The 57,671-nt window shown below is 52.5% G+C and carries 51 protein-coding genes, 2 tRNA genes and 1 pseudogene (1 of these 54 running past the window's edge); 21 read left to right on the top strand and 33 right to left on the bottom strand.

Annotated elements, in window-relative coordinates:
• A protein-coding gene (locus tag VF399_00710) for an FG-GAP-like repeat-containing protein (GenBank protein HEX7318863.1) crosses the window boundary here: on the bottom strand, positions 1–1,001 show its 5' portion. It extends 754 nt beyond the left edge of the window; only the first 1,001 of its 1,755 coding nucleotides appear in the window; its start codon is at positions 999–1,001; its stop codon lies off the left edge, out of view.
• Positions 1,002–1,280: 279 nt separating this feature from the next.
• On the opposite strand from VF399_00710, the gene VF399_00705 reads away from it, so the two are divergent.
• Genes VF399_00705 through VF399_00695 form a run of 3 tightly spaced genes read left to right on the top strand, consistent with a single transcriptional unit; the run spans position 1,281 to position 4,919 of the window.
• The gene (locus VF399_00705; GenBank protein HEX7318862.1) at positions 1,281–2,225 is read left to right on the top strand and encodes an NAD-dependent epimerase/dehydratase family protein; all 945 of its coding nucleotides are present in this window, start codon (positions 1,281–1,283) and stop codon (positions 2,223–2,225) included.
• On the top strand, positions 2,194–3,084 hold the full coding sequence (locus VF399_00700) for a DUF58 domain-containing protein (GenBank protein ID HEX7318861.1): 891 nt from the start codon (positions 2,194–2,196) through the stop codon (positions 3,082–3,084). The genes VF399_00705 and VF399_00700 overlap by 32 nt, the downstream gene beginning before the upstream one ends.
• Positions 3,081–4,919, top strand: a complete 1,839-nt coding sequence (locus VF399_00695; GenBank protein HEX7318860.1) for a BatA domain-containing protein — start codon at positions 3,081–3,083, stop codon at positions 4,917–4,919. The genes VF399_00700 and VF399_00695 overlap by 4 nt, the downstream gene beginning before the upstream one ends.
• Before the next feature lie 20 nt (positions 4,920–4,939).
• On the opposite strand, the gene VF399_00690 is transcribed toward VF399_00695, so the two are convergent.
• Complete coding sequence (locus VF399_00690; GenBank protein HEX7318859.1) at positions 4,940–5,854, bottom strand: CdaR family protein; 915 nt, start codon at positions 5,852–5,854, stop codon at positions 4,940–4,942.
• Positions 5,855–5,864: 10 nt separating this feature from the next.
• Positions 5,865–6,773 carry an ornithine carbamoyltransferase gene (argF, locus tag VF399_00685; protein HEX7318858.1) on the bottom strand — a complete coding sequence of 303 codons (909 nt, stop codon included), beginning with the start codon at positions 6,771–6,773 and terminating at the stop codon, positions 5,865–5,867.
• A 249-nt stretch (positions 6,774–7,022) separates the two neighbouring features.
• Here argF and VF399_00680 point away from each other — a divergent pair, with 249 nt between their 5' ends.
• A complete protein-coding gene (locus VF399_00680; protein ID HEX7318857.1) occupies positions 7,023–7,280 on the top strand; it encodes a hypothetical protein in 258 nt (85 codons plus the stop codon).
• A gap of 101 nt (positions 7,281–7,381) precedes the next feature.
• Here the strand turns inward: VF399_00680 and VF399_00675 are convergent, their stop codons facing one another.
• The 4 genes from VF399_00675 to VF399_00660 all read right to left on the bottom strand — a co-directional run bounded on the left by VF399_00675 (position 7,382) and on the right by VF399_00660 (position 11,693).
• Positions 7,382–7,837, bottom strand: a complete 456-nt coding sequence (locus VF399_00675; protein ID HEX7318856.1) for a hypothetical protein — start codon at positions 7,835–7,837, stop codon at positions 7,382–7,384.
• 110 nt (positions 7,838–7,947) lie between these two features.
• Positions 7,948–8,847, bottom strand: a complete 900-nt coding sequence (locus VF399_00670) for a hypothetical protein (GenBank protein HEX7318855.1) — start codon at positions 8,845–8,847, stop codon at positions 7,948–7,950.
• Positions 8,832–10,118 (bottom strand): hypothetical protein, encoded by a 1,287-nt coding sequence (locus VF399_00665; protein ID HEX7318854.1) that lies wholly within the window; start codon positions 10,116–10,118, stop codon positions 8,832–8,834. The genes VF399_00670 and VF399_00665 overlap by 16 nt, the downstream gene beginning before the upstream one ends.
• Positions 10,119–10,181: 63 nt before the next feature.
• Positions 10,182–11,693: a glycosyltransferase family 39 protein gene (locus tag VF399_00660; protein ID HEX7318853.1), complete on the bottom strand. Its 1,512-nt coding sequence runs from the start codon at positions 11,691–11,693 to the stop codon at positions 10,182–10,184.
• On the opposite strand from VF399_00660, the gene VF399_00655 reads away from it, so the two are divergent.
• Positions 11,614–13,422: a glycosyltransferase family 39 protein gene (locus VF399_00655; protein ID HEX7318852.1), complete on the top strand. Its 1,809-nt coding sequence runs from the start codon at positions 11,614–11,616 to the stop codon at positions 13,420–13,422. The genes VF399_00660 and VF399_00655 overlap by 80 nt on opposite strands.
• Here the strand turns inward: VF399_00655 and lptB are convergent.
• The 14 genes from lptB to VF399_00585 form a co-directional block, all read right to left on the bottom strand.
• A complete protein-coding gene (gene lptB / locus VF399_00650) occupies positions 13,412–14,128 on the bottom strand; it encodes an LPS export ABC transporter ATP-binding protein (GenBank protein ID HEX7318851.1) in 717 nt (238 codons plus the stop codon). The genes VF399_00655 and lptB overlap by 11 nt on opposite strands.
• Positions 14,115–15,047 (bottom strand): OstA-like protein, encoded by a 933-nt coding sequence (locus VF399_00645; GenBank protein ID HEX7318850.1) that lies wholly within the window; start codon positions 15,045–15,047, stop codon positions 14,115–14,117. Before VF399_00645 ends, lptB begins: the two co-directional genes overlap by 14 nt.
• A 4-nt stretch (positions 15,048–15,051) precedes the next feature.
• Positions 15,052–15,651 carry an LPS export ABC transporter periplasmic protein LptC gene (gene lptC / locus VF399_00640; GenBank protein ID HEX7318849.1) on the bottom strand — a complete coding sequence of 200 codons (600 nt, stop codon included), beginning with the start codon at positions 15,649–15,651 and terminating at the stop codon, positions 15,052–15,054.
• The gene (locus VF399_00635; GenBank protein HEX7318848.1) at positions 15,618–16,274 is read right to left on the bottom strand and encodes a hypothetical protein; all 657 of its coding nucleotides are present in this window, start codon (positions 16,272–16,274) and stop codon (positions 15,618–15,620) included. Before VF399_00635 ends, lptC begins: the two co-directional genes overlap by 34 nt.
• Complete coding sequence (locus tag VF399_00630; GenBank protein HEX7318847.1) at positions 16,274–17,878, bottom strand: CTP synthase; 1,605 nt, start codon at positions 17,876–17,878, stop codon at positions 16,274–16,276. The genes VF399_00635 and VF399_00630 overlap by 1 nt, the downstream gene beginning before the upstream one ends.
• Before the next feature lie 41 nt (positions 17,879–17,919).
• Entirely contained in the window at positions 17,920–19,251 is a 1,332-nt protein-coding gene (locus VF399_00625; GenBank protein HEX7318846.1) for a sigma-54 dependent transcriptional regulator, read from the bottom strand.
• 38 nt (positions 19,252–19,289) lie between these two features.
• Positions 19,290–21,008 carry a DUF2723 domain-containing protein gene (locus tag VF399_00620; GenBank protein HEX7318845.1) on the bottom strand — a complete coding sequence of 573 codons (1,719 nt, stop codon included), beginning with the start codon at positions 21,006–21,008 and terminating at the stop codon, positions 19,290–19,292.
• Between the two features lie 7 nt (positions 21,009–21,015).
• Positions 21,016–21,324, bottom strand: a complete 309-nt coding sequence (locus tag VF399_00615; protein ID HEX7318844.1) for a DUF1844 domain-containing protein — start codon at positions 21,322–21,324, stop codon at positions 21,016–21,018.
• A gap of 30 nt (positions 21,325–21,354) precedes the next feature.
• Positions 21,355–22,503: a radical SAM protein gene (locus VF399_00610; GenBank protein HEX7318843.1), complete on the bottom strand. Its 1,149-nt coding sequence runs from the start codon at positions 22,501–22,503 to the stop codon at positions 21,355–21,357.
• Position 22,504: 1 nt separating this feature from the next.
• A complete protein-coding gene (queG, locus tag VF399_00605; protein HEX7318842.1) occupies positions 22,505–23,527 on the bottom strand; it encodes a tRNA epoxyqueuosine(34) reductase QueG in 1,023 nt (340 codons plus the stop codon).
• A gap of 26 nt (positions 23,528–23,553) precedes the next feature.
• Complete coding sequence (locus VF399_00600) at positions 23,554–23,769, bottom strand: hypothetical protein (GenBank protein ID HEX7318841.1); 216 nt, start codon at positions 23,767–23,769, stop codon at positions 23,554–23,556.
• 122 nt (positions 23,770–23,891) lie between these two features.
• Positions 23,892–25,526, bottom strand: a complete 1,635-nt coding sequence (locus VF399_00595) for an ABC transporter substrate-binding protein (protein HEX7318840.1) — start codon at positions 25,524–25,526, stop codon at positions 23,892–23,894.
• 56 nt (positions 25,527–25,582) lie between these two features.
• A tRNA-Tyr gene (locus tag VF399_00590) sits at positions 25,583–25,665 on the bottom strand.
• 71 nt (positions 25,666–25,736) lie between these two features.
• Positions 25,737–25,808, bottom strand: a tRNA-Thr gene (locus tag VF399_00585).
• 122 nt (positions 25,809–25,930) lie between these two features.
• On the opposite strand from VF399_00585, the gene VF399_00580 reads away from it, so the two are divergent.
• The 5 genes from VF399_00580 to VF399_00560 all read left to right on the top strand — a co-directional run bounded on the left by VF399_00580 (position 25,931) and on the right by VF399_00560 (position 32,275).
• The gene (locus VF399_00580) at positions 25,931–26,344 is read left to right on the top strand and encodes an NUDIX hydrolase (GenBank protein HEX7318839.1); all 414 of its coding nucleotides are present in this window, start codon (positions 25,931–25,933) and stop codon (positions 26,342–26,344) included.
• A gap of 13 nt (positions 26,345–26,357) precedes the next feature.
• Positions 26,358–27,416: a metallophosphoesterase gene (locus VF399_00575; protein ID HEX7318838.1), complete on the top strand. Its 1,059-nt coding sequence runs from the start codon at positions 26,358–26,360 to the stop codon at positions 27,414–27,416.
• A 6-nt stretch (positions 27,417–27,422) separates the two neighbouring features.
• The gene (locus VF399_00570) at positions 27,423–29,507 is read left to right on the top strand and encodes an AAA family ATPase (protein HEX7318837.1); all 2,085 of its coding nucleotides are present in this window, start codon (positions 27,423–27,425) and stop codon (positions 29,505–29,507) included.
• Between the two features lie 83 nt (positions 29,508–29,590).
• Positions 29,591–31,012: a T9SS type A sorting domain-containing protein gene (locus tag VF399_00565; GenBank protein HEX7318836.1), complete on the top strand. Its 1,422-nt coding sequence runs from the start codon at positions 29,591–29,593 to the stop codon at positions 31,010–31,012.
• A 120-nt stretch (positions 31,013–31,132) separates the two neighbouring features.
• Positions 31,133–32,275 carry a small ribosomal subunit Rsm22 family protein gene (locus tag VF399_00560; protein HEX7318835.1) on the top strand — a complete coding sequence of 381 codons (1,143 nt, stop codon included), beginning with the start codon at positions 31,133–31,135 and terminating at the stop codon, positions 32,273–32,275.
• Positions 32,276–32,524: 249 nt separating this feature from the next.
• Here the strand turns inward: VF399_00560 and VF399_00555 are convergent, their stop codons facing one another.
• From VF399_00555 to VF399_00535, 5 genes are all read right to left on the bottom strand, one after another.
• On the bottom strand, positions 32,525–33,199 hold the full coding sequence (locus tag VF399_00555) for a TIGR00266 family protein (protein HEX7318834.1): 675 nt from the start codon (positions 33,197–33,199) through the stop codon (positions 32,525–32,527).
• Between the two features lie 164 nt (positions 33,200–33,363).
• A complete protein-coding gene (locus tag VF399_00550) occupies positions 33,364–34,014 on the bottom strand; it encodes an HAD family hydrolase (protein HEX7318833.1) in 651 nt (216 codons plus the stop codon).
• Entirely contained in the window at positions 34,011–34,931 is a 921-nt protein-coding gene (locus tag VF399_00545) for a hypothetical protein (GenBank protein ID HEX7318832.1), read from the bottom strand. Before VF399_00545 ends, VF399_00550 begins: the two co-directional genes overlap by 4 nt.
• Positions 34,928–36,991: an elongation factor G gene (gene fusA, locus VF399_00540; protein HEX7318831.1), complete on the bottom strand. Its 2,064-nt coding sequence runs from the start codon at positions 36,989–36,991 to the stop codon at positions 34,928–34,930. Before fusA ends, VF399_00545 begins: the two co-directional genes overlap by 4 nt.
• Before the next feature lie 64 nt (positions 36,992–37,055).
• On the bottom strand, positions 37,056–38,435 hold the full coding sequence (locus VF399_00535) for an NOL1/NOP2/sun family putative RNA methylase (protein HEX7318830.1): 1,380 nt from the start codon (positions 38,433–38,435) through the stop codon (positions 37,056–37,058).
• 79 nt (positions 38,436–38,514) lie between these two features.
• Between VF399_00535 and VF399_00530 the strand changes: the two genes are divergently transcribed.
• Positions 38,515–39,552, top strand: a complete 1,038-nt coding sequence (locus VF399_00530; GenBank protein ID HEX7318829.1) for an iron-containing alcohol dehydrogenase — start codon at positions 38,515–38,517, stop codon at positions 39,550–39,552.
• A gap of 189 nt (positions 39,553–39,741) precedes the next feature.
• Here the strand turns inward: VF399_00530 and VF399_00525 are convergent, their stop codons facing one another.
• The 6 genes from VF399_00525 to VF399_00500 all read right to left on the bottom strand — a co-directional run bounded on the left by VF399_00525 (position 39,742) and on the right by VF399_00500 (position 46,354).
• The gene (locus VF399_00525; protein ID HEX7318828.1) at positions 39,742–40,974 is read right to left on the bottom strand and encodes an ABC transporter permease; all 1,233 of its coding nucleotides are present in this window, start codon (positions 40,972–40,974) and stop codon (positions 39,742–39,744) included.
• 12 nt (positions 40,975–40,986) lie between these two features.
• A complete protein-coding gene (locus VF399_00520) occupies positions 40,987–42,168 on the bottom strand; it encodes an ABC transporter permease (GenBank protein ID HEX7318827.1) in 1,182 nt (393 codons plus the stop codon).
• An 8-nt stretch (positions 42,169–42,176) separates the two neighbouring features.
• Positions 42,177–42,929 carry an ATP-binding cassette domain-containing protein gene (locus VF399_00515; protein ID HEX7318826.1) on the bottom strand — a complete coding sequence of 251 codons (753 nt, stop codon included), beginning with the start codon at positions 42,927–42,929 and terminating at the stop codon, positions 42,177–42,179.
• A 1-nt stretch (position 42,930) separates the two neighbouring features.
• Entirely contained in the window at positions 42,931–44,199 is a 1,269-nt protein-coding gene (locus tag VF399_00510) for a glycosyltransferase family 4 protein (protein HEX7318825.1), read from the bottom strand.
• A 179-nt stretch (positions 44,200–44,378) separates the two neighbouring features.
• The gene (locus VF399_00505; protein HEX7318824.1) at positions 44,379–45,371 is read right to left on the bottom strand and encodes a hypothetical protein; all 993 of its coding nucleotides are present in this window, start codon (positions 45,369–45,371) and stop codon (positions 44,379–44,381) included.
• An 8-nt stretch (positions 45,372–45,379) separates the two neighbouring features.
• Positions 45,380–46,354, bottom strand: coding sequence for a sugar phosphate nucleotidyltransferase (locus VF399_00500; protein HEX7318823.1), 975 nt, complete (start codon positions 46,352–46,354; stop codon positions 45,380–45,382).
• Positions 46,355–46,488: 134 nt separating this feature from the next.
• Here VF399_00500 and VF399_00495 point away from each other — a divergent pair, with 134 nt between their 5' ends.
• Together VF399_00495 and VF399_00490 are read left to right on the top strand one after the other, a co-directional pair.
• Positions 46,489–46,896 (top strand): hypothetical protein, encoded by a 408-nt coding sequence (locus VF399_00495; protein ID HEX7318822.1) that lies wholly within the window; start codon positions 46,489–46,491, stop codon positions 46,894–46,896.
• An 8-nt stretch (positions 46,897–46,904) separates the two neighbouring features.
• A complete protein-coding gene (locus VF399_00490; GenBank protein HEX7318821.1) occupies positions 46,905–47,417 on the top strand; it encodes a hypothetical protein in 513 nt (170 codons plus the stop codon).
• 32 nt (positions 47,418–47,449) lie between these two features.
• On the opposite strand, the gene ileS is transcribed toward VF399_00490, so the two are convergent.
• Positions 47,450–50,680, bottom strand: a complete 3,231-nt coding sequence (gene ileS / locus VF399_00485) for an isoleucine--tRNA ligase (protein HEX7318820.1) — start codon at positions 50,678–50,680, stop codon at positions 47,450–47,452.
• 339 nt (positions 50,681–51,019) lie between these two features.
• Between ileS and VF399_00480 the strand changes: the two genes are divergently transcribed.
• The 8 genes and pseudogenes from VF399_00480 to VF399_00445 all read left to right on the top strand — a co-directional run bounded on the left by VF399_00480 (position 51,020) and on the right by VF399_00445 (position 57,492).
• Positions 51,020–51,805: a hypothetical protein gene (locus tag VF399_00480; GenBank protein ID HEX7318819.1), complete on the top strand. Its 786-nt coding sequence runs from the start codon at positions 51,020–51,022 to the stop codon at positions 51,803–51,805.
• Positions 51,805–52,596 (top strand): hypothetical protein, encoded by a 792-nt coding sequence (locus VF399_00475; protein HEX7318818.1) that lies wholly within the window; start codon positions 51,805–51,807, stop codon positions 52,594–52,596. Before VF399_00480 ends, VF399_00475 begins: the two co-directional genes overlap by 1 nt.
• A 70-nt stretch (positions 52,597–52,666) precedes the next feature.
• Positions 52,667–53,482: a trypsin-like peptidase domain-containing protein gene (locus VF399_00470; GenBank protein ID HEX7318817.1), complete on the top strand. Its 816-nt coding sequence runs from the start codon at positions 52,667–52,669 to the stop codon at positions 53,480–53,482.
• An 8-nt stretch (positions 53,483–53,490) separates the two neighbouring features.
• On the top strand, positions 53,491–53,946 hold the full coding sequence (locus tag VF399_00465) for a YbjN domain-containing protein (protein HEX7318816.1): 456 nt from the start codon (positions 53,491–53,493) through the stop codon (positions 53,944–53,946).
• Positions 53,947–54,152: 206 nt separating this feature from the next.
• Positions 54,153–54,674, top strand: a pseudogene (pyrR, locus tag VF399_00460) (bifunctional pyr operon transcriptional regulator/uracil phosphoribosyltransferase PyrR).
• A 109-nt stretch (positions 54,675–54,783) separates the two neighbouring features.
• Complete coding sequence (locus VF399_00455) at positions 54,784–55,707, top strand: aspartate carbamoyltransferase catalytic subunit (GenBank protein HEX7318815.1); 924 nt, start codon at positions 54,784–54,786, stop codon at positions 55,705–55,707.
• Complete coding sequence (locus tag VF399_00450) at positions 55,700–56,983, top strand: dihydroorotase (protein HEX7318814.1); 1,284 nt, start codon at positions 55,700–55,702, stop codon at positions 56,981–56,983. Before VF399_00455 ends, VF399_00450 begins: the two co-directional genes overlap by 8 nt.
• A complete protein-coding gene (locus tag VF399_00445; GenBank protein HEX7318813.1) occupies positions 56,980–57,492 on the top strand; it encodes a hypothetical protein in 513 nt (170 codons plus the stop codon). Before VF399_00450 ends, VF399_00445 begins: the two co-directional genes overlap by 4 nt.
• Positions 57,493–57,671: the final 179 nt, after the last annotated feature.

Raw genomic sequence — 57,671 nt, 5'->3', positions numbered from 1 at the left:
TCGAAGACCACGGCCGGTTCCCACCATCCGCCGGCCGCCAGGTCAAGCCAGGTGTCGTTGTTGACGTCGCCCCACTCCACGCACGAACAGTAGTCAGTGCCGGTCAGCATGACGTACTGGGCTGGCGTCTGAAGCGTGCCGCCGCTGTTGCGGTACACCTCAATGCGGCTCTGGTCGCCGCTCAGCTGCCCGTTATTGGCGACCGCGATATCCTTGTAGCCGTCGTTGTTGTAGTCGCCGACCGAGATCCGGAGCACCCATCCCAGGGTTGTCGTCGACCACGAAGCGGTCGTCTCCAGAGTCCCGTTGACATTGGTGAACACCGCGATCTTCCGGCGGTAACCGACGACGAGGTCCAGCCAGCCATCGTTGTCCAGATCGACCCACCGGCAGGCATCGCTGGGCGTGTTATCGGTCGATGTCCAGTAGGGGGTTGTTTCCAGGGTGCCGCTGTTATTGCGGTAAATACGCACCGGCGCGGTGATGCCGCTGTAGGGATCACCGGCCACGACCGCAATGTCAAGGTCGCCGTCCAGATCAACGTCTCCAAGAGCGCAGTCAAAGGAATTGTAGTTGTCGGTCGATGTCCACCAGGCCGTGGTGTTCAAGCCCGTGCCCGAATTACGGTAAATGCTCACGGGACCCTGGTTCGTGCTGCCGGAGCCAAGGTATGAGATCGCCATGTCCGGGTAGCCGTCATTATCGACGTCGCCCATGGAGATGTGCGAATAGTATCCGGTCTCGATCGAGCGCCATGAAGCTACGGTCTCAAGCGCCCCGCCGCCGTTAACGTAAACGGCATTGTAGTTCGACGCCATGTCATTGCCGTTGCCCATACAAAAATCAAGTTGCTGGTCCATGGTCACGTCGCAGAGGGCGCCGCCAGTCGAGTAATCGTTATCGTTCGAGGTCCACGAGGGCGACGTGACAAGGGGGATGACGGAAAAACCTATGGAAATGCAGAAAAGCAGGAAAATAGCAGGTCTGATCGGTGTTTTCATAAAGCCTCCTTAAATAATAATGAATTAACTATAATAACCTGGAACCTAAAGTCAAGGAGGATTGCTGGACATGAGTTATTATCCCCCCCGCCCACCCACCGACCCTTACCCTCCTCCCGCAGGGACGCCAATTATCATGAAAGATCCTTTTCCACGTTGCCCTCGAGGGGGGAGGAAAAAGGAGGGGGTGAATTGTAGCCATTAAGGGGGCGAAAATGCGGGAGGATTGTGGTTGCGTGCTCGTTGACACCAATTTTGATATGGATATAATTTAAAGATATGAAGATCCTCGTGACCGGCGGCGCCGGATTTATCGCCTCGCATATCGTCGATGCATATATCCGGGAAGGCCATGACGTTACGGTCATCGATGACCTGTCGACCGGTAACCGCGGTAACGTGAACAAACGGACGCGGTTCATCGAACTGGACATAAGGGACGAGGCGCTGAAAAAGGTATTTGACGAATCCCGGTTCGATGTTGTCAATCACCACGCCGCCCAGATCAATGTGCGGACATCGCTCGCCAACCCATTTCTCGACGCTTCCGTGAACGTTCTGGGCGCGGTACGGCTGCTTGATTACGCCGCCGCCTTGGGCGTGAAGCGTTTTATTTTCGCATCCAGCGGCGGCGCCATCTACGGGGAACCCGATCACTACCCGATATCCGAGGATCGCGTGCCGCAGCCAATGTCCCCTTACGCCGTAGCGAAGCTTGCCACCGAACACTATATCAAGGTTTTCGCTCAACTCCATGGTTTCACTTATGTGATCCTGCGCTACAGCAACGTGTACGGGCCCAGGCAGATCGGCAAAAGCGAAGCCGGAGTCATCTCGATATTCATCAATGAAATACTGAACGACCGTCCCTGTTTCGTGAACGGCAGCGGCGACCAGGTGCGCGATTATGTGTTCGTTGAGGACGTGGTGCGGGCGAACGTGCTCGCCCTGGACAGCGCGTCCGATGTATTCAATATCGGGACCTCGGTCGAGACGAGCGTCAACCGGTTGGTCGATGAGCTGGCGGCCGTAACCGGCCGCAATATCCGGCACGAGCACCGGGCAGCTATCCCCGGCGAGGTTTTTCGTAATTCCCTGGATTATTCAAAGATCAGCCGGACACTGAAGTGGCGCCCCGGCGTTTCCCTGGCCGAAGGTTTGAAAAAGACCTTTGAGCATTTTGTTTCGATCAATGCCGTCACCCAGAAAATATCTGGATCCTGAAGTAATCTCAAAACTATCAAGATTGGACCTCCAGGCCAGACTGGTCGTGGAGGGGTTCTTGAGCGGGCTGCACCAGAGCCCGTACAAGGGGTTTTCGCAGGAGTTCGCCGATTACCGGCCGTATATGCCGGGCGACGAGCCGCGCCGCATCGACTGGAAGGTATTTGCCCGCAGTGACCGGTACTATATCAAACAATACCTTGAGGAAACGAATCTGCGCGCTTATATCCTGTTCGATATCAGCGGCTCCATGGCTTATGGCGACCGGATCAGCAAGCTCGAGTACGCCAAGTACCTTTGCGCAAGCCTTGCCTACATCCTCTCCAGGCAGAAGGACGGCGTCGGCATCATCACGTTCGACAGCAAGATCCGTGAATACGTGCCGCCCTCGGCGAAAAAGGTCAATTTATCCAGGATCCTCGGCGTTATCGACGGCGCTGCCGCCGGCGGCGAAACATCGATCGCGGACGTACTGGGTGAACTCGCCCAGAAGACCAAGCGCCGCGGGCTCATCATCATCGTATCCGATCTGCTCGATCAGCCCGAATCGGTGGTCCGGGCGATCCGGTCATTCCGTTTTCGCAAGCACGAGATGCTGGTGTTCCAGGTGCTCGATAAAAAAGAATTCTCTTTTCCCTACGCAGACCCGGCGCTGTTCAAGGATCTGGAGACCGACGATGAAATGATCGTTTATCCAGCCGCCATCCGCGCGTCCTACCAGAAACATATGGAGCAGTTCATCGCGTTTTACCGCCGAGCGCTGCTCGAGGTTCATATTGACTGTGAAACGGTCTTTACGGACACGCCCTATGACCAGGCGCTGATCGCCTTCCTGCACAAACGGATGAAAATGTTGTGACCTTCCTTAATCCCGTGTACCTTTTGGGGACGGCGCTCGTGGCTGTGCCCATCATCATCCATTTTTGGTTTCGCCGTAGACTCAAGCGGGTGCCGTTCTCATCCCTGGCATTCTTGAGAATGACCGAGGCGCGGCGTCTCGGCTGGTTAAAACTCCGCGATATCCTGGTGCTCGCGTTGCGTTGTCTTTTTGTCCTTTTCCTGTTCCTGAGCCTGGCGAAACCGCAACTGACCGCGCCGTGGCTGGCACGCCAGCCGAAAATACCCTCGCACCGCCTGGCTTCCGTGATCATCATCCTTGACAATACTTACAGCATGGGTTACGGCGATAATTTCCGGCGCGCTCAGGAAGCCGCCCGCGAACTGCTCCGGCGATATTCACCGGCCAGCGAGTTTTGCGTAGTGCCCCTGACCGGCCCTTCCAGACCGCTGTCCTGGACCGGACTGAACGGCGCGCTGAAACAAGTGGAAGCATGTACCCTGTCCTGCCGCACCGGTTCTCTGCGGCAGGCGCTGGAGAACATCAGGATCGACGCACCGGCATACGAACTGAACTACTTGTATGTCGGCGACGGCCAGGAGATCGTGTTTAAAGACCTGACCGCAAAGGCGCTTTCAGACCGGAAACTTATATGGTACGAAATACCGGGCGGCGGCAATGCCGGGATCGCCCAGGTATCAATGGTGGACCCCGTGAGCATCGTGACCGACAAGTATCAGATCATGGCGACCGTGCAAAATCATTCCGGACGCATATTTAGGGGAACAGCGCGCCTGGTCTCGCAGGAGCAGGAGTTCACCAGCGATCTCGCGGTCCAACCGGATCAGTCAGCCGACGTTGTTTTTACATTACCGGTCCGGTGCAATGCCGGTACGGTCGCGATCATGGATGATGACAGCCTGCTCATGGATAACGAATACTATTTTGCCAAGACCGTGCCCAGACGGATGAGGGTCTTGATCGTCGGCGCCAACGAGTACCTGAAAAACGCCCTCAGCCCGGTCAGCGCCGCGTCCATGCCCTTTGATGTTAGAACGATCATGAACCTTAAGGACGGCGATCTGAGGATGCAAGCGGTTCTGATTCTAAACAATGTGCCGGATCTGTCAAAAGGGGACGAGATCAGGATTCGTGATTTCTTGATGCAAAAGAACACGGGCGCGTTGATCTTCCTGAGCAATGATCCGGGTCCTGGTATGCGACGTTTTATCGGAGAATGGGCAGCGGTTCGCGGCACGGTCGCACCCAGGGGTTACCTGACGCTGGACTGGGTCGATGCCGGTAGTCCGGTCTTTAAAGTGTTCAAGAACGAAGCGTCGCTGAAAGGGATACGGTTCTACCGCCTGAATGATCTAGAAGCGCGCGGCCATGTTCTCGCGCGGGTCGACCAGTACCCGTTGATAATTCAGAAAGACAACGTGTGCATCGTGGCGACCGAGTGCGTCCCCGGAAATACCGATCTCGTTTACCGGGCGATATTCGTGCCGTTGCTCCACCGTCTCGCAAGCAGCGTTGTCTACCAACTCCCTGACCGGGAATATACCGTAGGTGCGGCGGTCGATACGACCAAGGTCCTTCAGGGTATCGATGGCGGGTACCGGCTCGCCAGCATCACCAGGCCGGGACTATACTGCTATGGCGGGGATACCATCGGCGTCAACGTTGACCCGGCCGAAGGCGACCTGCGCAGTATCGATGAAGGGTCGGCAGCTCAACTGGGGGTGCAGGTCTTGAGATCGCTCAGCGCTCTAGCCGGCATTGATCTGACCGTTGCGTGTCTGATGATAGCGCTGTGCGCGCTGGTCATTGAGGCCGCGCTGCTGGTCCTGCGTTAACCGCAGAAAAATATACTTTCCTAATAGATCTTTATTTTGAATTTTTTAGGGCTGGAATGCACCGGCTTCACATACGCGGGAGATATGATCTCGGCAGGCAATGAATATTCGCCTGTTTTCAGATCGGACAGCCTGATCATGATGTCAATATCGGTTTTTTTAAGTTTGCTGATCCGGCTGTTCGCACCAGCGACGATGAGGGTGTCAAGATAAAGGGCTGCGGCCGACACGGTTTGGTTCTGTTTGGATATGATTTTGACCGGAAGGTTGGTCAGCAAGCGCCGGCTCACCGTATCGATTTCGATCATGGCCGTAACATAATCTTGATTGAACCGTATCGACCCGGCGGGTGCGCGCAGTTTAAGTTTCTGGTAGAACGAAGCGGTGCGGTTGTGCACGTCGAGCGATTCGGTCGCGACATCAGCAAGACCGCGCAGATATCCTTTGGGACCGGTCGCCAGGACCGTGTCTGAGATCGTGATCATACCGATCGCGTACCGCTCGGGTGGGCTGCCTTTCATGGGGATCGTAACAGGTACGGTCTGTTTGACCTTTTCGTCGATCCGCAGGTCCATGGTCTTTATGTCGTACTGGACCGAAACGTCCTGGGGATTGGATGGGATGGCGAGATCCTTCGATGTGATCTTTACGCTGCCGGTTTTGGCGTCGGTGACCGTGGCTATAACCGTAGGTGGCAGGAGCCAAAAACCGAGCAACGACCGTCCTTTGCCGGTGAAGGTCACGGGGATCTCCAGCGGCGCGTCCGTGACGGTGAGAGATTCCGGCAGACCGATGAAGGCGATCTTGACGTCCCGGCGGTCGGTATAGGTGCCTTCGACCGCGACAAAAAGCCACAATCCGAATGCAAAGACGATCGCGAATATCTTCCTGATCGGATCATTGACTATCGATCTGAGGATCTGCGTGACCGCCATTGACATCCGCCTATTTTTTCCTGTTCTTCATTAAAAAAACAATGATGCCTTTCTGAATGTGCAGGCGGTTCTCGGCCTGGTCAAAAACGATGGATGTTTTTCCGTCAATGATCTCTTCCGTGATTTCTTCCCCGCGATGGGCCGGCAGGCAGTGCATAATGCAATGGTTCTTTTTGGCGTGCCGGACGAGCTGGCGGTTGATCTGGTAGTCCTTGAAGATTTTCTTGCGTTTCTCTTTTTCCTTTTCTTGTCCCATTGATGCCCAGACGTCAGTGTAGATGATATCAGCATTGGTCACGGCCTTTACCGGATCGGTCGTGAGCATGGCGCGCGGCGCTTTCTTCAGATAAGGTCGGTACGGTTCATAGCCGCGCGGGGTGGCGATATTCAGCCGGTAGCCCAGAATGACCGAAGCCGCGACAAAGGAATTGCAGACGTTGTTGCCGTCGCCCACGTAGGCGATCGTGATATTGGACAGGCTGCCTTTTTTCTCGATGACCGTGAATAGATCGCACAGGATCTGACAGGGATGCTCCAGGTCGCACAGGCCGTTAATGACCGGTATGCTGGCGTTTTTTGCCAGGCCGGTGATGGTGGAGTGGGCAAAGACCCTCGCCATGATGATGTCGACCCAGCGCGACAGGTTCTTCGCGACATCGTCCACCGTTTCCCGCTTGCCCAGCTGGATGTCGGACGGCGCCAGATATATCGCATGCCCTCCAAGCTGGGTCATGCCGGTTTCAAAGGTTACGCGCGTGCGCAGCGAGGGTTTCTCAAAGATCATGGCCATGGTCTTGCCGTTCAGCAGTTTGTGATCAGCACCTTTTTTCTGCGCCGTTTTGAGCTGTTTGGTGATCGTGAAGATGCTCTGTATTTCCTTCTTTGTCAGATCGAACATTGATGTCAGATCCCTCTTCATGTTTAGCAGTCTCCTTTCATATTATGTTTATTATATTTAATCCTGGGCAGAAATCAATCCTTAGCGTTTAGTGAAACATAAATGTAGTGGTCGAGCTTGCTCGACTTAATTGAGTGACGCAGACCAAGGTCTGCCACTGCATTTTACTGCCGGCGTTTCCTGCGCCTCCTGCGAGCGCAGCGATCCTGCGTTGGTTAATACCCTTGACACGACTGCGTGGATGAGTAATATTGCGCACAAGGAGAGAATATGGAAAAATTGATCGGGAAAATAACTCATTATTTCGGTAAGATACAGGTGGCAGTGCTGGAACTGACGGATGATGAATTGAATGCCGGCGATACCATCCATATCAAGGGCAAGACGGCTGATTTCAGCCAGACGGTCACATCCATGCAGGTTGACCGCAATCCTGTAACGTCGGCAAAAAAAGGCGACGCCGTCGGGACGAAAGTCGACGCGCCGGTGCATGAACACGATCAGGTGTTCAAGGTAACGGCAGATTAGAGCAGGACCGCTGCGCTCGCTGAAAGCGCAGGGAGTTAACTCATAAGAGTTTTATAAAAGCCTGACAGCTAAAATCCGTAAAAAAAACGCAGGAAACGCGGTCAGATCAGGCTCATAACAACACCGGTTAGGATCGGGACCGCAAAATTATCATCCCAGGGCAAGGGCAGGGCTTCAAGTATGGTGGCGGCCAATGCTCCCGCTAACAGGGCGTACAGCGGTTCGTGGATCGTAAAGTGCAGCAGTAACGCGACCAGCACGCATGAAATCAGGAAACCCAGACTGCCGTAAAGCGTTTTTTTAAAGATCTTAGGTCCTTTAAGCATCTGACCGCAGATCGCCGCGAAGGTATCGCCGACAATGGTGTAGGCGCTGGCAGCCACGAAGACCGGTTTGCTCGTTATCCATGCGGTGATCAGGCATCCCAGCAGCAGATATGTAGCTCCGCTCAGGCGGGTCAGTTCATGGCGCCGCAGGAACGAGCCGAAAAGAAGAATGAATCCTTCTTTGATCCCGTTCACGCGGATCCTGAAAAAATCGACGATAACGATGACCACGGTTATTATCAGCAGGATCCAACGGCCGGACTGCTGCGGTATGAGATAGTAAGTGACGGGGATGAAAATGGTCCAGAGGTTGAGCAGTTTCCTGAACAGCTCAGCTTTTACTAGAATTCTAACCCCGCGGAAAACTTATTCGAGTTCTCCAGGTCCGAGTGGGTGACAAAGGCGTAGTCAAAGCGCAACTTGCGGTAGCGGATCCCGGCACCCAGGGTATAGGTGCCGCGGGTCCATCCGATACGGCCAAAGACCAGTTCTTTGTAGCCGTATTCACAGCCAATATTCACCGCAAAACCGTTGTCGTCAATGGCCTTTACGATATCGGTCTCGATGATCAGTCGCGAGGAAATGCGGTCCAGCGGGAGCACGGGAGCAACACCGAATGCCAGTTTCGGGGCAATGTTCTCTTTGGTCCGGTTGCTCCATACGATGGGGGACAGCACCACGTCGCGGACACTGCAACCGATCACCAGGTATCCAAGATCCAGCCGGGCGCCGGCATCGAGGCCGCCGCCAAAACCCGTGATCACATACAGGTCGCGGTAATAGACCTTGGCCGTGACGCCGTAAGACACCGGACCTTTCGATCTCGCGCCGTTGAAGTAAACGATCAGGTCGCGCGCAGCCACGGTATCGTAGGCTACCGGCGGGTTGTCGCTACCGGGCGGCATGGTCGTGTCCGGAAGGGTGGTCAGCTTTATACCACCCGCGGAAACATACTGAAGACCGAGGCCCACCGCGGAATTACCCTTGGGCAGGGTGATCGCGCCGAATTCGTTCTTCACGATGCCGCCGAAGTTCTCCGCGTGCATCACGGCGACGCTGCGGCCGGCGAAGATAGTGCCGGCGGGATTGAAGTACAGCGCCGACGCATCAACGCACTGCGCCACGCCGGTACTGCCCATGGCCCAGGCCCGGGCGTTAACGCCCAGCTCCTGGAATTCACCGGCGTATTTGGTCGCGCCGATGAGCATGGGAATGAGTAAAAATTTTATGAAGTCCTGCATGTGACACTTCCTTGTACGGATTTCTTGATGCGGGCTCCGTACCCGTGTAAAGGCTTGATATCGATCTTGATCTGATAGACACCGTCCGGCACCTGCACATTTTTACTGTCAAGGCCGTCCCATACCACGAGGAACTCACCGGGGGCGCACTTTATGTCTTTTAGTAGATCCTTCACTTTTTCGTTCATGGCGTTATAAACACCCATGTTTACCTTTACTTCCTGGGTCAGGTAGATGGCGATCGTCGTGCCGGGCAGGTCTTTGGTGATGACCGGGGGAAAAGCGCCGATGAAAATGACGTCACCCGCGATCCAGAGATACTGACCGCCCTCTTTTTCCGCTATGAAAACCTGACCGTACTTGCGGTTGATGGTGATGCCGCGCGGCGAAGCAAATTCGCCCTGATCCGTGCCGGTCCGACCCTCGGAGATGATATAGCGCAGGTCATGGTCGAATTTATGGATCTGGTTATTGACATCGTCGGTCACATAAATGCTCGCGTAATAGTCCATTGCGACATAAAGAAAATGGGCTTCGGCCAGCCCCAGCTCAAAGTCATAGACCGATCCCAGGAACCGGCCGTTCAAGGTGAACTTCGAGACCCGCTTGCCGTCATCATCCGTGATCACGATAAACTCGTCCTGAAAGCGATTGTGCGGGGCCTGAGCGTCGATCACCTCGATCCCCATCGGCTGATATATCTCGCCGAGCGCGCGGCCCGTTATGCCGAAGGAAGTGATGAGGTTGTTGTCCGGGCCATAAACACAGACGCGGGAGTTATCATAGTCAGTGACATAAAGGTTGTTCTGCGAATCAAAGCAGACATCGTATGGCCGGCCCGCGAGCGGGATCTCGCCGGCCCACTTGAGTTCACCTTTTTGACATTGGAGTTTCACGACGCGACGGTTGCCGAAATCAGCGACCGCGACAAGCCCGTCGCTGTTGGCAGTGATCCCTTTGGGGCTTGAAAAGGTTTCCCTGTTGCCGTAGATCTTGACCGCCTCCAGGCCGACGTTGTAGATGATCTGCCCGTTCCCGGAATTGACCGCAAAAGCCGTGAGTTCGTCATCGTCTTTCTTTGTCTTGGGGTCGTCCAACTCCTTGAGTTTGACCGCAGTGATCCCCTGCGGATCATTATAGTTGAAGCCGGGTCCCAGGAATAGCTGGAGGTAGTACTTGGAGGCGCGGTAAAACCCGAAAGTGTGTTCAAAAGGCGGGACGGCCAGCGTCTGAGGTTTGTATTCAAGCAAAACGAAGAACAGCAACAACATATTTCTCTAATTATAAGGATTCTTCGATAATTGTCAAGATTAGACCTGCTAGCAGGCCGGGCGTCAGCGTATGACCTTCAGCACGAAAAATTCCGGTTTTCTGGACTGATAGACGACCTCGTAGCGCTCGGGTTCCTGCTGGATGACCGGCACCAGGAATCTAAAGGTCTGCGGAAACAGCTGGTCGATCAGGATATAATCGCTCCGGGCTATGGATTCCTTCATGCGTGCGGTGTTTGTGGTAAAGGGAAAGATCATTGATCTGCGGTCCGACAGCAGGTAGACGAATTCCGGTTTGCGGGCGAGTATAATTTTATCGGACGGCGTGTTTTTCTTTATCCACTCAACGGTTTCAAAAAAACGCCGCCAATTAGGCTGATAACCGGCGTACCGGTCGCCGTGCAGGTATCCCGCAGTATCAGCGACAGCGGTGCGCATTTGCGGCACGAGCGTGAAAAGATTGAGGACGATCATGACCGCCGTCGCCGCCGTTACCAGGTGTTTGATCTTCAGTTTCTCGCGCAGCCAGAAAAACGCTTCGTACAAGTAGATCAGGAAAAAGGGCAGCAGCGGCAAAAGGAAGCGGTCCGATGACCAGACGGCAGGCCAAAACAGTAAAACGGCCAGACCGAAAATAAAATACCATTCTTGTATCGCGGGCGCTTTAATGCGTCGGACGAACCCGGCGATGATCAATCCAAGCAGGATCGACCCTGCCAGAGCTTTGAGCCAGGAGACCGAAACGGCCGCCATGACAGCCAGCGGCAGGATGCTAAAAAAATAAATGGCAAAATTGTCTACGATGCGCACGGCAAAGTCCGATACTGATGCCCGGCCCAGTTCCATCTGGTAGGGATTTTTTGCCAGCAGCTGGTCGACGTATGAACCTTCGGACGGGATGCGCGCGTTCCGGACCGACCAGGGAATAAATACCGCCAGGAACAGGATGATGAGCACCCCTAAAAAGCGATAATCTTTTCTCAGTAAAAAATAGAGCGCGATCGCGGCGATCAGGGAGATGCCGGAGGTACGGATGAAGAACGAAAAAACCGCGAATCCGATCGCGATCAACGTGAATACCGGCGACGGCCGATCCCTTTGTAGCATGATGAAATAAACGGCACCAAGCGAGAAGAAGAAAAAGGGCATTTCCGAGAGGACCCAGTGGTTGTAGGTAATGAACACGGGCAGGGACAGGGAAAGGGCTATTAAAGGCATGCTGTGTTCTTTGAAAACACCCGCCGCGATCTTATAGATGAAAAACATCGCACCAACGCCGGTCAGAACTATTAAAATTTTTAAGGCCAGGATATTGGCGCCGAATAACAGCACCAGTGGGACGAGCATGAGCGGGAAACCGGGCGGATACTGGGTATTGCCGGGATCGCCGGGTACGTTGATATTTGAGTACCCTTTGCCGCCGGCTAGCGATTCGGCCAGGATGATGTAGGTCGCGTTATCGCCTCCGGTAAACAGCTTCGGGTCAAAAAGCAGAATGGAAAACACCAGGTATACAGCCAGGAATATCCAGACCGGCAGCGGTCTGGACCAAGCGGCCGGCGCGCCTTTTTTCACTTGCACTCCATCGCGTTATTATAGACCGATTTTGGATAAAAGTCAATTACCCGGCGGACCGGCGCGGTTGACAACCGCGCCGGTTATTGCTATAATTGCACCCATGAAAAGATCGATCCTGATCGCGCTGATTCTTATCACTGCGCTGGGCGCTTATCTTCGTTGCCACAGGTTCGAATGGGGTATACCGAAAGCCCCGTACTGGCGCAATCACTATCAGGACGAGGCATTCGTGCTCGGGCTGCTGTTCAAGATGGGTCCTGACAATCTGAACCCGCACTATTTCATCAACCCAACGTTCCATTATTACACGCTGCTGCTGTCGCTGAAGGTGGCTTCGTGGTTCGGTATCATCGAACCGTTCTCCCCGCCCGTGAAAACGAACGAGCTGGGGCAGCCGGAAAGCGGCGTTTCGCTCGGTGATTATTCCCGAATGTATGTTATCGGCAGGATCCTGACCCTGATCGAGAGCGTGGTATTGATCTTTTTGATATTTCTGATCGGCCGGAACCTGTATAATGATGTGACCGGCCTCATTGCCGCTGCGTTCACCGCGATCCTGCCCACGGCCATATTCCAGTCGCGTTTCCTCGTAGTCGATGCGCCGGCGCTTTTCTGGTTCACGCTGGCATTCTGGATACTGACCATGAACCCTTCATCCCTGGGCGCGCGGCGCTGGGCATTACTTTGCGGGATCTTCATGGGTATCGCGATCGGGACCAAGTACACCAATGGATTGCTTCTTCTGCTGTTCTTTTACCGGATCTATGACCAGAATGCGGGCCTCAAGCGGCGGTTCATCGCCCGGATCCTGAATCGCGATTCCATCGGCGCCCTGGTTGTGGCCGCGGGATTTTTCTTGTTAACAACCCCATACGCGTTATTGTCGAGCGATGAGTTCCTCAGGGGGGGTGTCCATGGTTTCGGCGGGATATTCGGGGCACGGGGTTTGTTCTATTACAATGCTTACCCGGCCAGCCTGATAGCGCCGTTCTCGGTGGCCAGTTTCAATTCGCTGCAGCTGCCTCTGACCATCCTTGCCTTCCTGGCACTTCTGTACCTGTTCCTGAGACGGACGCGGTCCGATCTTACGCTGTTATTCTACATCGTGCCGTTCTATGCCATGATGGTCTACCACGCGTCTCCCCATCTCCGGCACGTGCTGATGGTGCTGCCGTTTTTGATGATCGCGGTCAGCCGGATGCTGTATGATCTCATGAAGCGGATCCGCAAAAAGGCGGCGCTGGTCGGCATCGGTATTGCCGGCGCGTTCGTTTTCGCGTACACTCTGGCTTTCTCGTTTTCGCTGGTCCTGCGGATCACCCCGACCGACACGCGCATTGAGTGCGCGGAATGGATGCGTAAAAACGCGAACCCGCAGGCAGTGGTGGGTTTAGCGAGCTATTTCCCATGGAATTACACTCCGCCGGTGGAAATGGTGCTGGAGAACATCAAGCTCGTTGATTTCAATTATGACCGGTTGCTGAGCATCAAGCCGGACTATTTCATCATTACCGAGTACGAACTTTCGTCGTCGGTCAGCAGCCGTGAAAGCGCGACCGTGAGAAAGCAATTCATTTCGCGCCTGTTCGAACAGCGCGACTACGTCATTGTCAAAGAATTTTTCAAAAAATTCTATATTTTAGGTATTACCTTTGATCCCCATTATCCAAACATGGATTGGAACCCGGTGAACCCGGCGGTGTACGTCTTTAAGCTCAGATCTTAAATTTCCAGCCCAGGTACAGTTCCCTGGCCTGGGGGTCGTCGATCAGCGTCTGCGCGCTGCCCGACAACAGCACCTGCGCGTCATAGATGAGATATGCACGGTCCGTGATCTCCAGGGTTTCCCGGACATTGTGGTCCGAGATCAGGACGCCGATCCCCTGGCTCTTGAGCTTCAGGATTATGTCCTGCAGTTCCGCGCGGGCGATGGGATCGATGCCCGTGAAGGGCTCATCGAGGAGAAGGAATTTCGGGTGGCTGATCAGACTGCGCGCGATCTCGACACGGCGGCGCTCGCCGCCGGACAACGTGTAGGCCTTTTGATCTTTGACATGATCAAGCTTGAAATCGGAGAGAAGTTTGGCTGCCAGACTGACCGCTTCCCGGCGCTTGACGCCGACGATCTCGTAGATGGCGATCAGATTGTCCAGGACCGTGAGTTTCTTGAAGACGCTTGGTTCCTGGCAGAGGAACGATATGCCCAGCCGGGCGCGCTTGAACATTGGCAGCGCGGTGATGGCCAGGTCGTCGAAGAGGATCTCGCCCTGGTTGGGCATGAGCAGCCCCACGATCATGTTGAAGGTCGTCGTCTTGCCGGCGCCGTTCGGGCCCAGCAGGCCGACGATCTCTCCCTGTTCGATCTTCAGGTTCACCTTGTTGACGACGACCCGCCGGCCGAATACCTTGGTCAGATCCTTAGTTACCAGCATCTTCATCCGTCTTTTCTGATTTCAACAATAACCGGCCACGGGGTTGGCCTCCGGCCACGACCCGGCTGGCTTCGCCGTTTGAGAAAAATACCGTGATCTGTTCTCCCTCGATGAAATTTTTCGATCCTTCCTTGGTGGTATAGCGGGCAGTACCTTGCTGAACCGAGAAATATTCGATCATTTTGTTCCGGATCTTGAAACTGCCCTGGTTGCCGGCAAGCTCGTTGGTCTTTTCCGTAACCCGGGGGCGCACCATGGTGCCGCTTTCCTTGCTCAGGTCGTAGGCAAAGGTGTCGCAATCGACGGTGATGCTGTCGATCACCGCGGTCACCGAGTCATATCCCCAGAACATGTTATCCCGGGCGTAGAGCATGAATGAATTGGCGACGACGGTCATCGGCGGCCGCAGCGCGGCGCCGCTATCAACGGGCGCGCGGGCCACTTCAAGATGAGGCTCGCCGGTCAGGCGGCCGTAATCTTCAGCCAGGTCATACCAGCCGCGGCTGCCATAGGCGGTCATGTCGTTCTTTTCATCGACGATCTTGACATTGCGGTGCATCAGCACCTGTTTCGTGATGCCGTCGTAGTCCAGCGAGTCCGAGCTCAGGGTTTCGGTGTCGGTGCGGAGCTCGACCGCGCCGCTGAGCGAGGCTTTCTTATCATGGAAATAATAGAGCGCCTGCTGGGCCATGATATCACCGGTCTTATCCTTGATGATAACGTCGCGGAACAGCTGCACATATCCCTCGGTTTCGTTGAGGATCGCCTCGGCGCTCGTGATCAGGGTGCTTTCCTGCTCGATTGCGACATTCCCGATCAAATGAACGATGCTGGCGGAATCTTCCTGTATGATCTCGACTTTATCCGCCCGGAAAGGCGTCAGCATTAAAAGCAGCAGCGGGTAGACCGCATAGGGCATGGGATCACCTGATCTTCGGGAATTCGACCGGCGAAGTGCCGGTGATAGCGCCGATGACCTCGATCTTCTTGAGGTCCGGGGTCGTAATCAGCCCATTACCTTCGATCGTCGTGCTGTCCTGTTTGACGATTCGGACGTAGGAATTGGTGATTATTTTTTGCGAATCGTTTTTCCAGAAAAGCGAATCAGTGAACAGCCTTGTGGAATCGCTAGTCAACAGCCTCACGCTGTCACGGACGATAATATTGCGCGTCTTGGTATTGAGAGTACCGCTCAGGCTGCGCAGGACCGCATAGGCCTCCGGCTTTTCGTCGAAGAACCGGATGGTCACGGTATCGACGCTTATGAACTCGTCGAACACGTTGGCTTCGTCCGCATCCAGCACCCACAGTTTTTTTCCGTTTTTGGTCTCGGTCAAGCTGAATTTCATGAGTGTGATATGGGGGAACTGATTGACCGGCGATTCGGTGAATTCTTCTTCTTCGCAGGTGCATACAGCCATGGCCATGAGCGCGATCAGAATCATGCCCGGCGACGGCGATGCCCAATGGCGGCGCGCTTTACCGGTGATCATGCTGCGGCCCGCCGCGACCGGTAGAACCACGCGTAATCGTGCGGACGTCGGGCGATCAATGTTTCCAGATCGCAGTTGATATCAAGGACCCCGCGGCCGTCACGGCGGTACATGGCGAACGGGATCAACGGCACATGGCAAACCGCGGCCAGCTTCTGGGCTTTGTGGAATTTGGAAAAAAAGCTAGAACCATCGACAAGCATCGCAAAGACACCGCCGTTCCTGACGAATTCGACGATCGCGCGCGGATTGTTCTGGTAGAACACGATGACGCCGTTCCGGGAACGCCACCGGCGCAGGAGCCGGTCTGCCCATGCCGCCAGCGGATGGTTGTTGCCGCCATGGCCGTACTGATTGGTGATAATGCCGATCCGGAACCCGGCGGTCCTCAGAACCTGCGGCATCATCTCCCATATGCCGTAGTGCACTGAATACATGACCGCGCCACTGCCCGCCGGCTGGAGCGAACCCTTGACCACGAACGGCGCGGCGCGGGACCGCGACAGCATGAACACCAGGTTGCGGGCAAGGGCATAAAGGCAGCGTTCGGGACTGACCGGGCTGCGTTCCTTTAAAAGCATCCGGCGCTGCCGGTTAAGCCAGTAAAGCACGTAGATTACGGACAGGACCCACGGTACGGATAATACCGGCACTATGTTTTCTTCAGTGACGCTTCAATGAAATGATAGAACAACGGATTGGGCGCGAGCGGCCGGGACGTGAACTCAGGGTGGAACTGCACGCCGATGAAGAAAGGATGATGGGATATTTCCGCGATCTCCATTAGCTTGTTGTCCTGGGAATGTCCGGAAAAGATGAGGCCCTTCTCGGCTAGTGGTTTTATGTACTTGGGGTTGACTTCATAGCGGTGGCGGTGGCGTTCCTCGATCAGGTTCTTTTTATAGATCCGGTGCGCCAGCGTCTTGGGTTCGATGTGGCAGGGCCAGTTGCCGAGCCGCATGGTGCCACCCAGATCCTTGATCTTTTTCTGCTCGGGCAGGAGGTCGATCACGGGGTTCGGCGTGTCATCGTCGAATTCCGTCGAGTTGGCGCCCTTGAGCGCACAGATGTTTCGGGCATACTCGATCACCATGCATTGCATGCCCAGGCATATCCCGAAGAACGGTTTCCTCATTTCCCGCGCGTATTTGACCACTCTGATCTTGCCCTCGATACCCCTCATGCCGAAACCGCCGGGGATCAATATGCCGTCGATGTTGGAAAGGGTGTTGCTGAGCGCGATCTCGTCCTCAATGCGGTCCGTGTCGATCCATTTAAGCTTGACGCGGGCGTCATTGGCCGCGGCGGCGTGATTAAGGGCTTCGATGATGCTCTTGTAGGCGTCCCTGAGCTCAACATATTTGCCGCAGATCGCGATCTCCACGGTCTTGTTTGGGGACTTGGCCCGCTGGACATACAGGGACCATTCGCTGAAATCGGCTTCTTTGCGGTCGATCCCCAGGTGATTCATAATCAGGTGATCCAGCTTTTGCTGGTGCAAAATAAGCGGTATCTCGTAGATGCATTCAACGTCCACGGCGTCGATGACCGAACTAATCGGCACATTGCAGAACAGGGAGATCTTCTTTCGTTGATCATCCGAGAGGTATGAATCGGTGCGGCACAGCAGGATATCTGGCTGGATGCCCATGGACAACAGGCCTCGTACTGAATGCTGGGTTGGCTTGGTCTTGAATTCCCGGGTCGTTTTGATGAACGGCACGAGCGTTAGATGGATGTATAGCGTATTCTCTCGCCCCAGGTCCAGCCTCATCTGACGAATGGCTTCGAGGAACGGCTGGCCTTCAATATCGCCGACCGTGCCGCCGATCTCGGCCACGATGATATCGGCCTTGCTGTTCGTGGCCACCTCCATGATCCGCGATTTGATCTCGTCCGTGATATGGGGCACGACCTGGACGGTCTTGCCCAGGTATTCACCCTTGCGTTCGCGGCTGATGACGTCGAAATATATCTGGCCGGTCGTGATATTGTTCTGGCGCGCGAGCGATTCGTTAAGGAAACGCTCATAGTGTCCGAGGTCAAGATCGCATTCGGCGCCGTCCGCCGTCACGAACACCTCGCCGTGCTGGTAAGGGTTCATGGTCCCGGGGTCGACATTGATATAGGGATCGATCTTTAAAAGCGTGGCTTTGAGCCCGAATGACTTTAATAAAAAACCGATCGATGCGGTGGCAACGCCTTTACCCAGCGATGACACGACGCCACCGGTAACAAAAATAAATTTTTTATCCATGCTGTAAAGTATAGTTAAAAAGCACGGGGTGTCAAGGATACCTACTTTTCTTTTTCCAGCCCGTATTCCTTTATTTTGAGACGCAGGGTATTGCGGTGAATGCCAAGCTTTTCCGCGGTCAGGCTCAGGTTCCAGTTAGTTTTTAAAAGCACGGAGCGGATGTGCTGCTTTTCGATGTCCGCCATCGTCTCGCCGGTGTATGCTTTTTCGGTTTCGATCTTCAAGGGCAGGTCGCCCGATTCGATGAGATCGCCACGGCACAGCACCATGGCCCGCTCTATGACGTTTTCCAGTTCCCGGACATTCCCCGGCCATTCATATCGGAGCAGCTTGTTCAAAGCTTCCTTTGAAATCCTCTTAAGCTGTTTATGGCTTCGTTCCGTAAAGCGCTTGATAAAAAAATCGGTTAGCGGCTTGATGTCCTCTCGCCGTTCCCTAAGCGGCGGGATCTCGATCGTTAACACGTTCAGCCGGTAGAGCAGGTCCTCGCGGAAAGTGCCCGCCTGGATCTTCTTTTTAAGGTCCTGGTTCGTGGCCGAGATCATGCGGACATCGACCTTGACCGCAGCATTGCTGCCTAGCCTTTCAAAAGTGAATTCCTGCAGAACGCGGAGCAATTTGACCTGGACCATCATCGGCAGGTCGCCGATCTCGTCCAGGAACAGGGTTCCATGATTTGCCAGCTCGAACTTGCCGATCTTTCTCTTTTCGGCGCCCGTGAACGCGCCCCGCTCATAGCCGAACAGTTCGCTTTCAATAAGCGTCTCGGGTAAGGCGGCGCACGAGATGGGGATGAAACGGGTGCTTTTCCTGATGCTGGCTTCATGCACCAGCCTCGCAATGAGTTCCTTGCCGGTGCCGGATTCACCAAGGATCAAGACCGCCGAATCGGATTTCGCGATCCGGGGGATCAGCCCCAGCACCTGCTTCATAGCCGGGCTTTCCGCTATGAAAAATTCAAACTTGAACTTTTCATGGATCTCTTCCTGGAGGGTCACCAGTTCCTGATGCGTGAGCTGTTCATCGCGGATCCGCTCGACCAGCAGCTCCAGCTCGTCCAGGTTGACCGGCTTGTTGAGGTAATCATAAGCGCCGAGTTTGATCGCCCGGACCGCGGATTCAACCGTGCCGTACCCGGTGAGGATGATGAAATTGGTTTCCGGGTCGATCTCTTTCATGCGCGCCATGGTCTCGATGCCGTCTAGTTCCGGCATTTTCAGGTCCATGATGACCAGGTCAAAGCCAGTCGAGCGGTTAAGCTGCACTGCTTCCGCGCCGGATGCCGCGGTCGTGACCGTGTATTGTTTCGTTTTGAGGAACCCCGCCAGCAGTTCACGCTGGGATTGTTCGTCGTCGACCACGAGGATGTGCATGGATAATTATACGGATTATCAGTAAAAAATCAATCCGCTTATCTTTGCCGTGAGAAATTTTTCAGCCAGCGGTCCGCGCTTTGGGCCGCTTCCATTCGGTTGCGGGATGTCAGGTAGCGGATATTGCTCTGCGTCATCTGTTCGACGACGCGGATATTAAAGGCAAGCCGCACGTCGTTAATGAACCGGGGTCGAGTCAGCGTAAGTTTTGAAAAATCAAAGGCCGTTACCGTCGTATCGCCGGTCACGGCGAAGACAAGACCATAAGGGATCCACGACAGTTCCGATTTGATCTGTCGCAGGTCCTGGTCGGGGAATGGCAGCGCGAAAAAAACGCCATGGCGCTGTTTCGATGCCACGAGCGCATCCAGCATTTTGATGTATTTTAATTGGATGGTGTTGGGATCATAAGGGCGGTTATACTCGAATTTGACGAGTTCTTTCATATAGTCGCTGACCGGCCCGGCGACCGCGGCGAAAATCTTAGGATACTGCCGGCGCAGGGCGTTCACATACCACGTGCGCCGCATGAGTTCTTTGTCGATGATGACAATGTCGGGACGTTGCCGCTGGACGGCCTGCAGGTATATTGCCGGTGACACGATATCCCAGTAGTTCGAGATGAGCAGGGCGCTGTCCGGCAGCTGGCTGAAATGCGCCAGGCCGAATTCCCGTCCGAAATGATTACCGCGCAGGGTCGACGGCTGGTAATGGACGACCATGATGAGCAGGGCCAGGGGCACTGCGATGAACCATTTCAGGTGGCGTGCGAAGGCTTTGAGCCCGTAGATGCTGAGAATAAAGAGGGCGGTCAGTCCGGGGATATAATATGATTCGATGTCCGGGATCGCATAATTGACGGTGTAAAGGAAATTGACCGCAATTATGGATATGAACAGGAAGAACTTGCCGCGCTCGCGTCGGAACAGATAGTACGTGCCGGCAAGGCAGGGAATGAGAAAAATATAGACGAGGTCGGCGGCCAGGAACGAAATGCCCTGGCGTGCGTTCGCGATGATCTCCGAAAAGGACTGTGAAAACATCCATACCTGGTACTGGCGTCCGGTTACGTGCCACAGGAGGCGCTGGAGGTTATGCGGATCCCCCCACGCAATGGCAGGGTTGGCCGAGGCCCGCGCGAGCAGATAGAAGTAGGGCGTGACCGCCAGAGCGGCCAGGGCTGCTCCGAGGCACACTGTTTTCCAGGAAGGCCGGCATCGGATGATGCAGTATATGCCGACCGGGATCGCGAGCGCGAAGATGCTCATGTGATTGGTAAACGAGAGCCCGCACAGATACATTATCAGATAGAAATCGCGCGTGGTCTTGATCCTTAGCGCCAGGAAGATCAAGGCGGCGCAGAAAAGCGCGGTCAGCGGGTAGACCTCGTTGGTAACCGTTGTTCTCCAGATCGTCGGGGAGAAAGCGAACAGCGATGCAGCCAGCACCGGGATGAAGCGGTGCCCGGTGATCGCCCGCGCGGCCAGATAGATCAAGAGGGCAGCGCCGAGCGAGAAGAGCGTCGAGAGCAGGTTTAAATTCCAGACCGGATCCCCGGGGATCCGGCTGAAAAAAAACGAAATGAGCGTGTACAAAGGATAGCCGGTCGGATGTGCGATGCCCAGTGTGAAACTTACGGCCGCGAGCTCACCGGAATCGATCAGGTACAAGGTCGGGCAGAGGGAATAGACGTAGACGGCTAGGACGGCGACCAGGACCAGTAAAGGGACAAATTTTTCCAGGACGGTTTGGCGCATTGCCTTATCAGGATTTTTCGGGCGTCGCGTCTTTGGTAAAGTTCAGCCTGAGATTGGTCAGGCGTATTTGGATGTCTTTTTTCTCCTCAAGTTCGAGATCAGGCTCGATCAACTTGTACAGGGCGCCGATAGCATCGATAGCCAGTCGCGCTTCGGTCAGGTCTTTCAAAGGTTTCTGGGTTTCAGGGTGACCGGTGAGCCCGAGGTACGCCCAGGCTTTGCTTTCCAGCGAGTATATGGTCATGAAAATAAGTTCCTTGATCTTTACCGGTTCATCCAGGTACTTGGGTTCGGTCTTTTTCTGTTCTTCAGCCATGCCAGTATTATAATGAAATGGATTTTTTTGTCAACCGATAAAAGGTTTCGGCCTGACGGGATAAAAAAAGCAGCACGCCCGGCAGACGGAAAAAAAATTCAGGTCCCGGATGCGCCGCCGCAGCGTTTTCATGCTCTGGTCGTTCCAGATGGCCTTGAATGCTTCGTGCCCGCGGTCGCCGACGACATAATCCGGGCACGACTCCACTTCGCCCGTAGGGAGGATGGTCGCCGTGTTCCACATGGCGCGGCACGAACCTGTGTACGACCGGTAAAAATCCCGGGAGCGGTCATAGTATGCTGAAAACGCATCCCGGGTGAAATCCGGGAAAATAGCGATCTTGAGCCGTGAACCCGCGATCAGGCCGCGGAGTGTTTCCACGGTCGACCACGCCTTGTCAAGGTCGGGGGGTGAAGGATCATGACCAGCGGCGAATTTCCAGTAGTTGAGATCGCGGTGCAGAAGGGATGTGAGCAGGGCCTGGTGGCCCGCCACCTCTTCCGGCTTCAGGTACAACGGGTATATGAACTGCACGGTCTGCGCGCCCCACCGCTCAGCCTGTTGTACGATTTGACCCATGGCGCCGGGATCCTGGAAGTTAATGATCGAATTTATCCGGACCAGGGGCAAAGCGGACCTTGACCGCGCGCGGTTAAGCGCGTTCAAACCTTCGTCGATCAGCCGATAGGTCCCGGGTTTGCCGCGGATGGCGTCGTGCACGTCGGCAGGACCGTCGATCGATAGGTCCAGCTGGTTCACCTCCGAACTAACCAGATCTTCGGCCTGTCGCGCCAATTGAGTGCCGTTCGTTGTGATGTGCACGTAGAGGCCGAATTTTTTAATGTGCCGGATAATATCGATGATCCGCGGGTGCAGGCACGGTTCCCCGCCCGACAGATGAACGCGCGGCTTGAAGGAAGCGATCTCATCGATGACGCGGCACCACTGTTCGTAATCAAGTTCGGACTTTGCCCGATACCGGCGGGCAAAGCACATTTTACATTTAAGGTTGCAGCGTGCTGTCGGGTACAGGTTAATGGTTTCCGGGAGCGCGGCCCATCCGTTCATCAGGCTGGACAGTTCATAGCAAGCCACGGTTTTGATCCGGTTCCAGATGAAACGCGGCACCAGGCCCGGATTGCTCCGGGCGGTTTGCACCTTCTGCCTTATGCCGGCCATTTCACAGACGGTTCAGCGCCCAGCGTGCTGCCGCCGCGATAATACTGTCGTCGTGCCCGGTAAATTCACGGACCATGCCCAATGCCGAAGGGCCACCGGTGTGGCCAAGGCAGATCAGCGCGTTTCTCTTGATCGCGGGAAAATTGATCCAGGCTGCGGTAATCTGATTGTCCGCGTAGGCGGTCCGGTATGTTTTGTCATCGATGCGCAGGATATCAAGCAGGGACAGCGACGGTCCAACATTGCCGATCTCCGTGCGGGGTCGGTCGAACGGTTTTACGGTCTTGTTGACCGGGCAGGCATCCTGGCATATGGAGCAGCCGTACAGACGCTTCCCCCATACGGCCATGATATCTTCCGGGATCTCGCCGGGCCAATTGGCCAACGCTTGGATGCAGCGCCTCCGGTCGATGATGTACGGGCGGATTATGGCCCGGGTGGGACAGGCGTCCATGCATAGATGACACGTACCGCAATCGTCGGGCAATGCCTGGTCCGGCTCGATCTCGATATCGGTTATGATCTCGCCCAGCACGATCCATGAACCGAAGCGGGGATGGACGATGATGCTGTGTTTGCCATAATATCCAATACCGCTCCTTTGCGCGGCCGCTTTCTCCGTGAGCGGACCGTTGGAGTACACGCGGAACATCGCGCGGTATTCCTTTTTAAGGAAACGGGCCAGCTTGCGCAGGCGGTTTCTAAGTTCGCGGTAATGGTTACGCCAGGTGTATCGGGCGATCATGCCGTGAGGATCTCCCGGCCGCGATCCGTCCCGGGGCTCGTCCGTATAATAACACAAACAGGCGGTTATGATGGTGCGGGCGTCCGATCGCTGATAATGTATGTCGCAAAAATTCCGGTTCGAGGTCCGGGACCAGCGTTCGGGGTTCAGGAATAGGTGCTCATCGACCTGCTCGTTGATCCGCTCCCGGGCATCGGAGAACGCCTGAGCAGTGGTGATCCGCAGTTCGTCAATGCCGGTTTCCCGGGCATGACATTTGAGCTTTTGGGCATTGATCACGGCAGCCGGCTACGCGATATTGATGTTTATTTCAGCAGAATGCCCAGGGGGAAAAAGACAATATACCCGATGACCAGCAGTATGGGCGCAAGGACTATGGAGCCGGCCGCGAGCAGGATAAAGCCCAGGACAACCGATACGAGCCCGGCACTGAAGAAGAGATAATTCTTTTTGGTAAATTTGATGTCAGCGAGGACGCTTATCTTTTTATCCTTTTTGTCTTTGGCTTCTTTCTTTGCCATACACTCTCCTTGTGTTTAAAACCGAATATAACGAATGATAGCGTATGTGACGAATTTATTAAATAGGTCTTTACGCGTTTCATTCGAATTCATCATTCGTGCTGTTATTCGCATATAGAACCTCATTCCTCGCTGGAAAGTTCGGTCAGGCGGATGAACTCGCCGTCCCGGATCTGGTAGATACTGAACATTTCCCGGCCCTTGAGGAGCGAGGTAAAAACTTCGGTGATATTGATGCGGCTGTATTCGTTCAGGTCCTTTAATTTCCACAAGGTCTGGAAAAAGCGGGTCACGATCGGATCGTTCTCCTCCAGGCCGTGCGCTTTTAGTTCGCGGCGGGCGGTGCTGTCGAGCGTTGACGGCGCGATGAACATCGCGTTCTCGACGTATTTTTCTCCCAGGCGCGGGACACGCTCGCTGTTGAAGCCGTCCATGCCAAGCAGTCTGATCTTTTCCAAGCCATAGTATGCCACCTGAGGCGCGGTATTGATTATCTGATCGGTGTCCATCGCCAGGAAAATGGCTTCGGGGTTTTTCTTCTTGATCCTTTCCAGCTGCCACCTCAAGGTTATGGAGTCGGGGTCGAAACTTTCCATGGCCACGATCTGGCCATCGTTCTTGATGACCTCGTTCGCGAATATTTTCCCCAGGGCTTCGTATTTCGCGCTGGCCGGGTAGATGATCGCAATACGGACAAGGTCAAGTTGCTGCGTGGCGTAGCGGGCGATCATCCGCGCCTGTTTCTCTCCACTTTGGCCCATGGCAAATACCGAGGGGAGCGCTTCGAACCTTGGCTCCAGGGCTGTCGGGATGACGACCGGGATGCCTTTGCCCGAAGCCAGCCCGCATACGCCGAAAGCCTCGATCGAAAAAATGGGTCCGATGAGGAAATCGACGTGTTCATCGTCGATCAGGTCGGTAGCCTGCAGGATCGCCTCGATCGGGTCGGATTTTGTGTCGCGCACCGAAAGCGTGAACGGCAGGTAGCGGTTCTTAACGAAGATCTCAATGATCTGGGTCAATTTAAGCCCGTAGACCGAGAATTTGCCGGTGATCGGCAGCAGGACACCGGCATGACCCGAGGTCGAGCCCAGCGTCGCGAATCTTTTATAATCGCCGAATTGCAGCGCGTACTCGCTGTTGGGGAAGCGTCTTGCCAGGAGATTGAAATCCCGCTGGGCTTCTTCGTCTTTGCCCGCGTTAATCTCCGCGCGCACCAGGTTGTACAGGATATGTTCGTCCAGGGGCTCGGAAATGTACAGCTTGTGGAGTTTTTCCAGCTGGGATATGGACAGCTGGGGCAGGGCCTTGAGCAGGTTCTCCAGGGCTGACCGCCGGCTCGCCGTATCCTCGGTGGTGACATAATATTTTGTCAGATAATAGACCGCTTTGTAATCGTCGGCGAGTTTGAAGTTGGCTTCGCCCAGAAGCGCCAGGATATTGTCGTAAAATGTCGATTGGGAGAATTCCTTGATGAATTTCTCTCCATAGGAAACAGCGGTTTCATAGTCATTAAGCTTGAAATGGGAAAAAGCGAGGAGATATAATGATGGCTCGTAGGCATCGGTCGTGCTGTAGTCCTTGACGATCTTCTCGAACTCTATGACGGCGTTGCGGTAATCTTTCGCTTCAAAATATTCATTGCCTTTTTCATAGATGACAGCCGCCTTGTTCTCGCCTATGTTCTTGATGAACTGCGGCTGAAGATGCGAACACCCCAGAGCGATGAACGCGGTAAGTGCAATAATGGATCTCATTGTCATTTCCTTTTATCTAATTTCTATTTTCTATTCACTAGTAGCCAGTGCTTAACTGGGCAGGGGAGGATTCGAACCTTCGAAGGCTTTCGCCAGCAGATTTACAGTCTGCCCCCGTTGACCGCTTGGGTACCTGCCCATGTCGGCCTGCGGCCGACGGTAAATAGCTAATAGCAAATTACTAATTATCAATTACCAATAACTTACGAAAGCCGACAGAGGGAATTGAACCCCCGACCTATGGTTTACAAAACCATTGCTCTACCCCTGAGCTATGTCGGCATGAAATTCGATCGCATTTACGTGACGATCCAGATAATATAATAGAAATAATATCCAGCCAGACGTAAAAGTCAAGAATGGCCGTTGATTTAGGGTGAAAAGCGTATATAATTATCATCATCATGGAACAAAAAAGACCGCTGGCGACCGTCGATATCATCATTGAAATGGATAACGGCATTGTTTTAATAAAAAGAAAGAACCCGCCCTATGGCTGGGCTTTACCCGGCGGGTTCATCGACTACGGCGAATCGGCCGAGGACGCGGCCGTGCGCGAGGCAAAAGAGGAGACCAATCTTACCGTGAGTAACATACGCCAGTTCCACACTTACTCGGATCCCAAGCGGGATCCGCGGCACCACACGATCTCAGTCGTGTTCATCGGCTCGGCCCACGGTGTGCCCAAGGCCAGCGATGATGCCGAGGATGCCGGCGTGTTCGAGCCGAAGAACCTGCCCGACCACATCGCCTTTGACCACCGGCAGATACTGAACGATTTTTTCCGTAGCAAAAAATACAGCCGCCTTCAATTGTGAGCCGCGAGCCTGCATGAAGGTTTTGCATACCGCTGACCTGCATCTCAAGGAAGGCGAGGAAGACCGGCAGGGCATTCTTAAAGATCTTGTTCAGAAAGCGAACGAGGTGAAAGCCGGCGCGTTCATAATCGCAGGCGACCTTTTTGAATCCGACAAAGACGCGGCGATCCTGAGGTCTAAGGTCAAAAGCATCTTTGATCAGTGCCGCGCTCCGGTCATCATTATTCCGGGAAACCATGATCCCGGATCTTTCGGCCCGGACTACGATTACGGCCGCAATGTCATCCAAGCATATAAAAGGCCCGTGACCATTTTCGAGATCGGTCCTTTGAAGGTCGCCGCCATACCATACCATGAAGTGGATTTCACCGAATGCGTGAAAGATCTCCCCCGTAATATCGACATACTGGTCGCCCACGGCACGGTTTATGATCAATCATTTATCTTCGCGTTCCTGGATGAGGAGGAAGAAGAGGGCAAAACCTATATGCCTATGATGCCCTCGAACCTGGCCGGGATCTGCCGATACTGCGCGCTTGGGCATCTGCATACCCGCTCCATCCGCGTTCAATACCAGAATACGCATGTTGCGTACCCCGGATCGCCCGTGGCGCTGAGTACAAAATGCGATACCGAGAGAGCCGTGGTGCTGGTGGACATTGATACTGACAAATCCGCGGTTAGAGTGGAACTGCTGAAACTCGGTCACGTTCCTTTCTGGCAGCACCGTGAATTTTTCATTTTCCCCGGGTACGAACAAAAGGTCCTGACCGATCTCCATGATTACATGGGTGGTCTGGACCGCTCCAAAATAATGCCCGACATTGAGATCAAGGGTTTCATTAGCTCGGGCGGCCGTGAATTCAACTTAACGCTTGAAGAAATAAACAGGGAAATGGACAGCGCATTTTACCGCCATAAACTCCAATACGGACGGATCCAGTCATGGGACCGCGTCATTGAGCACGGCATGGTCAAGCGCTTTGTCGATAAAACCAGGGATCTGGACGACGAACTCCGGTTCAAGGTCTTTGAACTGGTGTTCCCGATATTCAGCGATGCGATAAAATAAACATCAATGAAACTGAACAGCATAGCGCTTAGCGATTACGGTCCGGTCAAGGAATTTTCTTTCCGTCCGGGCGGGTTCGACCTCATCTACGGGGCTAATGAAACGGGCAAGACGGCGATCGTTGAGGCACTGAGCTATGCGCTGTTCGGCCGGGACGTGCGCGGGCTGCGTTATGGCAAACCGCAGACGATCGCCATCGAGGGGGAATCGTCGCAAAAAAAATTCAGGCTGCCATCCAAAAAAACCGATCCGATCATGCTTAAGGGTGAGATCACTAACTTGCTCTATGTGCAGGCGTCGGAAACATCCCTGTACAAGGAAGAAACCGGCTCCCGGTTCTGGGACAGCGTCAAGCTTATTATGAGTAAAGTGGGCCAGAAGATCCCTTTTAGCAGGCTGGGGGAGAAGGTCCTGGAAAATGCTGGCATGACGGCTAAGGGGCGATGGAAAGAAAGCAGGCAAAAGATCATAAATGACGAAGCCGAGCGCATTAAGAAGCTTGAAGAATTCCTGCGTGAACTTGAAAAGATCGAACAGATGAAGCTCCAGTATGCCAAGAAGAACGCAGAATATGAGAAACTGGCACGGGAGATCGACGCGATGAAATCCGCCAGTAAATATTATGATTTTAAAAAACTGAGCGATCTGTACGTTCGTTATCAGGATAAAAAGAATGAACTCGCGGGTTACAAGCGTTATGAACAGAAATATTACGATGAATGGCAGAAGTTAGAGGCCGAAAGAGCGGCTAAGTCCAGTGTAACTCAGAGACTTAAAGACGATGAGCGTATGCTGGGCGATCTCCAAAAGCAGCTCGACACCCTGGCGAGAACAGAACAGATCATCGGGGATCTGGACCTGAGGTCATACATCGCCGGCACCGGCCGGTTGCCGCGGCAGCCCAGCATGTTCTACGCGCTGCTCGCATTTCTCCTGGGCATGGCCGTATTGTTCCTGAAATTCAAGTTCGGGTTCAGCATAATCTGGCCGGTCGTGGTCATCGCGCTGAGCTTGGCGCTGTTTTTCAAGTATCAATTTGACCAGTTCCGGGTCCGGCGTTTTCAAATTAGCGAAGAAGCGTGGTTGAACAAAGCAAAGGCGGTCTTCCCGGACTTGAAAACGCTGGCTGAGCTGAGGAGCCGGCTGGAGACGGCCGAAAGGGAGCGGGTACGATGCGAAACGCTGCTGGCGGAGAAAAAGCAAACCCGTGAAGAGATCGGGTCGGCCGGCACGTTGCAGGCGCTCGAGGAGAGAATTGACGAACTGCGGTCGATCACGGGTCTTGCTGAACTTGAGCAGCTTAAGGAAAAGGTAAGATCCGGGGCGCAGTTAAAAGCTGGTCTGGAGGGGATAAAGGTCTCGATCGAGTCACTCCTTCACAACCGCGAAGAATCCGCCTGGAAAAGGCTGATCGACGAGAAAAAATGCGATCCGCCGGAGATCCCGGTTGACGAGGCGCGCTTTGATGAAAAGATAGCTGCGTTCGAAAAACTCAAGACGAGCATTGACGCGGCAAAGCAGCAGATAGCGGTCTTTGAAGAAAGCCGTTATAAAGTGTATAATGTCAACGACGCCGGTCAGGCGTTGCAGGAATTACGGCGTCTCAAACGGGATCTGGACAACGGTGAACTTGAACAGCGGGCTGCGCTAAAAGCGTTTGAGATCCTGAATGAAATGAGCGGCGAGCTCGATGACTTCATCGACGAGATCATGGCTGCCGGTGACAGCAACGTGAGCCGCTATTTCGCCCGGGTGACGGAAAAATATAAGCAGGTGAAAGTCGTGGAGCGCGAGTTCGTCGTGGTCCGTGAAGACGGCCGGGAATTCAGTGCCGGAAGCTTAAGCAGCGGCGCCCAGGACCAGCTGTTATTGTGCTTCAGGATGGCGGCGATCAAGAAGCTGTTTCCGGACGGATGTTTTTTGATCCTGGACGACGCATTCATTTTTGCGGACTGGCAGAGACGGCGCAGACTTGCCGAACTGGTCAGGGAGTTCAGCCAGCAGGGTAACCAGGTCATCTACCTGACATCGGACGACCATACCCGCGATAGCTTCAAAGAATTTGGAGCGAAAGTAACCGAGATTTCTTAGATTTTTAAGAAAAAATCGAAAATCTTTGTGCCTTGACATTATTACGATACTTAAGTATAATATAATAAAGGAAAGGAGGACCTGTGTTTAATAAAAAAGGCGTGTTTATTTTAGTGTTGATACCGTTGCTTACATCCGCTTTGAGTTTTACGCTAGAAAACATTGATGTCTACAAAGCTGACAAACCAGCTGTTTGCATCGATGACAGCGGCTGGATTTATCTCGTCGGTAATAAAACTGGTAATGATATAGTAAAATTCATAAAGAAATCGACGGGCGCATGGTTGCCCGACTCGCTTCTATTTAGTGTGGTGCCCAGCACCGGTTATAATTGCCGGTCCAGCGCGGCAACCGGTCCTAACCAGACACTACATATCCTCTACCGTGTCCAGGGCGGAACCTATGGTTGGCCTGTTTATACAAACAACTCAAGCGGTTCGTTTACCGCCTGTGACACGTTAATGAAGAACGCGTCGCAGAGCACCTGGCACTACGGGATAGCAGTTGACAATCTTAACCACGCCCATATTGTATGCGAGATGTACTCGGGATCGTACAATCTTGCGTATTTTTACCCCTTTCACGCCGATTCCATGGTGTGGCTCGTTGGGAATGCCGTTGATCCAACGATTGCGGTCGCCCAGGATAACACGGTTCATATTGCCTATTCTTCCACCACGAACACTAAAATTTATTATCTTAATAACGCTGGTGGAGCTTTTGGTACTCCAATCCTCGTTTCTGATACCACGGGTATGGACCCATCGATCGCGGTTGATAATGCGGGTAAAGTTCACATTTGCTGGACTAAAGAATGCTGGAGTACATTATCGAATCTGTATTACGCGACCAACAAGACGGGTACTTTCGAGACGACAAAAATCACGAGCACCAGTTATTGCGAAGGGTATTCAGCGATTGCCCTGGATAAGGATAACGATGTGGGTATAGTCTTTTGGGTATATCACGCCAATGATACAGCCTCTATCGGGTTTGCCTCAAAAAAGGCTGCCGCTGTAGTGTTCACGGTGGATTCGGTTGACATGGCATTTGACAATCCTTCGTATGGATCGATAAATCAAAATGACCGGGCTGTTGCTTTTGACTCACTGGAAATAGCGCATTTCTGTTATATGGGTAGAAGCGGTACTGCGGCGATAATCATGTACGGAAAAACCATGTCACCGATCGGCGTCGAAGAGCTGAAAGCGGTCGAACCGATATCTGCCGCGTCACTGAAATGTTGCCCCAATCCGTTCAATCGCTCAGTAGCGATCAAATCCGAAATCCGAAATCCGAAATCCGAAATTTCATTGAATATCTACGACGTCTCTGGCAGATTGGTAAGATCGTTTAAGCAATTACACAATAACTCAATAACGTGGGATCGAAAAGACGCAGCCGACATGACCGTTCCATGCGGGGTGTATATCGTGCAAGCGTGTCTGCAATTAGAGAACGGCGACCGGATCACCATGAGTGAGAAGCTGGTAGTCGTCGAGTGACCGTACCGGATCTTTGATCACAAGTCTTCCGCAAAATATCGATGAATTCATAACCGATGCAATCGGCCTGGGCGCCGGCACCGATGAAGATGCTATCAAGGGAGGGGATATTTTATAAATATGATAATCCAGCTGCCACATGAAATAGAGGACCTTATAATCGATACGGTTGGCTTGGGTACGGGCGACTATGCGGCTAAAGACCGATTACGTCAGTTGAAAAATGACCTGCGGACTCTATCCAGCCGTTTCGCGGCAGCAGCCATGCCAGGATCAGAATTATCAGATGCGTATTTCGCCTATAATTTCGCATTGAATTTCATGAAATCATTTTATATCGGCACAAAGCTGATCGCGCAGCGCGGCGCCGCGCTTAAGAATGCAGCAAAATTTTCGATCCTGGACTTGGGTTGCGGCGAAGGAGCCGGGATGTATGGTTTATTTTATGCGTTTAGTGCTGACAAAACCGGCCGCCAGATCTGCCTAACCGGCATTGATGCTTCGGTATCCATGATCGGGCGGTCGGCAGTATTGGGCCGAGCGCTGTCAATGGATCGTAAAGGATGCTCGGTCGAGCACAGGAAGATGGGCATAGGATCGGATATTTTCAAAACACTGGGCGAGACCGGTAAAAGGTATGACATTATTTTATTCAGCAATTCCCTGATCGAGATCATAAAGACGGGCATGCTGTCCTATGCCTTTATCGATGATGCTTTTTCCTGTATGACCAGCCGTGGGTCATTGATCGTGATCGAACCGGCGCTCAAGGACTGCGCACACCGTTTGATGGGTTTGCGCAACATCATTGCCCGCGACTCGAAGTATGAGATCATTATGCCTTGCGGGCACAGCAGCGAATGTCCATTGATGGCGGTCGAGGAACGGGAGGATTGGTGTCATTTTAGCATACCCTGGAGTCCGCCTGAGTACCTGGTGCGTCTGAACCAGGGATTGAACCGCGAGGTCGATATGCTGAAATTTTCGTACCTGGTACTATCAAAACCGATACACCAGAGTACAATGCCGCGCGGTCACGTTGTCATCAGCCGCCTGATCCATGAAAAAGGGAAACGCAAGCTGTTTTTATGCACTCCATCAGGCCGGGTCGAGGTTTATCGCCTTGATAAGGATAAAAGCAGATCAAACCAGGCATTTGACATCATTAAAAGCGGTGACACAATTGTTTTTAAGAATCATGTAGAAAAAAGACCTGATCTCTGGCGGATCGAGAGAGAGACTAAAATAGAAAGACAAAATTAATACCCCCTCACCCTTACCCTCTCCCCCTACCGGGACACCAGTAATTATGGAGGGTTTTATTTTAAATGTTGCCACCAAGGGGAGAGGGATATAGGGTAGGCGGATCGAAAATACGACCAAAGTGAAAATATCAGACTAAATTGATCTTCCCCTTTCGCAAACAGAGATTCTTCGGATTTCTTGCGAAATCCTCAGAATCTGAATCTTTTACTAATGCAAATAAATAAATGCTGAAATCAGTAATATCGATCAGCTGTGCGATTTGGGCAGCTGGGGAATGAGCCAGGAGAGGAACGCGTCCTCGCTGCGCGTCTGGATCATGATCTTGCCCGGTCCGGTCAGTTCGCAGACCAGTCCCTCGCCGCTGAAGATCGTCGATTTCAGCCCGCCGACTTTCTTGACGCCATAACCAACACCATCGGCGAACGATACCATGTGCCCGGTGTCCACGATATATTTCTGACCCGCGGCCAGGTCGATCTCGTGGATGGCGCCGTAACTGGACAGGAAAACCGTGCCCGTACCGGTCAGCTTGAGCAGGAACAGACCCTCTTTAGAAAAGAACGTCTTGGCCCCGCCCCATTTCGTATCGATCTGGATCGTGGGCGATGATGCGATATAGGACCGCGACTGCGCGAAGTAGGTCTGGCCTTTGAGTTCGATCGCCGCGATGTCGCCGGGCATGGGCGGTGCGAATGAGATCTCACCGGCATCGTTCGCGTTAAAGGTGTTGATGAAAAAGCTCTCGCCGCCCAGGACGCTTCTTTTTAAAGCGCCGAAAAGGCCGCCTTTCATCTCGGTCGCGATCGTAATACTGCTGGACATGCTGACCATAGCTCCGGCTTCCGCGGTTACGGATTCGCCTTTTGCCATTTTTACCTTGACCAATGAATATGATGGTTTATAGAGTATTTCGTATTGCATAATGAGCTCCTTTTTCGTTTAGCAAGGCTAAAGCCCCGCTATGCGGGATCATGACCTTGCCCTACTTTTGCCCTCCTCTTTTATCCTCCTCCCACGGGGACACCAATTATCATTAAAGATTCTTTTCCACGTTGCCCTCAGGGGGGAGGTAGGGGTGGGGGTGGTTAAAATAGCTTCAACAACCCTGTCGGTTCCGCGATGACCATGGCGGCACCGTTTTCCAGTAATTCTTCCCTGGTGCGAAACCCCCAGAGTGCGCCGACCGGATACATGCCGGCTGCGGTCGCGGTTTTCATATCGATCCCCGTATCGCCCAGATAGACGATCTGCTCAGGTTTGATATCCAGGCGTTGAGCGATCTCCAGGGCTGCGGCCGGATCGGGTTTTCGCGGCACGCCAGGGCGTTCTCCAAGGACAATGTCGAATTTCCACTTAGGTAACAGCCGGTCAATGGTAACCCGCGTGAGATCGTCGGGTTTGTTGGACAGAACCGCTGTTTTGATGGACTGTGCTGCCAGAGCTTCTAGTACCTGCGGAATTCCGTCGTAGGGCTTTGTTTTGATGTTCCAGCGTTTGCCGTACTCCTCTCTCATACCGGCAAGGCATTTCTCGATCATGGCCGGATCGCGGTGGTCATCTGGCAGGACCCGCTGGCACAATACTTCCATGCCGTCGCCGACATAGTAACGGTAAGCGCCAACCTCGTGCCCGGGAAAGCCGAGATCCTTTAAAACTGCGTTCATGGAATCAGCCAGGTCATCAAGCGTATCCAGCAAAGTTCCATCGAGGTCAAAAAGTACGGCTTTGAATTTCATTTGAGCAGAATTATCTTCTGGCGCTCCCTCAGACCGTCTGACTCGAGAAAGATAAAGTAGACACCGGGCTGCGCCTTATTGCCGTCATTGTCAGTGGCATCCCAGCAGACAGCAGTAGGTAGTAAGTAGTATGTGGTGGGTAGCATAAAAGATTTTACTTCCCGTCCCGATGTGCTGAAGATTTTCAATGACATTTGTGATTTGATCCCCCCCTCCTTTATCCTCCCCCTCGAGGGGGGAGGGAAAGGGTGGGGGTGAATATTGTAATTGATTGTCACTATCTCGCTGAACGGATTCGGATATACCGACAGCGCTGGCGCTACAACCATATTCTGCGGTGTTTCCTCAACTCCGATCGTGTAATCTACGATCAGTGCCGCGTCATACATGTAATCGGCCCAGAACGCGTAAAAAAAGTGCATGCATGGCTCGCCCGATCCCCGCGATCCACGGTAGCCGAACCCGAACCACGATGCGCCGCTTTGCCAAGCGGTCAGGAGGTCGGTCACGGCCTGGGTGCCGGTAAGCGTGAAATAAGTGTAATCCTCGGCGTTAGAATTGACCGCCTGGTTGGTCAAATACACCGGGCTGGTCCCGCCGCATTCGTCCCAGCCGGGCGTCGCCGAGGTAACGCGGTTGATCGTGATCTGTAGCCCGGAACCGCCGGTGTTATTGCGCAGCCGCAGGGTCAGATTGCTGATCTGCGTACCGCTGCCGGGCCAGCCGCCCAGAGAAAATTGATTGTAACCGCGGTATTCGAGCGTGCTGTAACCGGCCGCGGCCATGCCTTCGGACTGGCTTGGTCCGATCGGTCCGAACAGCCAGTAATAATAACCCCATCCCCAGTCGCTGTAGAAGGTCGTGGTCGGGGCGTAAAGACCGATCAGTGGTATAAGGATCACGAGTAATTTCTTCATGCACCCTCCCTTTCCTTAACTTTTTCTTTATCTTCCTTTGGTGCATAATGGGAAAACTGCATCGTGTAAATGCCGTGGCCCTGGGTGATCGACCGCAAGTCGGTCGCGTATCCGAACGATCTTGCCAGCGCGTACGTGGCCGTGATTATTTTTTCTTTCCTGTTGGTTTCAATACCGATGATTTTGCCTCTGCGGGCGTTCAGGTCGCTAATGACATCGCCAAGAAAATTGTCCGGTACCACGATCTCCAGGGACATGATCGGCTCAAGCAAGATCGGTTTTCCCTTCATGAACGCTTCGCGCAGCGCCATGGTCGCGGCAATGTTGAACGAGAGATCCGACGAATCGGTCGCGTGGTAGTCGCCTTTGAGTATCGTGACATCAATGTTGACGATCGGGTAGCCCATTAAGATGCCGGTTTCGCACTGCTGATTAATACCCTTTTCTATCGCCGGGATAAACTGCGAAGGTATGTCCCCTTCGCGGATCTTGTTGGTGATCCTGATGCCCTCGCCGTCCGTGAGCGGAGCGATCTGGAGCTTGACCACGCCGTACTGGCCATGGCCGCCGGTCTGCTTGATGAAACGGCCTTCAGCGATGGCTGGTTCGGTGATCGTTTCCCGGTAAGAGACCTGCGGTTTGCTGACGTTGGATTCCACGCCGTACTCGCGCTTTAGCCGGTCTACGATAATATCGAGGTGCAGTTCGCCCATGCCGGAAATGATACGCTGGGCTGTTTCTTCATCGGTGCGTACTTTGAAAGTCGGGTCCTCGATCTGGAGGTACCTCAGCGCGTTCTCCAGTTTGTCTTCGTCCATTTTCGTGCGGGGTTCGAGCGAGACAAAGATGACCGGCTCAGGGAATTTCATGGCTTCATAGGAGATCGGGTGCTTAACCTGGCAGAGCGTGAAACCGGTTTTGCATTCGCGCAAGCCCGTGATTACGCCGATCTCTCCGACGCCGAGCGATTCCACTTCCTCTTTTTTATTGGCGTGCATGAGCATCAGCCGGCTGACACGGTCAATGCGCTCAGGGGGATAAATAAGAACCTTGTCACCGGCATCAATTTTTCCTGAATAAACGCGGACATAGTATAGTAATCCAAGATGAGGATCGGTCTGGGCCTTGAACAGCAGGGCGGAGAACGGCTCGTCCAGTGATGGTTTTCTCGATTCCTCTTTATGGGTTTTCGGGTTGACGCCTTTCACGGGTGGATGGTCGATCGGCGACGGCAGGTAATCGATCACCGATTCGATCAGGGGCTGAACGCCTTTGTTCTTCAATGAACTGCCGCACAGGACCGGAACGAAATGCGAATTTATCGTGCCTTTTCTGATGACCGACTTGATCGCATCTATTGAATTGGTTTTGTCCGCGAAATAGTTTTCAAAAATATCCTCATCATGTTCGGCGATGGTTTCCAGCATTTCCGTGCGGTAGCTTTGAACTTCATCGCGGTATTCCCGCGGGATCTCTTCGATCTGGTACGTCGCGCCCAGCGTGTCATCGTTCCAGAATATCGCCTTTTGCTCGATGATATCGATCACGCCTTTGAAATTTTCTTCCCTTCCGATCGGAATCTGCAGCACCAGGGGTTTTAATGTCAGCTTGTCCCTTATCTGTTTGACGATGCGCGGAAAATCCGCGCCCAGGCGGTCCATCTTGTTGATGAACGCAATGCGCGGCACGTGATAACGGTCAGCCTGGCGCCAGACGGTTTCGCTCTGGGGCTGGACGCCGCCGACCGCGCAGAAGATCGCGATCAAGCCGTCCAGGACTTTCATGGACCGTTCGACCTCCATGGTGAAGTCCACGTGACCGGGCGTGTCAATGATATTGATGCGGTAATCTTTCCAGTAGACGGTCGTCGCCGCGGCCTGAATGGTTATGCCGCGCTCGCGCTCCTGGGGCATCCAATCCATGGTAGCGGAGCCCTCGTCGACCTCGCCGATCCTGCGGATCTTGCCCGTGTAGTACAGGATCCTTTCGGTCGTGGTCGTTTTACCGGCATCAATATGGGCAGCCAGCCCGATATTTCGTATCATCTTCAGGTCGATCATGTTCGCATTATATATAAAATGGAGGATTAAGTCAATGCGGGGATGGTGGAAAGACTGAAATTTTCTATCGCCGGCGGGTTTCTTTAGTCCTGCGCTCGCGTAATATCTCGGATTTTATCTCGCGACCGTTGCACCGGCCCACGCCGACCGGAAGTTTCTGATGCGTGATGATGACAAAACCCGGCTCAATGCCAGTGACGGTGATTTTATCGCCCTTTAAGAAACGCTTCAGTTCCCAGTCCTTGGCCGCATAGCAATCCCTGGTCGCGTCGGGGGCAAAGACCTGGACAAAATCATTGTCGGGTTTGAGCTCGTGATCATATATCTTGCCGATCTCCAAACCTTTTCTCAGGACCTTCATCTTGGTGAAAGAAAAAGCCGTCGGTGTCGAGATGAAATAACTATCCCGGTTCTGGAACACGGCATAGTCCTGGAATTTCTCGGGTAAAAGTCCGTACTGCCGTTTGAGTAGATCTATTACCTGTTCCTTGTACTCTATCCTACCCGGGTATCCAATGCGTTCCTTATGCACGCCGCTTTTCGTGATCTGCGCGATAAAGAAAGGCTCGGTGTCGTTATCCTGGGGCATGACGCGGGCGCATTGTTTAACGCGTTCATCAAAGGTTTCGTTCAACCACTTGGTTATACCCGGGCGGGTCGTGAATTGCGGTATCTGGACCGGCATGATCTCGGCTTCAGGGAATTTTTTTATCAAATAATCGATCACCGCTTCGTTTTCTTCCGGCGCCACAGTGCAGGTGGAATAAACCATGGTGCCACCGGGGCGCAGCAGGCGGAAACCGGAGACCACGAGTCCTTTCTGGATCCACGCCATATGGTTGATGTTCTTTAAACCCCAGTGGTCAAGAACCGCGCGGGACTTGCGGATCGTTCCTTCCAGGGAGCACGGCGCGTCGATCAGGATACGGTCAAAATAATCAGGTAACATCTGCGACAACCGGTCGGCCTTGCAGCTGATAATACATTCGTTGATTAAACCGCAGCGCTTAACATTGTGCATGAGCTGCGCCATGCGCCGGGGGTTGATTTCGTTGGCGACCAAAAGACCGGTATTACCCATCAGCTGACTGATCTGCGTCGTCTTTGAGCCCGGCGAGGCGCACAGGTCCAGGATAACCTCTCCGGGCCGGGGCTGCATCACCAGCGCCGGCACCATGGACGCCATTTCCTGAGCATAGATCATACCGATCGCGTGCGTGAAATGAAGACCGATGCCGCGGCTATCGGTCAGATAGAAGCCGTCCTGGTAAAAAGGGACCGGTTGGGCCTTGTGATCCTTGATCAGGTCGAGGATCCGTTCCTTTTTTGCCTTGAGCGTGTTGACGCGGAACGACTGTTTCAAGGGTTTATGGATGAATTCCATGAACGTCTTGAAATCCGGGATGATCGGCGTGTAGCGCGAGAAGAGTTGCTCTGCGTTCATGGCGGGATTATAGTAAGCCAATCCCTGCAAGTCAATACCGCTCGCTTGACTGGTCAGAAAATTTAGCTAATCTTATGGGATGAACCAGCCGGTTTTCTTTGAGATCGGTCCGCATAGACTCAAGTTGCTAAATAGATTGCTTAAGAAAAACAAGGTGTATTTTAAAAAAGCACTTATATTGGGCGATGACCAGACATTCAGGCTCGGTGGTAACAGTATCGCCAGGGACCTGTGCAAGCACAAAGTGAACGTGGTCAAAACTCATGTGTCAAAAAGCGACGAACCCGCGGTCGCCAAGATCATGTCGCTGGTCAAAAAGACCAAGCCTGATATTATCCTGGGTTTCGGCGGCGGCAAGGTCCTGGATGTTGCCAAATTAGCTGCCGGCAGAACAAGAAGAAAATTCATCAGCATACCCACGACGCTGTCCAATGATGGCATCGCGTCGCCGGTATCCGTGATCAAGAACAAAAAGAATATCCCGGTCAGCCACCTGACCAGGGCGCCGTATGGCGTCATTGTGGACTTAGGTGTTGTGAAAAAAGCTCCGGTCCGCTGCATTAAAGCCGGCGTGGGCGACCTGGTCTCGAACCTTTCTGCCGTGTTTGACACCCGTTTAAGAAAAGGCGGAGAAAAAGCAGGTAAAAATATCCTGATGCTGGCAGAGACCGGTCCCAGGGCGCTGCTGAAACTAAAGACACACAATATAAAGAGTGATTTATTTCTGGCCTGCCTGACCGATGGATTGATCAAAAGCGGACTGGCGATGTGCCTGAGCGGTTCTTCAAGGCCGGCGAGCGGGAGCGAGCACAAGATCAGCCATGCCCTGGATTACATGTATCCGGGAAGAAAAACCTTGCACGGCGAGCAGGTGGGGTTTGCCGCGCTTGTGACCATGGCACTGCAAGGTAATAAGTATCTTACCGCCGTGAAAAAATTGTATGTCAAAATAGGATTTCTCCAGAAAGTAAAAAGTTTGGGGATCTCCAATAATGAATTTGTTGAGATTATATTGAACGCCAGAAAGATCAGACCCGAGCGGTACACGATTCTTGAACACATCCAGCCCAATGCCGGCAAGATAAAAAAAATAATAAAAGAATTAAAGCTGGTTTGATTCTGTTAATAATCCCCCTTGTTCCCCCTTTAAAAAGGGGGATTACAGGGTGATTTATACCGCGTAATTTTCTTGTCACTCCTGCCCCGTATCAGGGTACGGGGTAAACTCCGGCAGGTGTCTAGATATAAAGACTGGATTCCGTGTCAAGCACGGAATGACAGAATTAGCTTGGATAACCGCTGAAGTCTATACCGCATCGGTGCGGAAGCGGATGATCGCGACCAGACCGAACAGGACAGTGAATCCGGCCAGCGCCAGCATCTCCGGCACCACAGCTCCAAAACCAGCTCCGAACAGCATCATCTTATTGAAGCCCGTGGTCGCCCAGGCATGGGGTGTGATCTTTGCGATGAACTGCAGCCATCTCGGGGTTACGAACAACGGCCACCAGCATCCACCCAGAGGCGCCAGGACCAGCGCAGCGAAAACGCTGAGCGAACTTGCGCTGCGCTGGGTTTTGGCAAGCGTTGCCAGCATTACGGTAAATGCCGCGGACATCGTGACCACCAACAAAGAAAGGATGATAACGCCCAGCGGGTAGGGTCCGATATCGACTTTGAAGACGAAAATGCCCACCAGCCAGAAAATAGCGATCTGAACAAGCCCTTTTGCCATAATGCCGGCAAACGTGCCGAGCACGATCGCGTCCTTGGGCACGGAGCTGGCGATCAGCCGCTCCAGCGTCTGGTTCTGCCGTTCGCGGATGATCGTCTCGGCGCCGAGCGCCGCGGCAAAGAACACGAACATGACCAGGTAACCGGGGATGAGCCAGTTGGATGGATTAACGGGTTTGATATTGCCGACCTTCTCGTGTACGTAGTTAATATAGGACCCGGTGAACGAAGTGTCGGCCTGGCCGGCAAAGGATTTCTGAATGGTCTTACCAATCTGGTCGTCGCTTTCTCTGCCCGCCATTTCGTTCTCGATCAGCAGGGCGACCACGGCATTCATGGCCACGCGCTGCGCGATAACCCCTGAACATATAGCCCTTGCCATGCCGGTCAGCGCGGCCTTTGTATTAACCGCCTCGGGATCGGCCATGATCTTGATGTCAGAACCATAGCCCAGGTAGATCGATCCGGTAAAATCGGTCGGAAAGACCAGGATCCCCGGTATTTTTTTTTCCAATACCGCCTGTTCGGCTTCCTTATAATCCTTGTGCCACACGATACGTGGTTCGCCGGGTTCCAGCTTCAGCGTATCCTTGGTTTCGATCGCATTGATGATCATATGGCTGAGCCCGTCCTGCTCCCGTGTCGCCAGGTGCAGCACCAGCCTGCGGTCGACATTGCCCCAGCTCATCATGCGGAACAGGATAACAAAAAAGAACGGGAAGACGACGAAGAAGAACAACGCCAGCCGGTCGGTCATGAAGACCTTAAGTTCTTTCTGCGCGAATAGTAAAAGTTTTTTAACCATAGCTATCGCGTGCTACCTCGCTTTGGACAAGACCCTGAAGAAAAGCCAGGAGAGAACAAGTGCGAGAACGGTTACTGCAATAAGGATCATGAGATCCGGGATGATATTGCCTAATATCGCCGGCTGGGCCATGATCGAGCGGTAGGCTTCATTGGCATAGGTGTTTACGGACAATTTGCCCAGCGTGTAAAGCAGCGATCCTTCGGGCGCGGTAAAAAATGTACCCCCGAGCATTGACATAGTGATCGTGGCCAGTACCCCGATCCAAATCGCCTGGTCCTCGGTCCGGGCGATCGAACTAATAAGCAGGCCGAGCGCGCCTGCAGCCAGAGAAAAAGTGAGACTGATCAGCAGGGCAAGCAGAAACGTCAAGGGTGTGAAGATGCCGAAGACCAGACAGGCAAGACCAACGAGGATGCCGACCTGGATAAACCCGCGTCCTGAACCAGCGAGGAATTTACCGATAAAAAGCTCGGTTGTCTTCAGCTGGGTCGTCATCAGGCGCTCCAGTGTGCCTTTATTTTTTTCCTCGACCAGGACCCGGCTGTTAATACTCAAGGAAAACAGCACGAACATGGTGAGGATGCCCGGGAGGAAACTGCCAACGGGATCCGGGCTGGAGCCGATATCCTCGACCTGCACATTCACGATCGGATGCTCTTTTTCTCGCTTGAAAAATTTTTGCACGGTCGTCTTGATGCGTTCCGGCGTGATACCCTTGCCCCCGACGGCCTTGGTGACCTGATCGATGACGCGGAAATCCTGTGCCACATCCTCGGCGGCTGCGCGCACAATGTTCGCCACGATCTGCTCTTCAAAACCGCCATTGCCGCGCTGCCTGAAGACAAGCGTAGCTTTTTTACCTGAGACCAGGTCTGTTGTGAAACCAGCCGGTATGACCACGACCATCGTTATATCAGATCGGTCCAGCTTTTTGGAGGCTTCAGCGGCGGCGAGAACCTTAACCTCAAGGTTCTTATACTCACCAAGTTTTTCTATCAGCAGCCTGGCACATTCTCCGCCGGCATCGTCATTGACCACATAAGCCGTGCCGGAAAATGACGAGTGTCCGCCGAACGCACCGTAAAGCAGGGCGAATATCGCGATCGGCAATAAAAGGCTGTACGCGAGATCGGCGCGGTCGGTCAAGAAAGACCTGATGTCTTTTACCGCAACGAGCCACGCCTTGTTCATGATCGAGTTTAGTCCCGCAGGGCATGGCCCGTGATCTTTAGAAAGACGTCTTCCAGCGTCGCGTGGTCAGACGCGCCGTGGCGTTTCTTCAATTCCCCTGGTGTCGCCAGCGCCAGGATCTTGCCGCCGTCGATTATCGCGACGCGATCGCACAGCCGGTCCGCCTCGTCCATGTAATGGGTAGTGTACAGGATGGTCATGCCAGTGTCCCGCAAATACCGGATATTCTCATAGATATTGTTGCGCGACTGGGGGTCGATGCCGACCGTAGGCTCGTCGAGAAAGAGCAACTGCGGGTGTCCCATCAGAGCGATCGCAAGGTTAACCCGGCGCTTCATGCCGCCGGAGAATTTGCTGACCCTATGTTTTGCCCGTTCTTTAAGACCAAGAGCGTCAAGATGTGACATGGCCTGGTCATGAGCCTCTTTTTTATTCAATCCTACCATGCGTCCGAAGAAAACAAGGTTGTCGTACGCTGAGAGATCCATGAAAAGCGCCAGTTCCTGCGGGCACACGCCGATAAGCTTGCGCACCTGGTCCGCGTTCTTACTGACGGCATGGCCAGCCACGGTCACTTCTCCCTGGTCCGGGTTCAAAACGGTTGCCAGCATGCGGATGGTCGTTGTCTTACCGGCACCGTTCGGTCCCAAGAGCCCGAAGATCTCGCCTTTATAGACATCAAAGGAGACGCCGTCGACCGCTTTTTGATCATGAAAGCTCTTATGCAGGTCTAGCGCCTGTAAAAATATCTCTTTTGGCATATCACTGCTCCTTTGAGCGGCTGCCGGCTTGTACAGCCGTGTTGTTCTGCCGGCAGGCCTTCTTTTTTATCAGATCGCATAATTTGCCGGTCAGATTCTGCCGTGTGTATTCCTTAAAGGGCATTTCCTGCCTGGTGATTTCGTGTTTCTTGAACCGTCCGTATAGGTCCATAATTTTTTGTTTGAGCCCGGAGCGGTCATCATAGTCAAAAATCCATCCCGGATAACCCCGGGAGAATGCCGATTCGAGCCGGTGCATGCCACTGGACCTTCCGCAGACGATTATGGGCAGACCGGCCGCGAGATATTCGTTCTGCCGGCTGGGGAAGAAGTATTCATCGCCGGTCGTGATCATGAGGGTGGCATGCGCGCTCGAAAATTCGCGCAGCGCTTCCCGGTAATTGAGATGGCCAAGGCATTTCGCGAATCCATATGGTCTGATCAGATCGAGATAATGCTCTTCAATGTGCCCGATGAATTTTAGCCTGATGTCAGCGTTTGACAATCGCTTTTCCCGGATCAGTTCATCAACGCTTTTTAAAAAATTTTGAGGGTTCCGTTCTTTCCTGACCGTTCCCAGGTAAGAGATGGTAAAGGTCTCAGGCAGTGCGGCTGCAGCAAAATCATCGGGGTCATAACCGTTTGGTATGACATGGATTTTGGGACGCTGGCCTGAGTATTTGGCGGTCAGGGCATCCCTGATATTCTCGTCAACAACAACGATCAGGTCGGCCGAGCGGCACACTTTTTCTTCCCAATATGAAACGAATTTCTTTTCCGCTTTGGTATCGTATCTAAGAAAAGGGAATTCCAGCCAGGCATCGCGAAAATCGAGGACCAGGGGCTTTCCGGTTTTCTTTGCGAGCAGGTAACCGGTGATAAATGAACTGAAAGGCGGAGCAGTCACAAAAATGACATCAAAATCCACTTTCAAACCTGCCTGGTAAGCAAATGGGATCCACGGAAGCTTGCTGTCAGGGAAATTCAGCGCTTTTTTGACGGGGACATGCCACGGTCTGGGCCGGTATAGGCGCATTCCCGCAAAGTAGAATATTCGCGCCGGGTCAAGTGACTCAGTCCGGATCGTACGTACCTGCTCGGTTTCCCGCCCCAGTGATCCATCGAGCGAATGGTACGCGATCGCCCTGCGCGTTATGACGATCGGCTCAAATCCGAACCGGGGCAGATACTTGGCGAATTTTACGGGACGGATGGCTCCCGGCCCGCCCAAAGGAGGCCAATAATAAGAGATCATTAATAATTTTATCATCGTATCATTAAAATGTTCCTGTTATCATTTTGATAGAGCATGGCATATTTAAATCCTAAATCCTAAGCACTAAATCCTAAATAATATCAAAGTCACAAATGCCAAATGTTCTAAACTTTGAATTTTGGAAATTAGAATTTGTTTAGAATTTAGGATTTCGGATTTAGAGTTACTTTCGTTCATAGCAGTTTGCTCAGCAATGCATACGCTTCGCGGCAGTATTCCTTGATCTTGGGGTAACGCGCCGAATATTGTTTGTACTGCAGGACTTCTTTGAGGGCGGTTCGCGCCGCGTCCCTGTCCTTGAGCTCGAAAGAACACTTGCCTGAAAAGAGTTTGCACTGTGCCAGGTTGGAGTAATTCTTGTTGCCGGCGCTTTCGTCGTATCGCTCGAAAAGAGCGGCGTACAGTTCCTGGGCTGCAGCATAGTGTTTGCGTTTGTATTCCAGTTCAGCTTTATTCCACAGGAAGGTCTTGGATCCTGGATACTGCGCCAGCAGGCTGTCGGCGATCATCATGGCCTCGCCGTACTTGCCTTCTTCGCCATATATGAAGACCAGCGAATTCAGGGCGGTCGGCCCTGAATATAGGCTTTTCTCCGCCGCTACATGCATTTTCCGGATCGCTTCCTCGGCATTGCCACCGGCAAGCTTCAGGATGGGCAGGTACCGCGCGGCACGCGCCCAGAAATACTCGAATGTTGCACAGCCCAGGTACGCATCATAAAAGGATGGATCTTGTTTGACAATATCCTGAAGCATGCGGCCGCCCTTTACACCATAACTGAAAGTCTCGAGATAATTCTTTTTCAGACCTTCGTACACGGCACGGTAGGCATAAGCCGATCCCAGGTAGAATTGCGCCCATGGATCAGGACCAGCTTTTATAATTGACTGTGACATGGCGGTGACCTTTTTCATGAGGTCAAAGAACTCTTTCTCATGATCGAAGTTGCATCCGTCCATCATTTCCAGCTGCAACAACGCGGCGTTGAAAAAATACCCGGCTGGATTATCAGGGTACAACGCGGTGATATTATCGAAATAGCACCGGGCGCTGTCAAAGTTCTCCACATATGAAAAATCCAGGCCGGTTTGGATAAGCGATCGTAGATCCGGAGGATTTAGGTCAATGGCGACAAAAAGAAGTAAGCAGTAAATGGTAGGTAGCATGCAGAACATTATGGAAGTTCGATTACCGAGTGGTCTCCGACGTTCAGCTTTTTATAACTGCTTTTTACCACGGCGTTCTGTCCAATTATGGATCGTGATAGAAGACTGTTCTCGATCACTGCGTCCCGATTTATGATCGAGTCTTTGATAATTGAATCCCTGATAAATACATTTGCGCTGATCGAAACATCCGGACCAATAATGGAATTTATGACCACCGCAGAATCCGAAATATACACCGGACTGGTTATAGCCGCAGTTTTTCTTTTTTTGAAATAGTGGGTTGTCTTCAGCAGGTGCCGGTTGGTGTCGATCATCGCGTCCGGGGTGCCGCAGTCGAACCAATGAGTTATGGAGACGGTCTTGAATCGCTCGCCCTGCTGGATCATACGTTTTAAACCGTCGGTGAGCTGGTATTCACCTTTTGTGCGGATGTTCTTTTTGATGATATGATCGAGCGCCTGGTGCACTTTTTCGATCTTTCGGAAAAAGTAAAGACCGACAATCGCCAGGTTGGAAGGCGGGATCTCGGGCTTTTCTACCACGTTAACTACGTTTTTGTTGCTGACCTCAACGATCCCAAAGCGCCGGGGATCCGCGACCTTTTTCACCGCGATCATGTTCGTATCGGCTTTGCAGAAAATCTTAAGGTTATGATCGATGATCGTGTCGCCGAGCAGGACCAGGGTCGGTCCGTTCAAACCCCGGGCACCGGTGTGGATCGCGTGACCGAGCCCCAGCCGTTTGTGCTGGGTGACGAACTGGAACTTGAATTTCACGGGGTAGTTGCGGCAAAAAGAAGTGATTTCATCGGCCTTTGAGCCCAGAACGATCACGACCCTGGAAATCTTAAGCGGTTTCAGACTTTCCAGGATGTGACCGAGGATCGTGTTGCCCGCAACATGCAGGAGTGATTTCGGGAGCATATGGGTATGCGGCTTGAGCCGCACGCCCTCGCCCGCGACCGGGATTATTACGTTCATAGTAAGCAACAAGATTATAACGATATCTAAATACTAGTCAAGACAGATAGCACGATGGACATCGGTAATATTTCAAACTTGACTTTGTAAAGGAAAAATGTATCATTTTATGTATATGTCAAAGGAGGAGCGGCATGAACTATCTTATAATTTGGTTTCTAATTGCATCCCCGGTTGGCGACAGCTTACCGGAAAACCACATTCACAAGGGCAAAAGTTATGCTAACCAGACATTCCTATGCGGGTTGATCAGCGGGGGATTCGGCATTGCTGCGGTAGCATGTAATGTGCAAAGCGACAAATATTATGACAGTTATAGAATGCGGACGACGATCGGAGGGGCGACTAACGATTGGAACCGTGTGGTTTATTATGCCGATATGCGTAATGTCTGCGTGGTTAGTGCGGTTATTTTCCTGATCCCAACGGTCTATTTCGAAATCAAGCATCTAAGCTCGCGCCGGGAATTGAGCCAAAAGCCCTTTTTGGATCTCCGGTATTGCGATGATAAGGTCTATGTAATATTAAAGAAAACCTTATAGGAGGCAAGATGCATGCATATTGCCGGTATCTGTGGTTTTTATTCTTTCTTATGATGATGATCGTATGCAGCGATCACCCGCGAAATAATCAATTCGACATTGGGGCCGATGGTTTTGAACCGCTGCCGCCCGGCTACGTATACATCTATGATGTTGACTGGGATTCGATGTCGGGCAGAGTGTATAGTATTGTTTTTGCCATCTGGTTCCCTGATACACTTACGCGCGATTACTATCTATATCACACGATTAGTCTTAACGATACTGTGGTGTGGACTTACAGCGGGATGATTGAAGCCGGTACTAAGATCTATGGATTCAGGATGTACTATGGTTATTATTATCCGTGGCCTGACGGAGAATACTGTTTTAGCGTTTACTGGGGTGAGATCGGCGTTGGCGCCATTCCATTTTTGATCAGCAGTGAGGGTAAAAAATCAAGAGTGAATGGGCTGATCGACCTGAGATTGGAGTATATGAAACCGGAAATACCGATGGATACTATTAGATTGGAGTTTTAAATAAAGGGAGAGGGAATTAAGAAACAAAAAAACTATTTCACTCGGCTTAGCGCGACTTGAATCTTCAGGTTGTTGATGTTGAGCGACTGGCTGATCTCGCCCTTGGTTTCGGCAGTGGCTGCCTTGACGACCTCAAGAGCCAGGGTTTCGTTTTTCAGGTAATCCAAATTTTTATTGATCGCTTCAGCGAGTTTTGTTTCGGTCTGATAAGTGATCCTGATGCGGTCGGTCAGGTTGAAATCTGCTGCCTTGCGCATGAGCTGGATCTTATGGATCAGTTCCCTGATCAGCCCTTCGTTTTCCAGGTCTTCAGAAATATTCGTGTTGATGCAGACGCCGCAATCTTCTTCCTTCGCGATCGCCCAACCTTCGATCGCGGTCAGTTTCAGCTCAACGTCATCTTTCAAGACCGTGACCTCCGTGCCTTCGAACGTGTTCTTGAGCACACCGGTTGACGACAGGGTATTGATCTCCTGGTCAGAAAGGGATTTCAGCCAGGCTGCGACGCGGTTGATAAGCATACCCACCCTGGGGCCGAGCGTTTCGAACTTCGGCGCGACCGTGTAACGGGAGAACTTACCGATGATGTTCTCCGCCATTTCTTTGATCTTTTTGATATTGAGCTCTTCAAGTATGACCGTCTTGTCCTCGTCATCGAGCGCAGCCGCATCCTTGGGCAGGCTGATAATAAGTTCGGCCAGGGGCTGCCTGACCTTTATAATTTTGCTGTTGCGAGCGGACCGGCCCAGCGAAACGATCGTCCGTGCCAGCGTGATCTCGTTCTCCAGTTTCGTATCGATCATGGATTCGTCGACCGCAGGAAAATCACAAAGGTGTACGCTGAGGGCCGCTTTTTCGTCAGCGCTTTTGACCAGGTTCTGATACAGCTCTTCGGTAAAAAAAGGCATGATAGGCGAGACCAGCTTGGTCAACTTGACCAGGCAGTCATAAAGCACGAGATACGCTGTTTCTTTGTCCCGGTCATTTTCTGATTTCCAGAAACGGCGGCGGTTGCGGCGCAAATACCAGTTCGACAGGTCGTCGAATGATGTCTCTAATCCCTTGACCACGGACGCGACATCATAGGTTTCGTAATAGGCATCGCATGTTTTGATCAGAGAATTAATGCGGGAAATGATCCAGCGGTCCAGCTTGGTCAGATTTTTATTGTCGATCTTTTTGCCCGTCGGATCGAACTTGTCGATATTCGCGTAAGTAACAAAGAACGAGTATATGTTCCATAAAGTCAACAGGATCCGCTTTATCTCGGCGGCCGGTCCAAAACCGAAATTCAAGTTTATCACCGGGTTATGCTTGGCGAACATCCAGCGCATGCAGTCGGCGCCCATGTGTTCGGCTGCGTCTTCAAACCAGATCGCGTTGCCCTTGCTCTTGTGCATGTCCTCACCCTGTTCGTCGCGCACCAGGGCGTGACCCAGCAGGTACTTGAAAGGAGCTTTTTTCTCAAGGACCGTGGACATGGTCAGGATCGCGTAGAACCAGTTGCGGAACTGACCGGGAAAACACTCGGTGATGAAGTCGGCCGGGAACCATTCCTGCCAGTATTTTCTATCGTACGGATAGCCGTTCTCGAGCCGGTGCATGTCGTCCGGCGGCCGGACGGTCGAGTAGGGCACGATGCCGGCGTCGAGCCAGGGATTACCAACGTCCGGGATGCGGGACATAAGGGCGCCGCATTTATCGCACTTGATCTTGATCTCGTCGATCCATGGCCGGTGGGGCGAGTTGCCGTCGAACTTATCCCAGCCCTGTACTGTTTTTGCCTTAAGCTCTTCGCGCGAGCCGATCACGGTAAAATGGCCGCATGCGCACTCCCAGATCGGCAGGGCCAGGCCCCAGTAGCGCTTTTTAGATATGCACCAGTCGCTCATGTTCTTGAGCCAGTCGAGTTCCCGCGCCAAGCCGTCTTTCGGGATCCAGCTTTTGACCTGCCGAGTAACATCCGCGATCTCATGGCGCAGCATGTTCATTGAAATGTACCACTCGTCAACGAGACGGAAAATAAGCTCGCTGTCGCAGCGCCAGCAGACCGGGTAGCGGTGCGAGAAATCCTCGACATGGTAGAGCACCCCGCGTTTTTTCAGGTCTTCGATGATCGGCTCGGTGACGTCCTTTACATTCTTGCCGGAAAGCCAGTCAAACCCTTCCATGTAAAACCCCAGCTCATCCAGCGGAGCGATCACGGCCAGGCCGAATTCCTTGCCCAGGGCAAAGTCCTCTTTTCCACAACCCGGCGCGATGTGCACCATGCCGGTCCCTTCGGATTCGCTAACCAGGTCCCAGGGGATGATCTTGTGGACTACGCCTTTTTGCGCGCTCAGATGGTCGTATGGACCGTCAAATGTCCAGCCCAGCATATCCTTGCCCTTGATTTCTCCCAAAACTTCGTGCGGACCGCGCAGCACCTTGGTCAGGTTTTTTGTCAGGTAATAGACCGATCCTTCGTTCTCTATTTTAACATAAGTGAAATCCGGATGGACCGCGACGCCCGTGTTCGAGGTCAGGGTCCAGGGCGTGGTCGTCCAGACCAGCAGGTACTCGTTGTCGCGGCCCTGCAGTTTGAACCTGATAAAGACGGCTTTGTGCGACATCTCCTGGTAACCTTCGGTCGCGATCTCCATGTCGCTGATCGCCGTGCCGCAGCGCGCGCACCAGGGCAGGACATCCGTGCCCTTGTAAATGACCCCCCGCTCAAAGCATTTTTTTAAAAAATGCCAGATCGTGTAATTGTTAGAGTCGCTCATCGTGAAATATGAGTGACACTTTTTCAACCAGTCCTTATCATCGAGCGGCGTATTCCAGTCGCCCCAGTCCATCCACATGCCAAGACGGATCGACTGCTCGGTCTGGACCTTGGAATACTTGTGCACTCTATCCATGCATTGCTTGATGAAACTACCGATCCCGTACTTTTCGATATCTTTTTTAGATTTGAAATTGAGTTCTTTTTCGACTTCCACTTCCACCCACAATCCCTGGCAGTCAAATCCGTTCTGGTAGCGCTGCTCAAACCCCTTCATGGTCCGGTAGCGCTGGAAAATGTCTTTATAGGTCCTGCCCCAGGCATGATGCACGCCCATGGGGTTGTTTGCCGTGATCGGTCCGTCCTGGAATGACCATTTTTTCTTACCCTTGTTCTTCACCCTATAGCTTTCAAAAACGTTGTTGTCATCCCAGAACTTCTGGATCCTGCGCTCGATCTCAGGGAAATTCAGGTCCTTTGGTACCGGTTTAAAATTCATAAGGTTGAATTATACCGAAAAATCACCACATGTCAACGTGCCTTGCTAAATTAGTCATTGCGAGCATTCTTTGTGCGCATCCTCTTAAATTCAACCCTCACCTTAATCCTCTCCCTTTGTAAGGGAGAGGGTAGGGGTGAGGGATAAATGGTGTCCCGAGGAACGTGGGGAAGCAATCTGAGATTCTTCATTTCGCTTCTCGAAACTCAGAATGACAGAAAGGGGAAAGAGATTGCTTCGTCTCCCGTTTTTTATTGTAAAAAACAAGAATGCGGGATTCCTCGCAATGACAGATTTTTGTTGAAAAAGAGATATTATCTATGTATAATCATGGGTATTATGTGCGGATTATTCGGATACTTCGGGAAAACAGCGATCAGCTCAAGCGCGGTCATGGATATCCTGGCTGATATGGAAAAAGCGCAGCTACCCATCGAAAAAACCCCGGTCGGCGGCGACGGCGCGGGCATCGCGCTATTAAAGGATCCTGTACAGTGCATCAAGTTTGGGTTCAGAGATGAAAGCCCGGTAAAGCTTCTTCGATCAGCAATACCTGAGCAAAAGATCTCGCAGGTCCTGGGGCACGTGCGCAAGGCATCACCTGATTTCAAAGAGACGGTCGGAAATCCTGAATGTACCCAACCATACTCATTAACCTGTCCCGGAAGTCATAAGCTCGTTTCCATGCACAATGGAATGTTTTCGAACTATGAAAATATTTACGGATCACTGAAAAAAGAGCATAATTTTGAATCAAAGTCTTTTATGATAATAGATTCGGAGGTGATACCACATTATTTCGAAGAATTGCTGGAAGCTCATAGGCACGTCGAAGCTGCGGTCACGGCGCTATACGACACGTTTGAGGGACCTGGCAATGCCCTTGCTATGTGGCTGAGGAAGAAAGACAATGAATATTTGATCCTTTTATATAAAGGAAAAGCGCGTGGTTTGTACGTATGGGAAAGCCCTGATGGTGATATTCTCTTCACCTCGCGCCGGGAGCCGGTTGAAGATCATCTGGGTTGGCTGATCAAAGAGCAGGCGTTTTCACTGCGGCAAATGATCGAACCCCGGGTTGAAGCGTACTACAAGAAAATCGTTACGCTTTGCAAAGCCAGTTGATGAAGAAAACCTCAAGAAGGCCATCAAGTAGGCAAAAAGGCAGTAATATTCAGCAGATAAAATTACCGGATCTGCTTACTCTTGCATTCGAGACGAATGGCAAAGGCTATATTGGGTACGTAGTTGAGCTGCCTGGTGCATATGTTCGGGGTCGAACCAGGGAAGAAGCCATTGCCAAGGTAAACCTGGAGGTTGGCTCATATTTAAAATGGTTAAAGATCAAGCCAGCGCGCGATCATGAAATAAAAATAGTTCAAACACATGAGAGTTCGCTCATGGTTGAGGATGCAGACAATGAAATATTACTGGAAGCGGATAAAACAAGATTAACAGGGCACGAATTTAGAACTTTGACTGCGCTTGTCAACTTTTCCGGTAAAACTTTCGGGCAGCTTTATGCTAACAGCATGCTAAAAGACTGGGTGGATAAAGCCAGGGTTAGAAAGACATTTTATGGTGATAATCCGAGCACGATACAGGAGATATTTGACCACGTAAAAGGATGCCAGCACTACTACCTGTCCAGGATGAAGCTACCGGTAAAGACGGGCGATGATTTTATGGCAATCCGAAAATTTTGTCTTAAAAAACTTGAAGCTTTATATCGCAAGCATAATAATATGCTTATATTTGAATTGGATAATGAACTCTGGACCCTAAAGAAAGTACTGAGAAGATTTATCTGGCATGATCGGATCCACGGCAAAGCGATAATACGGATCTTGGAAAAACAAAAGCGATTAGGTTTGATCGATGTTTATAATAACCCCTTCTGTCTTGTAATGGAATGATTAAAGACTATTATGAGAAACATTAAATGATAATGATGATGAATATCCGCATTTTTCAAAGGAGGTTTTCATGAGCGACATTTCGGCGATAATCGAACGCATTAAAGAATCGATCGTAATTACCAGGTCGGCGAATAACAAAAGCGGCAGCGGGTTCTATGTCAATGACCGGGGATTGGTGATCACGAACAAGCATACCGTTGAACTGAACTCTTTCGTCCGGTTGACGTACCATAACGGCAAAGAAACGGACGCGACCATCGTGCTGGCTGACAATGACGTGGACTTTGCCTTTGCCGTGATCGGGGGGGTAAAGACCGAGCCGCTCACGCTGCAAAACAGCGATACGGTGAAAGAGGGCCAACAGGTCTACGCGATCGGCCACCCGTACGGGTATGATTTCACGGTATCTAAGGGTATCATCAGCTGCAAGAACCGGGTGGTCAAGGGCATCAATTATATCCAGACGGACGTGCCCATCAATCCCGGCAACAGCGGCGGACCATTGATCAATGAGCAGGGCGAGGTCATCGGCATCAATACCTGGGTGGTCGGCGATGCCGACAATATGTCCTTCGCGATCCCGTCCAACACGGTCAAAGGGGTCATTGAGATGCTTAACTCGAAGTTCGACAAGCTGCTGAGTATGTATTACTGTCCGGTCTGCGGTTTCCTGCAATCCGATCTGATCAGGACGAACGCAGGTGAGTACTGCAAGAACTGCGGCACCCTGAAGGTTGAAAAGAAAAAGGAACAGGAACTGCCGCAGCAACAGGCAGCGCAGGCACAGACCGTTAACGTGTCCCTGGTGACCTGCCCGCAGTGCCGCACCGCGAACGACAGCGCTTCGAATTTTTGCAAGAATTGCGGTTGCAAAATAAAGTAGGAGAGACCATGGCCGATAATGAAAAGAAAGAAGCACCAAAACCAAAACCTGAACCGATCGATTACGCGCCTTATGAAAAGATGGTCAACGACCTGCTGGCGAGCCACGGGCTCAATCCTGACCAGTGCCGGCAGAAGCCCAAGACGTTCTGGTCCGCTTACCGCGGTTCGGCGCTGATATACACCGAGATCTTCAAACTGAACGACATCGATTATATCGAGATCTCCAGCCCGATCATGACCCTGCCGTCGAAGAACATCCTGCCGTTCTACCGCAAACTGCTGGAGATCAACTGGCAGCTCATGGGGATCAAGTTTTTCATGCGGGGTGAGTGGGTGTATATATCCGAGAACCGGGAACTCAAAGGGCTTGATTACGATGAACTCAAACAGATGGAGGACCGGGTCAGTTACTACGCGGATTTCTATGACGACCTGCTGGTCAAGGAGTTCAAGACACAGTAAGACGCCAGTAATAAGCAGATCAGGGTACCAGGATATCAGGACGCAAGTAATTGATGTAGTCGCACCTTTTAAGGTGCGGATCATCTCGGATTATCAATATATTTCAACGCAGGCTAAAGCCTGCGGCTACGTTTTGTCGAAAACCGAATAATTGGCGCATTCGATATGTATTGACACGGCCTTGATTCTGCTTATAATTATTTCCGATGAAGACCCTCCTGGAGACCCAGGATATCAGGCGGGCTTTAGTTCGGATCGCCCACGAAATCATAGAAAGAAACAAAGGTTCAAGAAATTTAGTATTCATCGGTATTAAACGGCGGGGCGATTTCATCGCTCGCCGGCTGGTCGATTACATCAAGGAAAGCGAAGGCATCAAACTTCCACTCGGCGCCCTCGATATCACCCTGTACCGGGATGACTTGCAGCTGGTTTCAGAGACGCCGATCATTGAAGGTTCGAATATCACATTTGATATCAACAAAAAGACCGTGATCCTGGTCGATGACGTGCTGTTCAGCGGTCGGACCGTCAGGGCCGCGATCGAAGAGATCCTCGATTTCGGTAGACCCAAGGCGATCCAGCTGGCGGTCCTGGTCGACCGTGGTCACCGGGAACTGCCGATCCAGGCAGATTACGTGGGCAAGAAAGTGTCGACCGCGAAGGACGAGATCGTGGATGTTTTTATCAAGGATCTGGACGGCGACGAGTTCGTGGTCCTCCACCAGAAAAACGCCAAAAAGGCAAAGAAACCACCCAAATTAAGAGCACGCATCAAGATGGCACGGGAAGCAAGTATAAAAATAAAACAGCTGACGATCACGGACAAGGAAAAACATGAATCCTAAGATCGACCTTCTGGGTATCGAAGAACTGGCGGCCAAGGATATTACGCAGTACCTGGACACGGCCGAGAAATTCCTCGAGATACTCGAGCGGCCGATCCCAATCATACCGGCACTGCGGGGAAAGACGATCCTGATGCTGTTCTTTGAACCATCGACCCGGACAATGATTTCCTTCAGCATGGCAGCAAAAAGGCTGTCTGCCGATGTGGTGAATTTTTCAACGACCTCTTCCAGCGTCAAAAAAGGCGAGACCCTGCTGGATACAGCGCGGAATATCGAAGCCATGAAGGTCGATGGCGTTGTCGTCCGGCACCCGGCGGCGGGTGCCGCGAAGTTTTTAGCTGAGCGGATTGACAGTTTTGTAGTCAATGCCGGTGACGGATCGCACGAGCATCCTACCCAGGCGCTGCTTGATATCATGACCATGGCCCACCATTTCCCCGCAGTAAAAGGTCTGAGGGTATTGATCGTGGGGGATATCACTCATTCACGGGTTGCCCGTTCGAATATTTTCGGGCTGAAAAAACTGGGCGCTGATGTGGTGCTTTGTTCGCCTCCCACCCTGCTGCCTTACGGAATTGAGGAGCTTGGCGTCGAGATCAGCCACGACCTCGACAAGATCATCGGTGATTTTGACGTCGTGATGGCTTTGAGAATTCAGCTGGAGCGTCAGGAAAAGGGATTATTCCCGTCAGCGCGGGAATACCGCAATCTGTACGGGCTGACAACAGACCGTGTAAAAAAGATGAAACCCAAAGGTATTATCATGCACCCCGGCCCGACGAACCGGGGGTTGGAGATCGACCCGGAGGTCGCGGACGGACCTAAATCCGTGATCCTGGAGCAGGTCAAGAATGGCGTTGCTATGAGAATGGCGGTTCTGTTCATCCTCGCGGGGGGTAAGATTGAGTAGTTTACTGATCAGTCATTGCCGTTTGATCGATCCCAAGACAAAATTCGACGGCACGACGGACATCCTGGTGCAGGGCAATAAAATATCCAGGATCGATGACCATATCACGGCGCGTGACGCCCAGGTGATAGATGCCCAGGGTATGATCGCGGTGCCCGGGCTTATCGACCTGCACTGTCACCTCCGTGATCCCGGACGGCCGGATGAAGAAACGATCGAATCCGGATGCAGTGCCGCTTTGAGTGGCGGGTTCACCAGTATCTGCTGTATGCCGAATACTGACCCGCCGATCGATAACGAGGGGATCGTGAACTATGTTCTGCGGGAAGCGCAGCGTGTCGGGTTATGCCGCGTGTTCGTCATTGCCGCGATCACGAAGAAACGCGAAGGCAGGGAGATCAGCGAGTTCGGCGAGCTCGTCAGAGCGGGCGTCAAGGCTTTCTCTGATGACGGGGATTCAGTTTATGATGCTGGCGTTCTGCGGCATGCACTGGAATATTCAAAAACATTCGGGGTGCCCATTTTCGAACACTGCCTGGACCAGGACTTGAGCCACGGTGGATTGATGAACGAAAGCATCATATCAACCAGGCTGGGTCTGGCCGGATCACCATCGATCGCGGAAGATATCATGGTTGCCCGGGACCTGATCCTGGCGCATTTCACCGGCGCGCGTCTTCATATCTGTCATGTATCCAGCAAAGGCGCGGTCGGCTTGATCCGGAGAGCAAAAAAGGAAGGCATCAAAGTGACCGCGGAAACCTGCCCGCAATACTTCACGTTCAGCGATACTCTGCTGGAAACATACGATACAAATTACAAGGTCAATCCGCCGATCCGGACCGAGGATGACCGCCAGGCGGTTATTGCCGGTCTGAAGGACGGGACGATCGATGTGATCGCCACGGATCACGCGCCGCATACGCAGGCGGAAAAGGAATTGGAATTCGCCTCGGTGCCGTTCGGCATGACCGGACTGGAAACCGCTCTGTCGATGACCATAACGGAACTGATCACCAAGGAGAATTTCACCTGGATCGATGTCCTCCAGAAAATGACCATCAACCCGGCGCGCGTCATCGGCGAGGACCTCGGTGTTATCAAGCCGGGTGCCATGGCCGATATTACGGTCATCGAGCCTTCCAAACGGTGGCGGTTGACCGAGGAGAGGATCAGGTCACGGTCCCGAAACACCCCCTACCTGAACCGGGAGTTGACAGGATGCCCGGCTTATGTTATTATTAACGGTGAGATCAAATACCGGGGTGGGGCATGATGGATAAAAGTCATTTGCAGTTACCGGACTGGCTGGGCAGCGGCGAAGATCTTTTCGGGACGATCCATATAATTCAAAGCAAGAAAATCGACAAAGGATACCTCGAGATCGATTACAATTTCAAGTTCACGGATAAATTCAAGTATCCGGTCGTATTCACGATCAAAAGCATTGAGAGCCTGATCGTGGCGGACGGTATCGGTTTTAATGTCGATCTGCAGAAAGATCGATCAAAGAAGTCGATCGACGAAAAGATCACGATCCCGTCGATTTGCAAAATACTCAAGCTTGATGACTTCATTGATTTCTTCGCCCAGGTCGTCAAGAATGACGTGACTTTTGCCCTTTATCTGGAACAGCCTGAAAAATTCAAGGATCTCAAAGTATACGAGTTGAAAAGCGACCAGATAATCGTGTTCAACGACAAATTGAGCATGAAGATCATGACCGTGCTGGACAAGGAAAAAGCCGGTCAATCGCTGCCGCTGGATGCCGGCACGGCCTTTTAGTTTTTTTCCCAATTCCTAACCCCGGCAACCCACAATGAAGGCGATCGGAATTATTGACATATGAGAATATTTAAATATAATCATATAATAATACCATGAAACATCGACGCGACTTGCAGGCCGAAATCGCTAATGCCCTGGCTCATCCGCTGAGAATAAAGATCCTTGAGAAACTTCGC

It is taken from the genome of bacterium (genome assembly GCA_036382775.1).
GTDB lineage: Bacteria > Hydrothermota > Tepidihabitantia > SM23-42 > JAOAFX01 > DASVHD01.
The sequence above is the reverse complement of the archived record's forward strand: the minus strand, read 5'-3'. Positions and strand labels throughout refer to the sequence as shown.

Coding starts and splice junctions, on each gene's coding strand:
- VF399_00670 (HEX7318855.1), bottom strand. CDS start 8,847: ATGCAGGACTTCATAAAATTTTTACTCATTCCCATGCTCATCGGCGCG.
- VF399_00615 (HEX7318844.1), bottom strand. CDS start 21,324: ATGGCTGAAGAACAGAAAAAGACCGAACCCAAGTACCTGGATGAACCG.
- VF399_00630 (HEX7318847.1), bottom strand. CDS start 17,878: ATGGATAAAAAATTTATTTTTGTTACCGGTGGCGTCGTGTCATCGCTG.
- VF399_00480 (HEX7318819.1), top strand. CDS start 51,020: ATGTGCGGATTATTCGGATACTTCGGGAAAACAGCGATCAGCTCAAGC.
- VF399_00475 (HEX7318818.1), top strand. CDS start 51,805: ATGAAGAAAACCTCAAGAAGGCCATCAAGTAGGCAAAAAGGCAGTAAT.
- VF399_00680 (HEX7318857.1), top strand. CDS start 7,023: ATGGAAAAATTGATCGGGAAAATAACTCATTATTTCGGTAAGATACAG.
- VF399_00495 (HEX7318822.1), top strand. CDS start 46,489: ATGAACTATCTTATAATTTGGTTTCTAATTGCATCCCCGGTTGGCGAC.
- VF399_00470 (HEX7318817.1), top strand. CDS start 52,667: ATGAGCGACATTTCGGCGATAATCGAACGCATTAAAGAATCGATCGTA.
- VF399_00455 (HEX7318815.1), top strand. CDS start 54,784: ATGAATCCTAAGATCGACCTTCTGGGTATCGAAGAACTGGCGGCCAAG.
- VF399_00570 (HEX7318837.1), top strand. CDS start 27,423: ATGAAACTGAACAGCATAGCGCTTAGCGATTACGGTCCGGTCAAGGAA.
- VF399_00545 (HEX7318832.1), bottom strand. CDS start 34,931: ATGAAGAAATTACTCGTGATCCTTATACCACTGATCGGTCTTTACGCC.
- VF399_00595 (HEX7318840.1), bottom strand. CDS start 25,526: ATGAGATCCATTATTGCACTTACCGCGTTCATCGCTCTGGGGTGTTCG.
- lptB (HEX7318851.1), bottom strand. CDS start 14,128: ATGCTGGTAACTAAGGATCTGACCAAGGTATTCGGCCGGCGGGTCGTC.
- VF399_00490 (HEX7318821.1), top strand. CDS start 46,905: ATGCATGCATATTGCCGGTATCTGTGGTTTTTATTCTTTCTTATGATG.
- VF399_00535 (HEX7318830.1), bottom strand. CDS start 38,435: ATGAACGCAGAGCAACTCTTCTCGCGCTACACGCCGATCATCCCGGAT.
- VF399_00580 (HEX7318839.1), top strand. CDS start 25,931: ATGGAACAAAAAAGACCGCTGGCGACCGTCGATATCATCATTGAAATG.
- VF399_00625 (HEX7318846.1), bottom strand. CDS start 19,251: ATGCACATCCTCGTGGTCGACGACGAACAATCCCAGCGTGAACTGCTG.
- VF399_00505 (HEX7318824.1), bottom strand. CDS start 45,371: ATGCTACCTACCATTTACTGCTTACTTCTTTTTGTCGCCATTGACCTA.
- VF399_00550 (HEX7318833.1), bottom strand. CDS start 34,014: ATGAAATTCAAAGCCGTACTTTTTGACCTCGATGGAACTTTGCTGGAT.
- VF399_00520 (HEX7318827.1), bottom strand. CDS start 42,168: ATGAACAAGGCGTGGCTCGTTGCGGTAAAAGACATCAGGTCTTTCTTG.
- VF399_00600 (HEX7318841.1), bottom strand. CDS start 23,769: ATGGCAAAGAAAGAAGCCAAAGACAAAAAGGATAAAAAGATAAGCGTC.
- VF399_00445 (HEX7318813.1), top strand. CDS start 56,980: ATGATGGATAAAAGTCATTTGCAGTTACCGGACTGGCTGGGCAGCGGC.
- VF399_00690 (HEX7318859.1), bottom strand. CDS start 5,854: ATGGCGGTCACGCAGATCCTCAGATCGATAGTCAATGATCCGATCAGG.
- argF (HEX7318858.1), bottom strand. CDS start 6,773: ATGAAGAGGGATCTGACATCAATGTTCGATCTGACAAAGAAGGAAATA.
- VF399_00525 (HEX7318828.1), bottom strand. CDS start 40,974: ATGGTTAAAAAACTTTTACTATTCGCGCAGAAAGAACTTAAGGTCTTC.
- fusA (HEX7318831.1), bottom strand. CDS start 36,991: ATGATCGACCTGAAGATGATACGAAATATCGGGCTGGCTGCCCATATT.
- VF399_00555 (HEX7318834.1), bottom strand. CDS start 33,199: ATGCAATACGAAATACTCTATAAACCATCATATTCATTGGTCAAGGTA.
- VF399_00700 (HEX7318861.1), top strand. CDS start 2,194: ATGCCGTCACCCAGAAAATATCTGGATCCTGAAGTAATCTCAAAACTA.
- VF399_00645 (HEX7318850.1), bottom strand. CDS start 15,047: ATGCCCTATGCGGTCTACCCGCTGCTGCTTTTAATGCTGACGCCTTTC.
- VF399_00620 (HEX7318845.1), bottom strand. CDS start 21,008: ATGCGCCAAACCGTCCTGGAAAAATTTGTCCCTTTACTGGTCCTGGTC.
- VF399_00575 (HEX7318838.1), top strand. CDS start 26,358: ATGAAGGTTTTGCATACCGCTGACCTGCATCTCAAGGAAGGCGAGGAA.
- VF399_00560 (HEX7318835.1), top strand. CDS start 31,133: ATGATAATCCAGCTGCCACATGAAATAGAGGACCTTATAATCGATACG.
- ileS (HEX7318820.1), bottom strand. CDS start 50,680: ATGAATTTTAAACCGGTACCAAAGGACCTGAATTTCCCTGAGATCGAG.
- VF399_00665 (HEX7318854.1), bottom strand. CDS start 10,118: ATGTTGTTGCTGTTCTTCGTTTTGCTTGAATACAAACCTCAGACGCTG.
- VF399_00610 (HEX7318843.1), bottom strand. CDS start 22,503: ATGGCCGGCATAAGGCAGAAGGTGCAAACCGCCCGGAGCAATCCGGGC.
- VF399_00510 (HEX7318825.1), bottom strand. CDS start 44,199: ATGATAAAATTATTAATGATCTCTTATTATTGGCCTCCTTTGGGCGGG.
- VF399_00705 (HEX7318862.1), top strand. CDS start 1,281: ATGAAGATCCTCGTGACCGGCGGCGCCGGATTTATCGCCTCGCATATC.
- VF399_00655 (HEX7318852.1), top strand. CDS start 11,614: ATGGAAAACACCAGGTATACAGCCAGGAATATCCAGACCGGCAGCGGT.
- VF399_00500 (HEX7318823.1), bottom strand. CDS start 46,354: ATGAACGTAATAATCCCGGTCGCGGGCGAGGGCGTGCGGCTCAAGCCG.
- VF399_00465 (HEX7318816.1), top strand. CDS start 53,491: ATGGCCGATAATGAAAAGAAAGAAGCACCAAAACCAAAACCTGAACCG.
- VF399_00515 (HEX7318826.1), bottom strand. CDS start 42,929: ATGCCAAAAGAGATATTTTTACAGGCGCTAGACCTGCATAAGAGCTTT.
- VF399_00530 (HEX7318829.1), top strand. CDS start 38,515: ATGAACCAGCCGGTTTTCTTTGAGATCGGTCCGCATAGACTCAAGTTG.